General features: G+C 42.8%; 60 protein-coding genes (1 of these 60 cut by a window edge). 18 read left to right on the forward strand and 42 right to left on the reverse strand.

The genetic code is table 11. The features are described 5' to 3' along the window. The 12 genes from M917_RS01765 to M917_RS01815 all read right to left on the reverse strand — a co-directional run. A protein-coding gene (locus tag M917_RS01765; RefSeq protein ID WP_021813029.1) for a TatD family hydrolase crosses the window boundary here: on the reverse strand, positions 1–700 show its 5' portion. 254 nt of this gene lie to the left of the window's left edge; the window shows 700 of its 954 coding nt (coding positions 1–700); the start codon lies at positions 698–700; the stop codon falls past the left edge of the window. A gap of 161 nt (positions 701–861) precedes the next feature. Then, positions 862–1,029: a hypothetical protein gene (locus M917_RS14170; protein ID WP_021813030.1), complete on the reverse strand. Its 168-nt coding sequence runs from the start codon at positions 1,027–1,029 to the stop codon at positions 862–864. A gap of 235 nt (positions 1,030–1,264) precedes the next feature. Further along, positions 1,265–3,514, reverse strand: a complete 2,250-nt coding sequence (gene gspD / locus M917_RS01770; RefSeq protein ID WP_021813031.1) for a type II secretion system secretin GspD — start codon at positions 3,512–3,514, stop codon at positions 1,265–1,267. Between the two features lie 124 nt (positions 3,515–3,638). Then, positions 3,639–4,535 (reverse strand): type II secretion system protein N, encoded by an 897-nt coding sequence (locus M917_RS01775; protein WP_040641619.1) that lies wholly within the window; start codon positions 4,533–4,535, stop codon positions 3,639–3,641. Further along, positions 4,536–5,360 (reverse strand): type II secretion system protein N, encoded by an 825-nt coding sequence (gene gspN, locus M917_RS01780; RefSeq protein ID WP_021813033.1) that lies wholly within the window; start codon positions 5,358–5,360, stop codon positions 4,536–4,538. A 207-nt stretch (positions 5,361–5,567) separates the two neighbouring features. Beyond that, on the reverse strand, positions 5,568–5,891 hold the full coding sequence (locus M917_RS01785) for an H-NS histone family protein (protein WP_021813034.1): 324 nt from the start codon (positions 5,889–5,891) through the stop codon (positions 5,568–5,570). Between the two features lie 296 nt (positions 5,892–6,187). Further along, complete coding sequence (locus tag M917_RS01790) at positions 6,188–6,625, reverse strand: BLUF domain-containing protein (RefSeq protein ID WP_021813035.1); 438 nt, start codon at positions 6,623–6,625, stop codon at positions 6,188–6,190. A 53-nt stretch (positions 6,626–6,678) separates the two neighbouring features. Next, positions 6,679–7,203, reverse strand: a complete 525-nt coding sequence (locus tag M917_RS01795) for a BLUF domain-containing protein (RefSeq protein WP_021813036.1) — start codon at positions 7,201–7,203, stop codon at positions 6,679–6,681. Positions 7,204–7,307: 104 nt separating this feature from the next. Next, positions 7,308–7,949 (reverse strand): hypothetical protein, encoded by a 642-nt coding sequence (locus M917_RS01800; protein WP_021813037.1) that lies wholly within the window; start codon positions 7,947–7,949, stop codon positions 7,308–7,310. Between the two features lie 571 nt (positions 7,950–8,520). Then, positions 8,521–9,141 (reverse strand): single-stranded DNA-binding protein, encoded by a 621-nt coding sequence (gene ssb, locus M917_RS01805; protein WP_021813038.1) that lies wholly within the window; start codon positions 9,139–9,141, stop codon positions 8,521–8,523. A gap of 244 nt (positions 9,142–9,385) precedes the next feature. Continuing rightward, positions 9,386–9,988 carry a DUF3833 domain-containing protein gene (locus M917_RS01810; protein WP_021813039.1) on the reverse strand — a complete coding sequence of 201 codons (603 nt, stop codon included), beginning with the start codon at positions 9,986–9,988 and terminating at the stop codon, positions 9,386–9,388. 95 nt (positions 9,989–10,083) lie between these two features. Then, positions 10,084–11,448 carry an MFS transporter gene (locus M917_RS01815; protein WP_021813040.1) on the reverse strand — a complete coding sequence of 455 codons (1,365 nt, stop codon included), beginning with the start codon at positions 11,446–11,448 and terminating at the stop codon, positions 10,084–10,086. A gap of 606 nt (positions 11,449–12,054) precedes the next feature. On the opposite strand from M917_RS01815, the gene uvrA reads away from it, so the two are divergent. Both uvrA and M917_RS01825 read left to right on the forward strand, forming a co-directional pair. After that, complete coding sequence (gene uvrA, locus M917_RS01820; RefSeq protein ID WP_021813041.1) at positions 12,055–14,961, forward strand: excinuclease ABC subunit UvrA; 2,907 nt, start codon at positions 12,055–12,057, stop codon at positions 14,959–14,961. A gap of 106 nt (positions 14,962–15,067) precedes the next feature. Next, positions 15,068–15,535: a DUF6584 family protein gene (locus tag M917_RS01825; protein WP_040641626.1), complete on the forward strand. Its 468-nt coding sequence runs from the start codon at positions 15,068–15,070 to the stop codon at positions 15,533–15,535. 277 nt (positions 15,536–15,812) lie between these two features. On the opposite strand, the gene M917_RS01830 is transcribed toward M917_RS01825, so the two are convergent. After that, entirely contained in the window at positions 15,813–16,442 is a 630-nt protein-coding gene (locus M917_RS01830; protein WP_021813043.1) for a LysE family translocator, read from the reverse strand. 204 nt (positions 16,443–16,646) lie between these two features. On the opposite strand from M917_RS01830, the gene M917_RS01835 reads away from it, so the two are divergent. Both M917_RS01835 and M917_RS01840 read left to right on the forward strand, forming a co-directional pair. Next, a complete protein-coding gene (locus M917_RS01835; RefSeq protein WP_021813044.1) occupies positions 16,647–17,102 on the forward strand; it encodes a hypothetical protein in 456 nt (151 codons plus the stop codon). A 94-nt stretch (positions 17,103–17,196) separates the two neighbouring features. Beyond that, a complete protein-coding gene (locus M917_RS01840; RefSeq protein WP_021813045.1) occupies positions 17,197–17,700 on the forward strand; it encodes a hypothetical protein in 504 nt (167 codons plus the stop codon). Between the two features lie 123 nt (positions 17,701–17,823). Here M917_RS01840 and M917_RS01845 read toward each other — a convergent pair whose 3' ends face one another. Both M917_RS01845 and M917_RS01850 read right to left on the reverse strand, forming a co-directional pair. Beyond that, entirely contained in the window at positions 17,824–18,285 is a 462-nt protein-coding gene (locus tag M917_RS01845) for a DUF2846 domain-containing protein (protein WP_021813046.1), read from the reverse strand. A 371-nt stretch (positions 18,286–18,656) separates the two neighbouring features. Further along, the gene (locus M917_RS01850; protein WP_021813047.1) at positions 18,657–18,938 is read right to left on the reverse strand and encodes a DUF503 domain-containing protein; all 282 of its coding nucleotides are present in this window, start codon (positions 18,936–18,938) and stop codon (positions 18,657–18,659) included. Between the two features lie 139 nt (positions 18,939–19,077). Between M917_RS01850 and M917_RS01855 the strand changes: the two genes are divergently transcribed. Together M917_RS01855 and M917_RS01860 are read left to right on the forward strand one after the other, a co-directional pair. Then, positions 19,078–19,866: a threonine/serine exporter family protein gene (locus M917_RS01855; RefSeq protein WP_021813048.1), complete on the forward strand. Its 789-nt coding sequence runs from the start codon at positions 19,078–19,080 to the stop codon at positions 19,864–19,866. A gap of 1 nt (position 19,867) precedes the next feature. Beyond that, positions 19,868–20,320 (forward strand): threonine/serine exporter family protein, encoded by a 453-nt coding sequence (locus M917_RS01860; RefSeq protein ID WP_040641628.1) that lies wholly within the window; start codon positions 19,868–19,870, stop codon positions 20,318–20,320. A 32-nt stretch (positions 20,321–20,352) separates the two neighbouring features. Here M917_RS01860 and M917_RS13630 read toward each other — a convergent pair whose 3' ends face one another. Beyond that, positions 20,353–21,399 (reverse strand): XAC2610-related protein, encoded by a 1,047-nt coding sequence (locus M917_RS13630; RefSeq protein WP_021813050.1) that lies wholly within the window; start codon positions 21,397–21,399, stop codon positions 20,353–20,355. A gap of 56 nt (positions 21,400–21,455) precedes the next feature. Then, a complete protein-coding gene (locus M917_RS01870; RefSeq protein WP_227500802.1) occupies positions 21,456–21,824 on the reverse strand; it encodes a hypothetical protein in 369 nt (122 codons plus the stop codon). Between the two features lie 348 nt (positions 21,825–22,172). On the opposite strand from M917_RS01870, the gene M917_RS01875 reads away from it, so the two are divergent. Continuing rightward, entirely contained in the window at positions 22,173–22,334 is a 162-nt protein-coding gene (locus M917_RS01875) for a hypothetical protein (protein ID WP_021813052.1), read from the forward strand. Between the two features lie 12 nt (positions 22,335–22,346). Here M917_RS01875 and M917_RS01880 read toward each other — a convergent pair whose 3' ends face one another. After that, positions 22,347–22,943 carry a GNAT family N-acetyltransferase gene (locus tag M917_RS01880; RefSeq protein ID WP_021813053.1) on the reverse strand — a complete coding sequence of 199 codons (597 nt, stop codon included), beginning with the start codon at positions 22,941–22,943 and terminating at the stop codon, positions 22,347–22,349. Positions 22,944–23,180: 237 nt separating this feature from the next. Further along, a complete protein-coding gene (locus tag M917_RS01885; protein ID WP_021813054.1) occupies positions 23,181–24,788 on the reverse strand; it encodes an FAD-dependent oxidoreductase in 1,608 nt (535 codons plus the stop codon). A gap of 258 nt (positions 24,789–25,046) precedes the next feature. On the opposite strand from M917_RS01885, the gene truD reads away from it, so the two are divergent. Continuing rightward, entirely contained in the window at positions 25,047–26,318 is a 1,272-nt protein-coding gene (gene truD, locus M917_RS01890) for a tRNA pseudouridine(13) synthase TruD (RefSeq protein WP_021813055.1), read from the forward strand. On the opposite strand, the gene M917_RS01895 is transcribed toward truD, so the two are convergent. After that, positions 26,313–27,773, reverse strand: coding sequence for a GGDEF domain-containing protein (locus tag M917_RS01895; protein WP_040641633.1), 1,461 nt, complete (start codon positions 27,771–27,773; stop codon positions 26,313–26,315). The genes truD and M917_RS01895 overlap by 6 nt on opposite strands. Before the next feature lie 156 nt (positions 27,774–27,929). Further along, positions 27,930–28,811 carry a PHP domain-containing protein gene (locus tag M917_RS01900; RefSeq protein ID WP_021813057.1) on the reverse strand — a complete coding sequence of 294 codons (882 nt, stop codon included), beginning with the start codon at positions 28,809–28,811 and terminating at the stop codon, positions 27,930–27,932. Positions 28,812–29,018: 207 nt separating this feature from the next. Here M917_RS01900 and ispZ point away from each other — a divergent pair, with 207 nt between their 5' ends. The 4 genes from ispZ to mnmC all read left to right on the forward strand — a co-directional run bounded on the left by ispZ (position 29,019) and on the right by mnmC (position 32,630). Further along, complete coding sequence (ispZ, locus tag M917_RS01905; RefSeq protein WP_021813058.1) at positions 29,019–29,570, forward strand: septation protein IspZ; 552 nt, start codon at positions 29,019–29,021, stop codon at positions 29,568–29,570. A gap of 197 nt (positions 29,571–29,767) precedes the next feature. Next, positions 29,768–30,109 carry a YciI family protein gene (locus M917_RS01910; protein ID WP_021813059.1) on the forward strand — a complete coding sequence of 114 codons (342 nt, stop codon included), beginning with the start codon at positions 29,768–29,770 and terminating at the stop codon, positions 30,107–30,109. Continuing rightward, positions 30,106–30,540 carry a hypothetical protein gene (locus tag M917_RS01915; protein WP_021813060.1) on the forward strand — a complete coding sequence of 145 codons (435 nt, stop codon included), beginning with the start codon at positions 30,106–30,108 and terminating at the stop codon, positions 30,538–30,540. The genes M917_RS01910 and M917_RS01915 overlap by 4 nt, the downstream gene beginning before the upstream one ends. Positions 30,541–30,554: 14 nt before the next feature. Beyond that, positions 30,555–32,630: an FAD-dependent 5-carboxymethylaminomethyl-2-thiouridine(34) oxidoreductase MnmC gene (mnmC, locus tag M917_RS01920; RefSeq protein WP_021813061.1), complete on the forward strand. Its 2,076-nt coding sequence runs from the start codon at positions 30,555–30,557 to the stop codon at positions 32,628–32,630. Positions 32,631–32,651: 21 nt separating this feature from the next. Here the strand turns inward: mnmC and yiaA are convergent, their stop codons facing one another. After that, entirely contained in the window at positions 32,652–33,209 is a 558-nt protein-coding gene (gene yiaA / locus M917_RS01925; protein WP_084606109.1) for an inner membrane protein YiaA, read from the reverse strand. Between the two features lie 290 nt (positions 33,210–33,499). Here yiaA and M917_RS01930 point away from each other — a divergent pair, with 290 nt between their 5' ends. The 3 genes from M917_RS01930 (at position 33,500) to M917_RS01940 (ending at position 35,104) form a co-directional block, all read left to right on the forward strand. Then, positions 33,500–33,979, forward strand: coding sequence for a hypothetical protein (locus M917_RS01930; RefSeq protein ID WP_021813063.1), 480 nt, complete (start codon positions 33,500–33,502; stop codon positions 33,977–33,979). Between the two features lie 7 nt (positions 33,980–33,986). After that, positions 33,987–34,412 carry a secondary thiamine-phosphate synthase enzyme YjbQ gene (locus tag M917_RS01935; protein WP_040641639.1) on the forward strand — a complete coding sequence of 142 codons (426 nt, stop codon included), beginning with the start codon at positions 33,987–33,989 and terminating at the stop codon, positions 34,410–34,412. A gap of 80 nt (positions 34,413–34,492) precedes the next feature. Further along, on the forward strand, positions 34,493–35,104 hold the full coding sequence (locus tag M917_RS01940) for a hypothetical protein (RefSeq protein ID WP_021813065.1): 612 nt from the start codon (positions 34,493–34,495) through the stop codon (positions 35,102–35,104). 150 nt (positions 35,105–35,254) lie between these two features. Here the strand turns inward: M917_RS01940 and M917_RS01945 are convergent, their stop codons facing one another. The 7 genes from M917_RS01945 to ffh all read right to left on the reverse strand — a co-directional run bounded on the left by M917_RS01945 (position 35,255) and on the right by ffh (position 41,555). Next, positions 35,255–35,866, reverse strand: coding sequence for a DUF4112 domain-containing protein (locus tag M917_RS01945; protein ID WP_406621713.1), 612 nt, complete (start codon positions 35,864–35,866; stop codon positions 35,255–35,257). Between the two features lie 40 nt (positions 35,867–35,906). Beyond that, entirely contained in the window at positions 35,907–36,845 is a 939-nt protein-coding gene (gene ubiA, locus M917_RS01950) for a 4-hydroxybenzoate octaprenyltransferase (protein ID WP_021813067.1), read from the reverse strand. Between the two features lie 13 nt (positions 36,846–36,858). Continuing rightward, positions 36,859–37,098 (reverse strand): hypothetical protein, encoded by a 240-nt coding sequence (locus M917_RS01955; RefSeq protein ID WP_021813068.1) that lies wholly within the window; start codon positions 37,096–37,098, stop codon positions 36,859–36,861. A 58-nt stretch (positions 37,099–37,156) separates the two neighbouring features. Further along, entirely contained in the window at positions 37,157–38,053 is an 897-nt protein-coding gene (locus M917_RS01960; RefSeq protein WP_021813069.1) for a class I SAM-dependent methyltransferase, read from the reverse strand. 59 nt (positions 38,054–38,112) lie between these two features. Next, positions 38,113–38,955 carry an undecaprenyl-diphosphate phosphatase gene (locus tag M917_RS01965; protein WP_021813070.1) on the reverse strand — a complete coding sequence of 281 codons (843 nt, stop codon included), beginning with the start codon at positions 38,953–38,955 and terminating at the stop codon, positions 38,113–38,115. A gap of 105 nt (positions 38,956–39,060) precedes the next feature. Continuing rightward, on the reverse strand, positions 39,061–39,762 hold the full coding sequence (gene tsaB / locus M917_RS01970; protein ID WP_040641641.1) for a tRNA (adenosine(37)-N6)-threonylcarbamoyltransferase complex dimerization subunit type 1 TsaB: 702 nt from the start codon (positions 39,760–39,762) through the stop codon (positions 39,061–39,063). 245 nt (positions 39,763–40,007) lie between these two features. After that, on the reverse strand, positions 40,008–41,555 hold the full coding sequence (ffh, locus tag M917_RS01975) for a signal recognition particle protein (RefSeq protein WP_021813072.1): 1,548 nt from the start codon (positions 41,553–41,555) through the stop codon (positions 40,008–40,010). Positions 41,556–42,070: 515 nt separating this feature from the next. Here ffh and M917_RS01980 point away from each other — a divergent pair. Further along, positions 42,071–42,862: a cytochrome C assembly family protein gene (locus M917_RS01980; protein WP_021813074.1), complete on the forward strand. Its 792-nt coding sequence runs from the start codon at positions 42,071–42,073 to the stop codon at positions 42,860–42,862. A gap of 140 nt (positions 42,863–43,002) precedes the next feature. Here the strand turns inward: M917_RS01980 and purU are convergent, their stop codons facing one another. Beyond that, positions 43,003–43,935 carry a formyltetrahydrofolate deformylase gene (gene purU / locus M917_RS01985; RefSeq protein ID WP_227500803.1) on the reverse strand — a complete coding sequence of 311 codons (933 nt, stop codon included), beginning with the start codon at positions 43,933–43,935 and terminating at the stop codon, positions 43,003–43,005. A 200-nt stretch (positions 43,936–44,135) separates the two neighbouring features. Next, the gene (locus M917_RS01990) at positions 44,136–46,163 is read right to left on the reverse strand and encodes an Ig-like domain-containing protein (RefSeq protein ID WP_021813076.1); all 2,028 of its coding nucleotides are present in this window, start codon (positions 46,161–46,163) and stop codon (positions 44,136–44,138) included. A 483-nt stretch (positions 46,164–46,646) separates the two neighbouring features. Between M917_RS01990 and rpmB the strand changes: the two genes are divergently transcribed. Further along, positions 46,647–46,883 carry a 50S ribosomal protein L28 gene (gene rpmB, locus M917_RS01995; protein WP_021813077.1) on the forward strand — a complete coding sequence of 79 codons (237 nt, stop codon included), beginning with the start codon at positions 46,647–46,649 and terminating at the stop codon, positions 46,881–46,883. Between the two features lie 135 nt (positions 46,884–47,018). Beyond that, the gene (rpmG, locus tag M917_RS02000; RefSeq protein ID WP_010201403.1) at positions 47,019–47,174 is read left to right on the forward strand and encodes a 50S ribosomal protein L33; all 156 of its coding nucleotides are present in this window, start codon (positions 47,019–47,021) and stop codon (positions 47,172–47,174) included. A gap of 129 nt (positions 47,175–47,303) precedes the next feature. On the opposite strand, the gene M917_RS02005 is transcribed toward rpmG, so the two are convergent. The 11 genes from M917_RS02005 to ispH all read right to left on the reverse strand — a co-directional run bounded on the left by M917_RS02005 (position 47,304) and on the right by ispH (position 57,603). Beyond that, entirely contained in the window at positions 47,304–47,615 is a 312-nt protein-coding gene (locus tag M917_RS02005) for a hypothetical protein (protein WP_021813078.1), read from the reverse strand. A 183-nt stretch (positions 47,616–47,798) separates the two neighbouring features. Further along, positions 47,799–48,110 (reverse strand): hypothetical protein, encoded by a 312-nt coding sequence (locus M917_RS02010; RefSeq protein ID WP_021813079.1) that lies wholly within the window; start codon positions 48,108–48,110, stop codon positions 47,799–47,801. A gap of 84 nt (positions 48,111–48,194) precedes the next feature. Further along, positions 48,195–48,503, reverse strand: coding sequence for a hypothetical protein (locus M917_RS02015; protein ID WP_051354204.1), 309 nt, complete (start codon positions 48,501–48,503; stop codon positions 48,195–48,197). 261 nt (positions 48,504–48,764) lie between these two features. Beyond that, positions 48,765–49,457: a ribulose-phosphate 3-epimerase gene (gene rpe / locus M917_RS02020; RefSeq protein ID WP_021813081.1), complete on the reverse strand. Its 693-nt coding sequence runs from the start codon at positions 49,455–49,457 to the stop codon at positions 48,765–48,767. A gap of 242 nt (positions 49,458–49,699) precedes the next feature. Further along, positions 49,700–49,945 carry a TIGR03643 family protein gene (locus M917_RS14575; protein WP_319802564.1) on the reverse strand — a complete coding sequence of 82 codons (246 nt, stop codon included), beginning with the start codon at positions 49,943–49,945 and terminating at the stop codon, positions 49,700–49,702. A gap of 282 nt (positions 49,946–50,227) precedes the next feature. Beyond that, a complete protein-coding gene (fghA, locus tag M917_RS02030; RefSeq protein ID WP_021813083.1) occupies positions 50,228–51,118 on the reverse strand; it encodes an S-formylglutathione hydrolase in 891 nt (296 codons plus the stop codon). A 107-nt stretch (positions 51,119–51,225) separates the two neighbouring features. Then, on the reverse strand, positions 51,226–52,707 hold the full coding sequence (locus tag M917_RS02035; RefSeq protein ID WP_021813084.1) for a C13 family peptidase: 1,482 nt from the start codon (positions 52,705–52,707) through the stop codon (positions 51,226–51,228). A 316-nt stretch (positions 52,708–53,023) separates the two neighbouring features. Beyond that, a complete protein-coding gene (htpG, locus tag M917_RS02040; RefSeq protein ID WP_021813085.1) occupies positions 53,024–55,060 on the reverse strand; it encodes a molecular chaperone HtpG in 2,037 nt (678 codons plus the stop codon). A gap of 452 nt (positions 55,061–55,512) precedes the next feature. After that, positions 55,513–56,328: a thioesterase family protein gene (locus M917_RS02045; RefSeq protein WP_021813086.1), complete on the reverse strand. Its 816-nt coding sequence runs from the start codon at positions 56,326–56,328 to the stop codon at positions 55,513–55,515. 23 nt (positions 56,329–56,351) lie between these two features. After that, positions 56,352–56,600, reverse strand: a complete 249-nt coding sequence (locus M917_RS02050; RefSeq protein WP_021813087.1) for a hypothetical protein — start codon at positions 56,598–56,600, stop codon at positions 56,352–56,354. Between the two features lie 46 nt (positions 56,601–56,646). Continuing rightward, positions 56,647–57,603: a 4-hydroxy-3-methylbut-2-enyl diphosphate reductase gene (ispH, locus tag M917_RS02055; protein ID WP_021813088.1), complete on the reverse strand. Its 957-nt coding sequence runs from the start codon at positions 57,601–57,603 to the stop codon at positions 56,647–56,649. Between the last annotated feature and the right edge of the window lie 68 nt (positions 57,604–57,671).

Here is a 57,671-nt window from a genome sequence, read left to right on the forward strand (position 1 = left end):
GTCGCAGTTTTTTAGCATTTGGATTGGTGACTTGACCGGTCACACCAAGCTTGAATCCTAATTTCACAAACGCTTTTGCCTCTTGCGTGCCGCCGCTAAAGCTATGCGCGATACCGCCCAACTTGTGGGCGTCATAATCATGCGCTTTTAATATGGCTAACGCTTCTGCATGTGCCTTACGAATATGTAGCAGCACTGGCAATTGATGGGTCACAGCCAGATCCAATTGTGCCATAAAAAACTGTACTTGCTTGGCAAACATATCAGGAGCTTTCATCGTATCAGTAAAAGTATCCAGTCCAATTTCACCAATCGCTAGTGGACGCCGCTCAGCTATCATTGTCGTCATGTCTTTTAAATGATCTGCCGTATGCTGTTCAATATAAAAAGGATGTAGACCTAACGCAATATGGATACTGGTACATGATTTATTATTTTGGTTATTAGAAACTATTGTAGACACTTGTGTAGATATTTGCGACGGTTTTTTAAGTAACTGCTCAGTCTCGTACATACGATCAAAATATTGGTGTAAATAACCTACTAATACGAGATGGTGCACGCCCTGCGCGTAAGCCTGCTGTGCTAGTAACGCCTTGTCATTATCAAATACTGAAGCATCAAAATGAGTATGCGTGTCAATAAGAGGATAAATATCGGGTAATATTTTTGTAGACTGGGATGAGTTAATAGGGGTCATTGAGAGACTCCAAAATCAATGTTTTTTGCGATGCATGCCATTAGACTTTGCTTAATTAGACTTTACTTAAAAAGGCACACAGCTATGTGACTGAGTTTTTAGTAATGCTGACAACTATCAAAATGTGGCGAGTCAAAAACCTTTTACTTGTATGTCGTTCTTTACATAGCATCTGTTTTGGCACTATCAGCGTGGTCATTGTTGGCGTTTACATTCTTTTTATCAGATAAAATGATGTCAGCTTTTCGGCTACTGCGCCGAGGAACAACCAATAAAGCCGTAGCAACAGCTACCAAGAGAACCCATTTTTTTGCATTTTTAGAACCCATCACCAGTATCTCTCTATTGCACCATCATTTGCTACATTTATAATGCTTCATTAGATTTAATATACTTAGATATAAAAACCGCTATTTTTATCTGTGTTATGAATGCGCAATTCCATGTAAGAGCAAACTTATATAGACTGCATTCTTCATTTATTACCCCATATATTGGGACATTACGGTCATAGGAAACATTTGCCTGATTACTGTAGCATTAAAATAGCCGTTTGTTGCATTATTAACGACTTAATGGATAAGTGGTAATGCCATTATCAGAACTGTCTACTTTAGTGAAACCTTGAGGCGCGGCTTTTGGCGTCTGGTCGCGCTTAGGGATGAGAGGGTTAAGCGGCATCAACTCGTAATCTGCACTGACATCACCATTCCAGCCTTCTGTTCCGCTTAATGGTAGCTGTTTAATCGTACCGTTTTTATCAATGACCAGTTGCAGTACGCGCATTTGATTAAATTTACGTTCAGTGACGCTAGCGACTGCACCGCCATCCCGAAGAATGGTTGGCTGTAAAAATATGATTAAGTTGCTTTTTTGAGTCGAGTCGTTGTCGGAGCGGAACAGTCGACCAATGAGTGGTACATTGCCCAAACCTGGGACTTTTTGTTGGCGCGTGGTGGTATTGTCACGCATCAACCCTCCTAGAGCAATGGTCTGTTGATCGTCTGCTAAAATCGTCGTGTTAATGAGGCTTTTATTGGTGATCAAACCACTCGAGTTACCAGTGCTGCCTGGCACAACTGAAGAGACCTCTTGCGAAACTTCTAAACGCACTGTGCCATTATCACCAATGTGTGGAATGACATTAAGATTGATACCGATGTCTTGACGTTCAATGGTCTGAAATGGATTGTTCGAATTGTTGCCACTGGTGGTAAAGGAGCCAGTCACAAAAGGCACGTTTTGGCCAACCAAAATACTCGCTTTTTCATTGTCCAATGTCAAAATCGATGGCATAGACAGTAAATTGGCGCTAGTAGAGGAATCAAGTGCCTGTAAGATAGCCCCATAAAACTCGGTATTTCCTTTGCTGTCTTTTCGGCTATCGCCAATGCCAATTAAAGCCCCAGCTATAGAGCTTGCAGCTGCACTAATACCCGCTGTACTGCCACCTAAAGCAGCTGCCGCAAGCGAAGCGGCACTGGCCCCAACATTATTAAAGTTTACGACCCCGTAACCACTATTGGCATTGCCAAGCGCCCACTGCACACCAAGCTGAGTCGCATCATCGCCTGAGACTTCGACGATAGCGGCCTGAATCAGTACTTGCGCGCGGCGATTGTCTAACTGATTAACGGCCTCTTCAATCTCAAACATCAACTCGGGCGCCGCATTGACGATGACGGCATTTTGGGTTTCGTCAGCAATAATACTAAACGGTCGACCACCCACACCTGTACCTGCGCCACTGGTGCTTGTGCTTGAGCTAGCAGCAATTGAGTTCGCAGCACTGGTATTAATACCACTAGCCTCATTGGTCAATGCAGCCCCTGCGCTACTCACATCGTTCAATGAGGCTGACTCTAACGAAGAAGTCGCTCCAGCACTATTAATTGATTGATTGGCGAGCAGTCCACGCAGCATCTCTGCTATATGACCCGCACTGGCATACTTCAATCGGAAAACACGCAGACCACTCAAGCGCCTTGTCGGTGTTGTATCCAGCTGATTGACCATCTCTTGAACCTTGGCAATCATCTCAGGACTGCCTTTGACCAGCAGTCTGTCACTAGAAGTGTCAGCGATAACTTTGAGCTGATTGCTCCCCCCTTGCGCTTGCCCGCTGCCCGCACTCATCACCAGCGAGCTGATCAAATCCATCATCCGCTCAGCATCGACATGACGTAGGGGTATCACGCGCAAGCTGTCATTGACATTACTGTCCAAATCACGGATAAGTGCCGTCAACTGATTAAGGCTCTCAGCACGATCAGACAATACTAGGGCATTCACTCCCGGCACAGCAGCAGCATGGGCAGACTGTGGCATCAAGGGTCGAATGACGCCCAATACTTCGGCAGCTTGTGTGTTTGTCAGATAAATAACGCGGGTTGCCAGCGTTTCACCCATACTATTACCGCGCAGATCAACCGCCACACCAGATTGTTTGGCGACACTGTCGGGCACCAACTTGATGGTCGTGCCCGAATCAATGGCTGCAATGCCATTCACTTGCATTACACTGAGAAATAATTGATAAATCTCATCACGGGACAAGGCTTTGTTAGATATTACCGTCACATTGCCATTAATACGTGGATCAAGGACAAAGTTTTGATCAGTGATGGTTGCCACCTCATTGATAAAGGCTTTGATATCTGCATCTTGTAAGTTGACTTTCCAGCTTTCAGCATTCACAAGACCAGTACTGGCTGCCCATAAAGGCACTGCTAAGCAAAGAGGCCGGCACAATCGCATCAAACGCTGCAAGATATGGTGCAAGGGCGTGACTGAAAAATTTTGAAAACTTACCATATTGATGATTACCTACAGTGATGTCGCTTTAGTATGTACTGAGTGTTGTCAGTGAGCGACTTACTCACCATAGCAACAACCAAACGCTCATTTACTTAAAATAAAATATTTAACTCAGTGGTTTTTAAAACTGCTGACGAATGGTAATAACTTGCTCGCCACGCTGCACCTCTATCTGCGCCTCACCTGCTTGCTGCACCTGTTGTAGCACACCCGCATCCTGTGCAGGATTGTTACCCACACTCTGACCATTGACCGTCAGTACCCGATCACCCGGCTCAAGCCCTAGACGATTGCGCAACTTGGCAGGCATCGCAGCTGTCACTTGATAGCTTTCACCTGACGCCATGACCCCCATTCTGCTCAGATAGCTGGTAGGATCTTCTTGCAACGCTGTGACGGCTTCTTCAATAGCGGATTGCGGATTGCTATCGCCACTCGTCTCGGCTGACTCAGCGTCAGCGTTTTGATCTGACTGAGGGGTGGTAGGTAACATATTACTGTCTGGCAAACGTTGGTTACTCACTGCCCCTGCGATCATATCACTTTGATCTAGAGGCATGGCATCTGGCATACTAATAACCGTCTGCTTATCATTGGCATCAGCGATGATAACTGCATTCCAGTCGACAGCGATAAGGGTATAATCGCTGTCTTTTAGCGTATCACCGATGCGATAATTTTTTACCTCGCCATTTATGTCCAAGAGCGCTGAAGATAAGCTTTCTGGTATGGCCAACAAAACCCCTTTTAAACCCACACTAGGCGGCGGTTGCACTGCTGCCGCGATAGGCTCGGGATCTGAAAAAATGGCGAATAGGCTACTGTAATCTTTGCCAGATGTGGCGGTGGTTTGCAAAGGCGTTAATGGCAATGTGGGCGCTAATGGCGCAGCCAACAACAACCATAATAATCGCGCTGCTGTCCAGCATAACCAAGCAATGGCTACTAATAACAACCAACCTGAGAAACGATTCAGAATGTTGAGCACAGGTTTGAAAGTGGTCGCGACATTCATCATCTAGCGCGTCCCCAATCCATTTAGCAGCGGTTGACGCACACTGACGACCGGCGTGTCTTGCGGCGCTTGTCCCTTATATTCAGGCATATTTTCCAACAGACGCTGCGTCAAACTGACATCCAACATATTATCGCCATCGAGATACAAATCACCTAAACGTTTATCCTGATTGTTTAATAGATTGATATGTAGTAGGTTCTTATTGCTTTTTTGTTCTGTACTTAACTCCGCTCGTAGCGCTGGCATCGTAATATAAAACACCTTACCACCGCTAGGATAACCCACTTCGCCACCAACCCATGTCAACTGCCCATCCGCTTGACTAAATCCAGATAGATTTTTGTCTGAATCACTACCTTCTTCCTGAGAGCCAGACTGACGTTTTAGCGATACATTATTGACCTGAATCGGGGTATTGGGCAACTGCCAATCAACCACACTAGCCAAAGTCTCAGGAGCAATATTGCCGCTTAAATCATCAATTTGCCACGAGCTTAGACCTATTTTTACTTGTCCAGTCAATCTGGTTTGTTCTGAGTTGATATTGACCTCTGCACCCAGTTTGCCAAACAATAAATGCCATGGCTGCCATGACCATTCAGCCATTCCTGTAAGCGGCGTCGCTGACAAAGGCATCTGCCAAATGGCTGATCCTTGCCATATATTGCCAGACACATGCTGTACATAAGGCGTATCGGGCGCATATTTCTCAAGTAGCCACGCCGCGGGCATTTGCAGTACGGCAAATAGTGCAAACAATATAAGCCCAACCAGCCACCACAGCTTACGAGGACGCTTATGAGAAGACGCAGATATTTGGGGCACGGTTGCTTAACTCTTGTATAAGACAAAAACGTCATTATCATAACAAACAATGGCATACAGATGACAGAAAAAAAGCCAGTATCTTTTTACCAAAATAATGGCAATAAAGATACTGGCTTTTGTCTAGCGATGTGCCTTTATGACATCATGATAAATTACTCATGAAAATAACATAAAATCGCACGTGGCTATCAAATTCACAAACGATTAGATAGCAAAATCTTCAAGATCCTGACCTGCTGCTAGCGCGTCAACCAACCAAGTTGGCTTACGACCACGGCCGGTCCAAGTCTCTTCTTTGTTGTCAGTATTGCGATATTTAATACTGCGTTTTTTCTCTAGTTTTTCACCAGCTTTTAAAATATCTTCGATAGTAGCATTACTCTCTTCTGCAATCGTTTCAAACTGTATATAAGCATCATATAAACGCTGATGTTGTTTTTTAGCGATAAGCTGCTGGGCATTTTCGGCGATGGCACGTAGCTCATCAACATTTAAACTGTCTAAATCCATTGCGTTATTTTTGCTCATAGTAAATCCAACTGTAAAATAAGGAATGTCATTTTAAAAAACTAATTAAAAACCAAAAATCTCTATTCATTCGGCATAAATTTGACGAATCACTGTCTTTTTCAACTGCCACAAGCATGATTAACCAAAATGTTTATAAGCGCAGACAATATAAACAAAAAGTCATGTTAAAACAACAGCAGATTATTTTTTATAACAAAAGCCAGTAGATAATAAAACTAAAATAAGTAAGAACGTCAAACGTATTGCCCAAAAATTTATCGCTATATTTGATTTATTAAAAATTTCTTTGTTAACTAATCTTGTTGATCGCTAAGCGCGTTCATCAAGTCATGAGCAGATGCAGCACTCAGTAAATACGGATTAAAATCTACAGTCGTAGAATACTTTAGATAAATCGCCGTGTTTTTTTCAGTTGGAGACGCATAGTTCATTGACCATTCAGCCCATGCTCTGTGATTCAGTTCACGCGTTTCGATGATTTGTAAATCATGATGTCGCTGATCAGCAATCAAACTATACAATAAACGATTAATTTGTGCCCTTGGTCCTTCGACCGTTTGCAAAAAATAATCTTTATTAAACGTTAGCATACCAGTGATACCATTGGCAGCATTGTTTATTTGTGCTTGCTTCAAGATTTCATGAAAATCTTTAGCAGACACGTCTGGGTTGGCGCGGCTCGCATACGTCATGCTCATTAAAATGTGCGCATCTGCAATGACTGATGTCATATTATGTCTCTCATAAAAATTTTATGGGGTCGGATATTTTTGATAAGGATCAACTAACCGATAGAAAACCAAGGCTTTTTCTTTTTAGAAACGCTCTCTTCTGCTTGTTCTTGCTCTTGAATTTCAGAAAGCGCATCAATCAACATCATAATTTGATTGGTACTCATCAGATAAGGGTTGAACTGAGTGCCAGTAGAAAACTTCAGTGCAAGCCCTTTGTTTTCTTCACTTGGGATCAAATATTTCATTGACCACTTACTCCAGCGACGCTGCTCAACTTCGCAGCATTCAATAATTTGGAGGGCATGATGCCGATTGTCTTTCACTAGCTTTCTAAGCAGTTCATTGATGACTGGTCTGGCCCCTTCAATACTTTGCAAGAAGTAATTGTGGTTAAATACCAAAGCACCTGTGATGCCATTGCGTTCATTATTTTGCTGCGCCTGATCAAGAATACGAGTCACTTCCCCATTAGGGTTGTCATTATTATAACGACTGATATAAGTTAGGCGTAAAATGATATGTTCACCATGAAGCATTTTTAAACGATTTAATTCTGAAAGATCAACGGATTCCATAAAACACTCCAAGTAGTTTTTTGAATTTTTTAAATATCACATTTCAGTTATTCTTCAACAAATTTTTATTTATTGCATAAAAAATTTTAGGAAACGCCCTAGTATTAGTGTTGAACTCTTCTGATAAATTCATTCATACCACGCGCTAAATTTTCACTGCTAGTATTCTGTATTTCCTGCACCAAAATCGATAATTGTGAGTTATTTTCACACTGCTCTAACATAAGCAGATAACTCCAAGCCTCTACAGGAGGTGCATTTTTTTCGATATAAGTGGCCAAATCCGACTTTATTGTTTCGTCATTGGCTTTAAAGAGTTTATTTCTGAATATATTGCCTATCGCGCTTTTGCCCGAGGTGGTGATTTTATTTGAATTATTATTGAACGTACGCTCAAAATCTGTCTCAATATTTGTATCAGTAGACTGTGATATTGGTCGAGACTCAGGAACGACAGAAGGAGCCACAGGCATTTGTGACGATATCTCTGCTCTAGTAGCTGTAGGGGCAACGCCTACCAATTCAATATATTCAAGCTCTAAAAGCAGCTCAAAAAGTGGCGTTACGCCACCAAAACTTGCAAACATCTTGCTATTGTCAAGTGTCTCTAGGTAGCTTCGATAGTCTCGTTTGCCATCAATCATAATGAGTAACGTTCTTGCTTCTCGTGGCAATATACCTAAACTTTGAGACTGTATTTCCTCTCTTCCAAGATCGCTTTTTCGAAACACATCACTATAATTCATTCTTTATACCCAGCAGTAACCGTAAGATAGGCGCTCTTATCTTGAGCGACCGACCAAATGACTTATTATGTTTTACGCCATTAGATGGCCAAACTTTGAATTTTCATCAATTATTAAAAATTACTTCAAATAGGCTCTTAATAATTAATATTATGTAAACTATCAATTTGCAGGAATTATATCAATTCCTTTTAATAAATCGTTAGCATTAATTAAATTGAATAGATTGAACGGTTAATATAAGGTATGAACGGTATGGCTTATAAATTTAAGACGACATTGATAACATACTGATAATAAATGTATGATAATCAAAGTCAAAAAAAATATTTGTTATTATTTTGCTCTCTAAATATTTTAATGAAATTTTGTTGAAAAATAATTGATTAAAAAATATAAATCTTTTGATTAAAAATGAACAAACGTTTTATTGTTGAGCGTTATCTCAAGATACTTTTTTTATTTAGAACCAACCATATTTATAGTCAGGCATAAAAAAACTCTACCGTGGCAGAGTTTTTTATTCAATCAACATTACTTAATTATCTTTACACTTTGATTCTTATAAGATTTAGAACGGAATATCGTCATCTACAGGGCCATCTGGCATCGCAGTAGGTTTTGACTGCGCCGGTTTTTGCGTTGGTTGATTGAACTGATTTTGCTGAGCAGGTGCGCCTTGATTGCCAAAGTTATTTTGACCACCCTGTGCAGCGCCGCCAGACTGGTTATAACCACCTTGCTGTGCTGGCTGATTGTTTGCTTGCTGACCAAAATTGTTCTGGTTGTTTTGACCGCCTTGATTGCCATAGCCGCCTTGATTTTGACCACCAAAATTACTGCTGTCTTGGCCACCACTTTGACCGTCTAGCATTTGCATTTGCTCAGCACGAATCTCGGTAATATAACGATCTTGTCCGCTTTGGTCTTGATATTTACGGGTACGCAAACTGCCTTCGATATAGACTTTGCTGCCTTTACGCAAATACTGCGCGGCAATCTCTCCTAGACGGTTGAATAATGAGATACGATGCCACTCCGTCGCTTCTCTTTTTTCACCGCTCTGTTTGTCTGTCCATTGCTCTGATGTCGCAACCGAAATATTGGTCACGCTACCGCCATTGTTAAATTGACGTGCCTCAGGATCTGCTCCAAGGTTACCGATGATGATAACTTTATTAACTCCGCGCATGATACCGTCCTTTTACTTATGAATAATCTGATGAATCGTTTTAATCGTCATTGAATAGCATATTAACCAATTTTTGTTTAAATATCTACAAGCCATCGGCTGGATGCGACAGCACTTGTCGCAAGAAATATATTCATCGAGATTTTTATAGATTAAAAATAATACAGCTACTATTTTGCCATTTTAACAAGTGGATGAACACCTGCAATCACCACTGTTTTTAAAGTAAGCTTATCAACCAACATTATTTGGCGTCAGTGTTATTGCGATGCAAGCTTAACGTCACACTACCCAATTCCACACCGAATTTTTTCATCACTGAACGATTGAGCATGACATCTTGATCGATTAAATACATCCAATCATCAAAATTGACTTTATAAGTTTTATCATCGACAGGTAGCTCTAATAGATACTGCCAATGCAACGTATTGCCAACCACTTCCCCTGTTGCCTCGCCGATGACGTCACCAGCCGTGCCTTTCCAGCTACCGTCAGCTTGCTGCGTCAGACGCCATATACGTTGTGAATTTGAACCATCTGCCCATGAGAATTTTTCGTCTAAAACAATGACATCATCCCCTTCATGGGTCGCATTGATATCCACATAAAAACGTTTTTTGACCTCGCCGCTTCGTCCTTGAAACATGCCCCAGCCATCAATCTGACCTAAAAAAAACTCATGCATATCGAGCGTTGGCGTGGTGTTTTGATAAGTTTGAATATTTTGGGTAGCACAGCCTGAGATCAATAAAGTGACTGACAACGCAAGACCTGTTCCAAACTTAGTCATGGTCGACAAGTTTGTCTTGCCAATCATATTAGATAACGTATTAAATTTACTCATATTAATTTCTTTTAAATAGAGATAAAAACTTAAGGTGTATTATAAATTTGGCTATGATTGTGACTGTGGCACTGATAGCAACGGCTTAGCGCGTCCTAAATGTCCAATGGACTTTGTGCCAAGCTCGATAACTGCTGCCGTGAGTTATCTGTCAACTGTGTCTTATCTAACTTCAAATAAGCGACTTGCTCTTTTGCCATCACCACCAGCTCATCAACGCCATCTACTGCCAGCATTTGCCGTGACCAATCTTGGATATTGATATTTTTGGGAATCGTCACCGTCGTGCTCGATAAATAAGGCGGCTGAGCAATTGGAATAATAAGCAGCAATGCCGCACCCATGATGAATGCCAATATACCCCACGCCAGCACATTGGGTTGACTTAATAATAACCCGCCCATTGCGCCGCCAACGAAAGCGCCAAAAAACTGGCTGGATGAATTGAGCCCCATCGCGGTCGCTTTATTGGCCACTGGTGCGCGCTTCGATATCCACGAAGGAATCGTCGCCTCAAGTAGATTAAAACCCATAAAATACAATAATAACCCAAAAATAATACCAACACCGACCTGACTACCGAGCGCCAGTATGACCAAAGAAGCGGTCATTAATGCAATCGCGCCCAAAAACACTTGGCGCATCTTACGTTTCTTTTCGGCAATGATGATAAAGGGAATCGCGACCGCAAAGCCGATAAATAATAGTGGCAAATACACCAAGCCTTGCTGACGTACCGATAGCCCCATTACCTCACTTAATTGGTGCGGCAAAATAACAAAAATCGCCGTCATGGTCAGATGTAGCGCAAAGATACCGATATGCAAGCGATTCAAATCGCCGATTTTGAGGACGGTTGCTAACTGCTCACCAATCGATTTATTGTCTAAATTGTGCTTGAGTACGCGTAACGGTGTGGGTACAACCAATAATAACACCATCGCCAAAACAGCGAAGCCTGCGGTCAGCCAAAACAATCCTGAAATACCAAGCGAACCCACAAGCAAGGGACCAAAAGCAAAAGCCAGCATGATAGAGGTGGCAATGGTTAATCCCATCGTCGCCATTGCTTTGGTGCGCATCTCTTCACGAGTCACATCTGCCAGTAACGCCATGAGCACCGCAGAGACCGCACCACTACCCGCCAGCGCTCGACCAATGATGACCTCATAGATATCCGTCGCATTGGCAGCGATGATACCGCCAATGGCAAATAAAATTAAACCCAAAAATATAATCGGTTTACGCGGAAACTTATCAGCAGCAAGGCTCATTGGTATCTGAAAAATAGCTTGCCCTAAGCCATAAATACCAACTGCCAGACCAATCAAAAATGGCGTGGCATGCGCATAATTATCACCGTATACCGAAAACACAGGCACAATCATAAACAAGCCAATCATCCGCAAAGCAAATATACCACCGACCCCAAGAATTGCCCGTTTTTCTACGCTATTCATACTTGCCTCACTGGTTGCTCATTGCTGGTTTATCATACTGCCCTACTGATTCATCATGACTGCCCTACTGATTCATCATTACTGCACTGCTAATTTATCACTGCTGCTCTGGCAAAATGTCAGCCGATAAATCAAGCCCCATAGTATAAGACATTCGCCGTCAGGTTGCCGAGACTTTTGTCTTTTTGCCATTACTCTAGCCACTTCTACGTTATCCTAATCATTCCTGCGTTCCCCATACATGCGAGGCGATACTTTTGTTACTAAGTGCATCTGGTGCATCGTCATACCTTGAATAATCTGCCGATCATGACAATAAAGTACAACGTTATTAGAAAGATTGTCTCATAAACTTTAAATGCCAAACGGCCCTATAAAATAACTGTGCTCAACGAGAGTATCAAACCAGAATGACAGTATCTGACTAAATCTATAACAAACACCCCCTGTTACTTAACCCTCATTTGATTTAAATTCGTTCAGTAAGATTAAAATAAAAACAACCATTCATAATTTTGATTAAGCAGTGAATTCATCTTCATTGACCCTTTTACGTTTTAGACCTCTTTTCAAATACCATTTTAGCAAATAGGAAACCTATCACCGATGGCACATGACCATATCGCAATACGCGGCGCACGTACTCATAATTTAAAAAACATCGACCTAGACATTCCACGAGATAAATTTGTGGTGATTACTGGCCTATCTGGCTCAGGCAAATCTTCGTTGGCATTCGATACACTTTATGCCGAAGGGCAACGTCGTTATGTCGAGAGCTTGTCGGCTTACGCGCGTCAGTTCCTCTCACAGATGGAAAAACCTGACGTTGATAGTATCGAAGGTCTATCACCGGCGATTGCTATCGAGCAAAAATCCACCAACCATAACCCGCGCTCAACGGTTGGGACGATTACCGAGATTTATGACTATTTGCGTCTGCTCTATGCACGTATCGGCACGCCCTTTTGTCCTGAACATGGCGAGCCCATGGTCGCGCAGTCGGTCACTGAAATGGTCGATCAAGTCATGGCGCTGCCAGATGACACCAAGATCATGATCTTAGCGCCAGTGATTCGTGAGCGTAAAGGCGAACATACCGTCTTGCTTGAGCAATTGATTGGTCAAGGCTTTGTGCGCGTACGCGTCGATGGTGATGTCTATGATACCGACGAGCTACCAACGCTAGATAAAAAGAAAAAGCACACTATCGAAGTCGTGGTTGATCGCTTCAAAGTCCGTGATGACTTGGGCAACCGCGTCGCTGAAAGTTTGGAGACGGCTCTGCGTTTGGGTCAAGGCATTGTGACGTTGCACTTTATGGATGGCAATCCAAAAGAAGGCGGCGACGCCAATCAAGTCATGTCAGCGAAGCACTCTTGCCCTGTCTGTGATCGTGCCGTGCCTGAGCTTGAACCGCGCATGTTCAGTTTTAACAATCCTTACGGTGCGTGCCCAAGCTGTGACGGTCTGGGTAAACGTCAGTATTTCGCTGCCGAAAAACTGATTACTCATCATGAAAAGTCACTCAATCAAGGTGCAATCAACGGGTGGGATAAGCGTCATGCTTACTACTTTGGTTTGCTCTCTACCGTCTGTAATCATTTTAAAATTGATATGGATGCCCCTTGGCAAGACCTGCCAAAAGTGCAGCAAGATATCATCATGCATGGCTCTGGTAAAGAGAAGCTGACTTTTAACTTTACTGATGAGCGTGGTCGTAAAACCAACAAGACCGTGCCATTTGAAGGCGTATTGCCTTATTTAGAACGCCGTTATGCCAAAACCCAAAGCAATCTTGTACGTGATGAGCTGGCGAAATACTTGGCGGATACTACGTGTAACGTCTGTGATGGCGCGCGTCTCAATGAAATCTCGCGCAATGTCCGTGTCGATGATCAAACCATTGCTCAAATCGTCAAGCTCTCTATCGGTGACGCGGCTGACTATTATAAAACGCTAAAGATTGGCGGTCATAAAGGCGAAGTCGCAGAAAAAATCTTTAAAGAGATTAACGAGCGTCTAAACTTCCTCGTCAGTGTCGGGCTTGATTATCTGTCGCTTGCCCGCTCTGCCGAAACCCTCTCAGGCGGTGAAGCACAGCGTATTCGCCTTGCCAGCCAAATTGGCGCAGGTCTCATGGGCGTGATGTACGTGCTCGATGAGCCGTCCATCGGTCTGCATCAGCGTGACAATGATCGCCTGCTAAAAACCTTAACGCGCTTGCGTGATTTGGGTAACACCGTATTGGTCGTGGAGCACGATGAAGACGCCATTCGCCAAGCGGATCACGTCATCGATATCGGTATCGGCGCAGGCGTTCACGGTGGTCATATCATCGCTCAGGGTACGGTCGATGACATCATGGCAAACAAAGAATCGCTCACTGGACAATACATGTCTGGTAAGAAAAGAATCGAGATTCCAGCCATTCGTCATAAAGCCAAAACAATAGATATGGAAGTCAAAGGGAAAGCCAAGCCCAAACAAGTCCCAATGGCGATTGAGTTAAAAGGTGCATCTGGTAATAACCTGCACGATGTTGATTTGACTTTACCTATTGGCATCATGACTTGTATTACGGGTGTCTCTGGCTCAGGTAAGTCGACTTTGATTAACCGTACGCTTATGCCTTTGGCCGCCACTCAGCTGAATAACGCTTCAACGCTGATTGCGGACAAGCATGACAGCATCAGTGGACTTGAGCATTTGGACAAAATGGTCGATATCGATCAAAGCCCGATTGGTCGGACGCCGCGCTCAAACCCAGCGACTTATACAGGCGTGTTTACTCCTGTGCGTGAAATGTTTGCACAAACACAAGAAGCGCGTGCTCGTGGTTATAAAGCCGGTCGCTTTAGCTTTAATGTAAAAGGCGGACGCTGTGAGATGTGTCAAGGTGATGGTCTCATTAAAGTTGAGATGCATTTCTTACCTGATATGTATGTGCCGTGTGATACCTGTGAAGGCAAACGCTATAACCGCGAGACCTTAGAGATTCACTATAAAGGCAAGAGCATCGCCGATGTGCTTGATATGACGGTTGAGGATGCGACTGAGTTCTTCTCAGCCATTCCAGCGATTTATCGTCGTTTGCAAGCGTTGATGGATGTTGGTCTTGGTTATATTCGCTTGGGTCAGTCTGCGCCCACGCTATCAGGTGGTGAAGCCCAGCGTGTTAAATTAGCTCGTGAGCTTGCCAAACGTGATACGGGGCAGACGCTCTATATCTTGGATGAGCCAACGACTGGCTTGCATTTCCATGATATCGATAAGCTGCTGCATATCCTGCATACCCTACGCGATAAAGGCAATACCATCGTCGTCATAGAGCATAATCTTGACGTTATCAAAACGGCCGATTGGGTGATTGACCTTGGCCCTGAAGGCGGTAAAGGTGGCGGACTCATCATCGCTGAAGGCACGCCTGAGGAAGTGGCAGAAGTCAAAGGCTCGTATACGGGTGAGTTCTTGAAACCGATGCTTGAACAAGGGTTGAAAGAAGTAAGCTAATACAAGTTAGTGAGTTAATAATAAAAGGCTACTCTTTAGGGAGTGGCCTTTTTTTATGTTTTAGAATAATATCTATTATTCAACACTATATCAAAGGAGTTTTCATGTGACTGAAGCTGAGCTGACAAATGGTATTAACAAAATTATCCACAATAATGATATAGATACTGCTATTAACAATTTAAAAGGATACATGCGACTTCGTTACGGACATCCTGTTCTGTGTGAAAACCTTGCCAACTTATATATTGAAAAGAATGATTTTCGTCAGGCTGGAAAGTATATTTTCTATAAAGAATATCTATCTAAAAAGGATAAAGAAATACTATCCGTTTACTTTAAGTATTTTGGAAATAATAAGATTAATATTTTAAAAGACTTAATAGCTGAAGGTACAAAATCACCTGTCCGAATAGACTATGATGTTAAAGTTGAATTATTCATCATGATGAATGAGGTGAAATCTGAAAATGGTTTTCTACCCAAATTCATGTGGAATTGGTATTACCATTTTGAATCAAAATTTAAAAAAGATAGCAGGTATAGTCAACTTTCTCAATCAACGAGAAGATAGATTTATCAATTTTAGCCCGTAGATTAGATTAACGAAGAAAATCCAACAATTCAATATTACAAAAAATTATCTTGTTAAGTATCGCATCCCATGCCAATCTACTCATCATCATACTTAACTTTCAAAACTGCAATTGCCTTTAAAATCTGCTCACGGTTTTTGGCAGCTTTCATCTATTTTGGCAAACGACTGGCTAATGAACTATTTATCCAATTATCTACATTTAGATTACGTTGCCTATGTTTAGCCGATACAAAGTCTTCTAAATATTGTAAATTCAACCTTTCGCTATCAACCATGTGCCAGCCAATCCCATAAATGAAGCACCTACTCGGTTAAATTTCTGACGGGCTTTAGGACTTTTTAGACGTTGTTGCGCGTAACTCGCCATAAAGGCATACATCATCATGGCAACAATGGCGCAGCCAAAAATCACCAGACATAGAATCGTAATATCTACTCCAGTCAAGCTAGTTACTGGAAAAAAGCTAGGTAACAAGCTTATGTAGAACAAAATAACTTTTGGATTGCTAATAGATACCAAAAAGCCTGAAATCACACTTTTTAACCCTTCATTCTTATTCTTTAGCGCTACATTTCCAGTAATAATTTCACTTGGCACAGTCGTCCACATCTTGTACGCCAAGTAAAATAAATAACCTGCCCCTACAAACTTGACTACAGTAAACAATGTATTGAAATTGCTTGCTAACGCGCTCAGTCCATAAGCAGAGAACACCATATAAATAGTATCGCCTGCGGCAAGGCCAATGATTAAAGGCAGCGCTGCCCAAGAACCTTGTGTCATGGCTTTGGCAATAGTGGCAAATACACCAGGACCCGGCGTCATAATAAATATGAATACAGCAATGATGAAAGTAAATAGCTGGATAGTGGTGATGGTCATGACAGTCCTTTATATGTACATTAATACCTAAGTATAATTGAGCGAATAAACAAACTTCTATTTCAATATTATCATTTTAGAATAATTATAGGCTCAAAATGCTTATAGGCGTAAACTTAAAAATTGATCAAACAGAAAACTCAATATAATGTCTTGTCATCAATTATATTCAATACCTCAAGCAGGGAAAAATGAGACTGAAATATGAAGACAATAGAAGAAAAAATCAGTCAAGCTGAATACATAATCTACCAATTTGAGCTAGAAGATTTAGGGACAGCTTTCGCTATTCTCAATGAAGTTATTGCCGATAATCGAGCAACCGATCTTGAGATCGCTGATGCTTTAAGTTTAAAAGGGTTAATAGTTGCAGGACCCGCTCCATGTCATACTGAATATGAAGAAGATGAGACGGGACTGATTTATTACTTGCAAGCTTTGAAACATAATCCTTACCATCTTGGTTCGCTACTAAATATAATTCATTCATTTACCGAACATGATATGAGACAACCCTTTACTCGTGAAAACGCACCTGCTTTTATAAAGGCTTATGAAGTATTAAGAGATGATTTATACGATAGTCTGGATGAAAATGGTAGAAATTATCTGCTTAGATTTTCTGATACATACGACAGGTTTAAGCAAGAAAGATTGTGACCTACCAGCAAGTCCTGTAGAACATTTAGGTTAGATGACCTAAGTAGGTTTCACTAGAAATTCAATACTAGAGCATGATATTCCGAGCAGCAACATGAAAACTCATCAAGAAGTATTAGTAGAATGTTGGTTTGACAAAACTGATGTAGAATCGATTAGACAGTGGGCTTGCGTATTTATAGAGAAAAACAATAATATCCCTCAAGAAGTGTTTGAGCTATTGGACGCTAAAAAAGACCATTTTGAAGATATTCTTTTTAGACTCTCTGCAGCAGCAGAACCAGATTTTTCACCGCAATCATTGAGTGCAGAAATCTTAGCGGCTAAATATTTGATCAACTTAATTAAAAAATATTTAAATGATGAAATTACTCCTATGGATATCTGTAAAGTAATTAATAATATCGATTGTGGTTTTATGAACGCTCCGAGAGATTTACCTGGTAACGTTTCATACTACCCTTGTTGGCTTGGCAATTTATATAGTAGCTGTGATTGGTGTGACGAGACGTGGACAAATAGCAATGCGCCTCACTTAAAACAAGATATAGAGAATCAGTTACCTCAGATTCATGATTGGATTAAAAACAATCAATAGTAAGTCAGATTAGATATGCCTTTTTTGAAAAGGATTAAAAAAGCACCAGCTTAATTGCTGATGCTTTTTTTGATGCATTAATAAGCGTTCATGATGCTTTAGCTCATCCTAGAATGAACTCTATTATTTGCTACACTTGCCTTTTACACCCAGCTTAAGATCTGATATTGCCTCTTTACCTTCAGCTTCTGGAACCAATTTAAGTCCAGCACCACCGACAAATAAGCCCGGCTTAATATATTGCTTAATAAAGTAGTTTTGACCAGCTGTCGTATTTACCATTAAATAATTTGGAGAAAATTCAGATTCAGTAGATATTTTATGTGTCATATTTCCTTGCACTTCTTGGTGAAAAAATGTGCCGCGCGCTGTCTCACCAACACACTCATCATCAATCCAAATATCTTTCTTCAAACTGGCACCCACGACACTGTTAGAACGATAAATATATAATCCTGCTTTATCGCTCGAAGGCGATTGAACTTGCTTTAAGACATCAGATACTTGTGCTTGTTCTGTAGGAATAGAAGCACAACCAGCAAATAGGACTGAAGTCATGGTTAAAAAAGCGATTTTTTTTAGCATAATATTTCTCTAATAATAAAGTTGACCTGACTGACAAAATTTTAGTGCCATTACGGTTGAGAATAGAGAAATCAAGACTTAGACCTAATAACTGATCACTAGCTTATCGCTTGGTTGGCAAGCTATTAGTAGCTCCCACAATCTCTTTATCATAACTTCAATGTATAAATTTTGTTACATTACAATACAGATAATTTTATTAAAACTCAACTTAATTTATCGATATTTGCTTATATTATTCTAAAAACCTATTTTTTATCCTGCTTCAGTAAGGTTAGTAGATTAAAGGCAATACCATCGTGGTCATGGAGCATAACTTGGACGTGATTAAAATGGCAGATTAGGTGTTAGTTTTCTATAAAAGCCACTTCCTAAACAAACTCCCTCTCAACATCCATTACCCGCGCATCCACAGTACGCTCTATTTTCTCTTCAATTTCACGACACTGTGACTCAACCTCACGTTTGGATAGCGCGACTACTACAAACGTCCATTCGCTGGCGTCATGCCGATCACGCTCGCCGCTTTCACACACTGCTACACTTGGATTACGACCGAAGCGCTCATGTAAGCCGCCCATGCGTTGGCGTTTTTCTTTTAACGAGCCACATCCGGGCAATGAAAACGTCAGCGTCAAAATACCAATAGGCATGATATTCTCCTCGTTATGTAATTTACGCTTTATAATAGCAGCAAAAAAGCACCGCAAGTGATGATATCGCTACCTTGTGCTATCAGCATCGCATCATCACTTATACTGTTTATATCAATGACTAAGTTGCGTAGTTAACATGACTTCTATCAGTTACATCCAGCAGCAGCGCATTACTCGACTGTGCGTGCGCTGCGGATTACTCCTCATGCAGTATGGTGCTGAGTCTGCCGTTGTGGTGGACTTATCTAAGCGCTTGGGCATCGCTTTGGGGATGAACAGCGTGGAGTGTTCGCTCAATTTTAATGCGCTTACATTGACCACCATCTGTGATGAACGCTGTATCACCACCACCAGAGACACGATCAATCAGAGCATCAATGTCAATTTATTGGTGCAAATTCAGCAAATCGTCAATAAAACCGAAGCTTCCATAAACGACGATAAATTGACAGAACTCACCACGCGTGCTTTTGATGAGTTAGATAAGGCCGTCTATCCACCGTGGCTGGTGAGCGTGTTTGTTGGCGCGTCTTGTGCCGCGTTTGCTTATCTGAATGGCGGCAGTTGGTCAATTACCGCCGTGACCTTTATCGCTGGCATGGTGGCGATGCTCACACGTATTTATTTATCTAAACATCATTTCAACCCCTTTATCACCGTTATTGTGACCGCTTTTATCGCTTCGTTAATTGGGGCGACAACCTATTATTTTGATATTGGTAATAATGCAGATATTGCGGTTGCCTCTAGCGTGCTCCTACTGGTGCCAAGCTTTCCTTTGATCAACTCTTTTTCAGACATCTTAAAAGGTTATGTCAATATTGGTATTGGACGGGCCGTTTTTACCTATATGTTGACCTTGTCAGCTTGTGTGGGCATTGTAATAGCACTTGTATTACTTAGAATACAGCACTGGGGGTTTTGACATGTGGTTCATAGAAACCGTTGTATTGTCTTGCATTATTACCCTTGGTTGGACACTCATGTTTACCGTACCCAAACGCTATATTTTACCTTGTTTGCTTATGACTGCTTTGGGATTTGGGCTAAAGACGGCTCTTGTCTATCAGCACGTACATATCGTGGTTGCCAGCTTTTTTGGGGCGATGCTTGCCAGCTTTTTGGGGGTGTATTTTTCTAGAAAATACACCCTACCGCCCAAAGCTCTAATCTCGCCAAGTGTCATCTGTATGATGCCCGGTATTGCCGCTTATAAGGCGATGGTCAGTATGGTGCAGATTGGTTATTTTGGTTATTCGGACGAGTTATTTAATCAGATGATGGGGTATTTTTTTGAGGCTTTATTTGTGACCTCAGGATTGGTACTGGGCTTGTCCATCCCTGGACTGTTGTTTTATAGACGCCGTGCCATTGTCTAGATTGGTTTAAGTAGTTTTAGATGAAAGGCTATTTAATTTACGTTCTTAAATTTGGCAAGATTGTTCAAACTGCCTTGCGCGCTTTTGACGTTCGATTTTAACGAAACTGTCTTGTTAGGCAGTTTTACCGTGATGCCATTATTATTAATTTGATAGCGCACAGATTTTTTAGTAAAGCTTAATGTTTTCTTTGACGCATCATAGTCAAACTGCCCATCATAAGACAGCTCAATTTTACCATCTTTGTCCGCAAACATATAAATCAGTGTCTCACCGTCAGTACTATCTAACACCATTTTTTTACCGTTTTCCAAATCAAACCTGTAAACAGAAAGAGATACTTCACCTTCATTTGAACCATTACGCGGTGGTAGCATTTCATAGTTATCTATCAACATCTTACCATTCACTTTTGTTTTTTCAGTGATAGAAACCAACCCTCTAGCGTTATACTCTTCTTCGATAATATGGACAGCTACGGGCTTATTATCAATCACTTTATACTCAGAAAACTGATGCCACGCTGCCCCACTTTTAGTCATGGTGCTCAAGGTTTGGCTGTCTTCATCAACGCCAAAAAATCCGCAGTAACCTTGTGCCAATTCGGTAAATGCTTCGCTATGAGCGAATTTAGCGCCTTTCTTTAAATATACCTGATAAGAAGGCCCACCGTAGCAGCCGTTGCTTCCATCTTTCAATGCCAAGTCTTTTTGCCAATCAAAGTTAAAATCCTTATAAATCAATATGCTATGTTCCCCATACGGGATACTGACAATATTGGCGCTGATGTTTTTACCCAGCTGACGTTCTTTACTATTATCTAGTTCATAATCTATATCGATGTCAGCAGGCTGACTAATAAGAACTTTCTTGGTCTTAATATCTATAATATTAATGACACTATTTGCCTCACTGTCTTCATCGTTTACGGTCTTGATAACTGCGTCATAATCATCCGAGAAATCTTGGATTTGATAGGTTTGAGCAAAGGCAGGACAGATTAAGAAAGGTAAAAACAGCAATGCGACTGGTAAAGGGGATAACTTAAATAATTTTTTAGGGATAAAAGAGGTATTCATATACATCCTTAACAGCATGAGAAAACAGAAAAGTAACAGCTCACCTGAGTATATTTTTAATTATCTAAGGCCCATTCACCATTTACTTTAGACAATTTAAAGCGGGTCTTATCGATTCGGCTAGTACCAGCAATCGTCTGTGTGATATCAGCCGTACACGCATAGGTGTTCCAGCCTTCTGTAGTATCACAATTGATATTTTCGATGCGTTCAAGCTTTGGCATCATGCGTTCCATCATATTGCTCATGGCTATTGCTGTTTTATCATTACCTGCACTTGCCACGGCATCACTCACTATTCTATCGCCTTGCTTATATTGATCTTCAATTAGACCCTCAACGATGCTTTCAGAAGGCGGACTCGAACAGGCGCTAAATAGTGGAATCAATAACGCTATCACGGTCAGTTTTTTTACCTGCTTCACGTCACTTTCACTATAGTTATAAAGTTACCTGAACTATATATAATTAATGCTCCGAACCCAACTTAATTTCATGCTATTTATTTGAATTGCAGCCTTGCCCGTTTTTTAGTTTGAGGACAGGTTTAAAAACTACTCGTATAGTCGATTCAATTTGAAAGTGGTACAAGGCAACCGAGTGCAGATGTATATGTCATACTTCAAACAAGATTAACGTCGTAACACTTTTATAGTGGAGTGACTATACTGACAGCGCAATCTCGTTACTGTTATGATGCAATTAATACTGACTGTTGAGAGATGACCGTGTGGCAGGTATACCTTTTTATATTACCGATTGGTCTTGGAATCATGACATTGGCAGCAAGTTTGCTGTTCTTTTTTGCTTATCTGATGTCTGATGACAATGCCACACGCTTACCAGCGTTTAACTGGTTTAAGCGCTTAATTATTGTGGCATTTATTTTGCTGAGCATCGGACTGTTTATGACGTTTGGTCATTTTTGGGGTTAATCAAGATAGCATTTACTCGCTAACGATTTTTTCTAATTCTAATAACTCCAAATCTTGACGTTTGGGTTCGCCATTATTGCCATCATTTGGAAATGGCACTTTATTACCATTTAGCTCATAACCACGGCGCTGATAGTAAGCCAGTAATTCAGGACGATGACTTAGAATTGACATAGTCAGGCGCGCAGGTTTTGTTTGAGCCTCTTGGGCACTTGATTGCAGATATCTTATGGCAAACGTCTCTGCTGCTTGTAGTATCTGATGACCAACGCCCTTCCCTTGTAGCTCAGGATGTACGGCAAACATGCCAATATAAGCGCTTTTGTTCGCGTCAGGATCGACTTTCATATCGACTGCGATACAGCCAAGCATCTCACCTGTCTCTGCTCCATTTCGCTCGCCTGTCGTCGTTTTTGGATACACAAAGAGATAATGGTTCGGATTGGTGATGGTGTTTGTCAATTCAGCGGGTGTGATACGAATACCACCAACCAAATCCGCCTCATTAGTCCAGCCCGCTGCCTCCCGATAACAGCAATTTAATAACTGTTCAAGTGCGCCAATATCATCCGTTTCGGCTTGACGTAAAAACACAGCATCCTTATCCATATTGTAATTTTCCTTTTTTATTGACTTATAGTTAGGCTAATATAAAAGAGAGCCAGCGAGACTAGGATAAATTTTTTAACGCCTCTGGAGTGCAAAGCACACAGCAAGCGAGAAAAATTTGTACCAGTCTCGCATCATAATCTTGTGTATCCATTTTATTCAATATCGACTTATTATAAAAGGCTGACCTGAATCAACAGGCCAGCCTTTATCATAATACTTATACCCTGTTACAGGCTAGTGCGATAACGCATGGGCTTGGTCGATAATATCGAATCCAGCATTGAGCTGCGCGCGTGTTGGCGCATGACCACGGCGCAGTAGCTCAGAGAATGCAACCAACTCTTTGTCACGTCCTAGCGTACTTGCCGCACTGGCACGCGTATCATCGCCATCGTCAGCGAAATAGTACTCGATATAATCGAGCGTATCTGGTGCACCAAATAAGATATTGTGCTCGGGTGTCTCGGCATGACCGCTATAACGCAGGCTTTTGCCATATTGCATCGTCCAAAAGAAAGGAATACGCGCCTCCAGTGAGTCAACCGTGTCATCATTTATGATCGCGGCCGCCGTCACCAAACCATGCTGCAAGGCCACGCGCCAATGCTCTATACGCATACGACCCATTTGATTGGTGGCTTTGGCGATATCACCTAGCGCATAAACACCATCACGTAATTGCAAATGACTATCCACTTGCACGCCATCTGGGTCATTGACCTCGTTTAGCAACGCGGTACGTGGAGATACGCCTGTACCCAAGATGACCACATCTGCGTCAAGCGTACTGCCATCTGACAGCGTGATACCATTGACTTTGCCATCATCACTATTAATTTCTTCAACGCCTGCCCCAAATGCGAACTTGACGCCTTTTTCTTCGTGCAGTTTGATTAATGCGTTGCTCACCGTCTCAGATACGATATTGCTCATGACACGGCGGCCACGACCCACGACCGTCACAGAGGCCGCTTTGCCCGCTTGTATCAAGGCTGACGCCGCCTCCATGCCAATAAACCCTGTACCTACTATGACGACGTGCTTGTTATCGCTGGCCGCTGTGATGGCCTTGGCATCATTCATACTGCGTAAAGTATAAACGTCATCAAGCTCAGCCCCTTTAAAGGGTGGTATCTTAGGCTGCGCCCCTGTCGCTACGACTAAAAAATCGGCAGTTTGCTGTGTGCTTTGACCGTTTTTATTTTCAATCACTATGGTACGCTCATTGGGCAATACTGCACTGACCGTTTGGTTTAAACGCAGCTCAATATTGTTGTTACTCGCCCAATCAGCACCGCCCAGTAGCAGTTTTTCTGCATCCATCTTGCCTGCCAAAAATGCTTTAGATAACAAAGGACGGTTATAAGGCGCGGACTCATCAGCACTGATAAGCGTGATCTTGCCACCATAACCCGTTTGACGTAGCTGATGCGCCGTCATAAAGCCTGCACCGCCGCCACCCACGATGATGGTATGTGTGTCGATCAATTTGTCCTTTTCAATCGACTTATTTATCTTGGCGGAGGTCGTCACGGTCACGCTGTCACCATCATCTGTCAGCTCATATCGGGTCAAACCTTCTATCGCTATTGGCTCTAGTAACGTGCCCTCTTGGCTATCAAAGCTTGCATGATGCCAAGGACAAACCACACGATTACCACAGCGCAAGCCTGATCCTAAATCAGCCCCAGCATGCGGACATTTGCCATCAAAGGCGCTAAATTTGTCCTCATCACGAGTGATTAAAATGATACTATCGTCATCCTGTTTATAGGATTTCATACCACCACTTGGAATATCCGCTTTGCTAATAGTGACGGTATTAATGGTTGCGTTGCTCATAAATTTTCCTTAACGGTTATAATTATTTTCTAATTGAATGCTATTATTCCCTGATTGCAGCCTGTGCTGCCGCTGCCAGTCGTCTCAAGTGACGTATGTCTATATCCATCAGTACCTATATATCGATAGTAGCAAGACCACTTGGCTTACGCTGTTTTTTTGTAGGTTTGCTGCGTTGCAAAACGTAATTACTTGCTTTTAACACCGCCCTTTACCATATCCCTTTAAAACTTATCATCAAAAATAAAAGACCGTTTTATGACTTCTCAAGAGAAAGATATCAACCTGACAACCAATTCTCCCTCTACGGCTCAAGAAATAGCACTAAAAAATGAGGCGCTAAATAATAAGGTACTGGGTAATGAAACATTCGATATCTCAAATATCGATATAGCCGCAGCGACTGATACCTCAAGCTTACCGCAGCCCATACAGCCACCGTTAAAACAAGCAAGCTATAAAGCCCATACCACAGACTTTATCGTCAACGAGATATTGCCGCTAGAGTTTACTGGCGAAGGTGAGCACTTGTGGTTGCATATACAAAAATCAGGGATGAACACCGCGTATCTTGCCAAACTGCTATCAGAATGGGCTGAGATTCCGTTACGCGATGTCGGCTACTCAGGTCTCAAAGACCGTCATGCGCTGACCACGCAGTGGTTTAGTCTGCGCATACCCAAAAAACAATTGCCTGAATCTGAGTTTGCACCGACAGATATCGGAGACAATGAATCGGTCACTATCCTCACCCAGCATTGGCACAATAAAAAACTCAATCGCGGCACTCACAGAGCCAATGAGTTTATTATTACCTTACGGGATATAGAGTTTGACCGTTTAGACAATGAAACGTATGAGCAAGTGCCCTCTGTCATGCAACGAGTCGAGCAGTATTTAAAAACCATGAGCGAAAATGGCGTACCTAATTATTTTGGTACGCAGCGCTTTGGACGTAACGGTAATAATGTTAGAGAAGCCTTGGCATTGTTTGCGCGTCCACCGCGCGAGGTAAGGCCGCAACCAAAAAAGAGCAAACGTAAGCACGTACCACGTGAGCAAAACACCATGGAATTGTCTGCTGCGCGTAGCTTGATATTCAATGAGATATTGGCAGCACGCGTCAGTGATGGCAGTTGGAATAACGGTCTGGCAGGTGAAGTGTTTAACTTAGATGGTTCGGGATCGATATTTACGAGCGAAACGATCGACGATACTCTGCGCGCGCGACTTGCCAGCGGTGATATCCATCCTACTGGTGTATTATGGGGCACGGGTAACGACAAAGTCAGTGGCGCAGCCGCAGCCATCGAGCAGGACATTGTTCAGGGCAATCCACTATTAATGCCACTAGCAAAAGGCTTAGAGACGCGCGACATTAAAGCACAGCGGCGAGCGCTGCGATTACCTATCGAAGCACTGTCTTGGAGATGGGATGATGAACAAACGCTGGTGCTAAACTTTACGTTGACCACTGGCAGTTTTGCGACCAGTGTATTGGCAAGCTTGGTGCAGCAATTGACCTCATAATTGAGTACCATAAAGTGACTCAATACCATTACCTTCTGCTGACATCTCATTGGCGCTCACGACGTGATTGCGACCACAGCTTTTCGCTTCATATAAAGCTTTATCTGCCATAGAAATTAAACGCTGACAAATATCATGAGGTAACTGTGCTGCTGTTGAGAGGGGACGATTACCTCGTTTGCTACTGCGTGACCTAAATGTCTGTGGCTTTGCAAACTGACTCTCATCATCTTTTTGAACGGATTTTTTATGGGCTTTTCTGATACAGGTGCGCTCGTCATACGTTAAAGTATACACGCCCAAACTGGTGGTCACATTGAAAGAGAGGTTATCATTGACCGCAATTACTCGCTTTGCAATGCTTAGCCGCAACTGCTCAGCAATGAGCATCGCACTATCGTGACTGGTATCTGTCAGCACGATTAAAAACTCTTCACCGCCATAACGGCTAATGATGGTTTCGTCCGTTAACGATTGTGATAACGTTTGTGCCACTTCTACCAAAACTCGATCACCAACCTCATGACCATAATTGTCATTGATTTCCTTAAACAAATCCAAATCCAATAAAATCACGCTAAAGTCTTGCCAATCTTTTATTGTCGCCAGTGCTTGTTTCATTTGTGTTAGACCATAACGGCGACTTTTAAGCTGGGTCAGCTCGTCTTGATTGGCATGTTGCAGGATTTCTTTTTTGCTGTCGTCTAATATAGCCAACAACGCCCGAAATATATAAACAATAAAAAGGGCTTTGGGAAGCGCCATATAAATATGCGTACTACGCCAAAAAAACGCTGAAGAAAAACGCAGCTGACTCAAGCTATCCCAGCTTAGTAGACCATTTTTTAACGCAGAGGCAGAGATCGCACTTTCAATTGCCTTCATTTCGTTATAGGCCAGATAATTATTCGTATTTAAAGGAAAAGAGGTAATTGTTATTTGACGTAGATTGGGTAGAGCCACCCCAAAATATGGAATGAGTGTCACTGCTAAAATCACAGCAGCATGCCCTAAAAATGCCCGCCATACATAACGACGCCGTATGAGCATCATTGCCAACATCGCGCCACCAACTAGCGAAATGCCAGACACCAAACTGCTGTGTCCCATGACTAAAATCACCAAAGCAATATAAGTGCTATAAAGCGCCACCAAAATGGCCTGCCACTTATGTAACGAGCCATTGTCTTTTTTGATGGGCGAAAAACGGCCACTCATCCAAAAAGAAAACGCACCCATTAATGTCACCCCAATCCATAAAAAATACAGCAACGTCATATCAACATAGGCGCCATAGGTATCTTGACGACACCAAACAAAAAAACACCACAACCAATGTGAGAAAACTTCCATTAAAATAAACAACGCCAGCAGCGATGTCCGATCAGCAGCTTGCCACTCAAAAATCACTCGAGAGAGTTTTCTATAGCCTAGATGAGATATCGATACAGCCATAATAGGGCTACCGCGGATAGTGAAAGTTAGGAAGCTAAAGCCAGATTGGAGACATGGCTTAAACTGACTTATTGAATATAGCCATGTTTGTCTTGGCTATCAGCTGGTTTGAGAAGTTTCTGCATTACTCCATGACGGTTTTTTAAGACAATGTTTTTAAGATAATGCTGCAAAAGACTGCCAAACGCCCTGCTGATCAGGAGTCAAGGTGGGGACATCACCCAAGCGTCGCCATGGCATATTGCTCCCATGAAAGTCACTACCAATCGACGTAACAAGATTGTGCTCGGTGATGCTGCGATCCACCATTCTACGAGTGCTAATGGGCTCACTATTAGCAGGTAGCTCACAGGCATCACCGCCAAGTTGTGCAAACTCTTCGATAAGCTTGCGTACTCTCGTCGCTGATAGCTGATAACGTGTTGGATGTGCCAGCACCGCCTTACCACCGCACGCATGTATCAACTCAATACCATGTTGCATCGTTAGCGCTTCGATGGCCACATAAGCTGGCTTATTGTCCGCCAAATATTTATCAAACGCTTTTTGGACGGTTTTCACCTCACCGCGCTCAAACAATACTTGTCCAATATGAGCACGTCCTACCGCTTGTGGATTGCCGCCGGCTTTGTCGAGTACCGCTTGCCATAGCTCGTCGCAGTTGATACCCAACAACGCACTGAGCTTTTCGGTAATGCGCTGCCCACGGGTTGCCCGACTGTCTTGCAATTGCTGCAATGTTTGGTGCATTTTTTCACGATCTGTAAAATCAAGCCCAAGTATGTGGACAATTTTATTGGTTGATTTGTTTTTGCCATAACCACCGTTTAGCGTATGCTCACAACTGATCTCAACTCCATTGATTAGTTGCATATCGCAAGCACTAGCAGCCGCACGCGCTTCATCAATACCTGCCAACGTATCATGATCGGTCAATGCCAAAACAGTGATGCCAGCTGCATGGGCGCGTTGTACCACTTCTGCTGGTGCATAAGTACCATCAGAGCAAGTACTATGACAATGTAAATCGATTTTCATAAAGCCGGCCTTAAGGTTTTGAATGTATTGTCAATATAAGGATGTTGTCACTTTAAATACGATAATGACGATAGCTATGTTATCAGTAAAACGAGTTGAAAATGCCTAAGGCATGTCATATAGGACGATAATCGTGTTGATTGCTTTTTTTTGGCTCAGGAGACGTGTAAACTACCCCATACGTTTTTGTTGGACATCCTATTTGTTATGAAAGCCTTATTAGACTTCATTCCGTTAATTGCTTTTTTTATTGCTGCTCGTTATAACGGCATTTTAGCAGCAGCCGGCGCCTTGCTCGTTGCCACCATTATTATTTATGCAATTCATTTTATTCGCCAAAAGGGCAAATTTGATAAACAGCAATGGGTTGTCTTGCTGTTAACCATTTTGTTTTGCGGTGGTACATTACTCTTGCGCGATGATATCTATTTGCGCTGGAAATCACCCATTATCAACGGTATCTTTGCTTTGACGCTATTGGTCAGTGCTGCGATTAATAAGCCATTGATGCAACTGGCAATGAAAGACGTCTTTACGCTTACGTTAAGCGGCTGGAAAAAACTGACCGTCGTTTGGGCGTTATTTTTCGCTTTTATGGGCGTATTGCATTATATCACAGCGTTTACAATGTCGGATGAGGCGTGGATTAACTTTAAAACCTATGGCTGGATTCCAATTATGCTGATATTCGTTGTCGTCCAATTTGCGGTGTTAAAAAAGCATCTCAATCCTGCATTGACTGACAAAACAGCCAAGTAGTTTTATTATCTTATACCATAATCGATACGAAATAAAATCGATACGCGATATTATAATGACGGACTGGGATAATTTTTTCTTGCTTGCTGTGCCGTTGCTGCCAGAGACAGCAAAAAACTTATTTCATTCCCGCTAAGTCTTTTGTATATTGATCTGACTATAGCGTTTTATTCTTAATTATTCATTGAGGAAGCCTCATGTCCTTATTTGCCATTATAGGTTACGACGTTGCAGATAGCAGTGCCCAACGTCAGGTGACACGTGCTGAGCATGTTGAACGTTTACAAGTATTGAATCGCGAACAGCGTCTTATTATTGCAGGCCCCACGCCCATCGAACACGGTAAAAACGAGATGTCAGGCAGCCTTATTATTGCTGACTTTGATTCTCTCTCTGCGGCACAAGCATGGGCAAGCGCTGAGCCTTATTTGCGTGATGGCGTATATAGTCATGTAGATATCAAGCCATTTGTGCAAGCGTTACCGACCCCTAAAGACACTTCTGAAAATAAACCGTCAGACAAGGTAGCAACGTCGTGAGTCAGTGGTTATTTTCATCAAACAGCCCAGTCTATAAAACAGGTCTAGCAAGCGTTATGCTGTTGACTGCTATTGCAGTGCAAGCGGCGACGGCAGTCAACGCTACTGATAATACCACTCCTTCAGGGACGCCGCCAGCGATAGCAAGCCAAGAGACAGCAGCGACTACTACCAACACCGCTCCGAACAACACTTTATTGGCGGCACAACTACAGCCATCCAATAAGGCACTATCCGATGCCAATCAAGAGCTGCTAAGCCGTAATGCACAGCTCCAGCGCCAAGTGAACGATTTACAAACTCAAGCGAATGTCTTGGTATATGAAAGTAAAGGTCAGCTGTTTTTATATGGTGCCTTTACAGTTTTAATCAGTTTATTGGTCGGTATTTTTGTCTCTTGGTTGGTATTTGTACGCCGTGAACGTTGGTAATTAAGAAACGCCACATGTCTACTACGCCAACTAAATATACTGCACCACTAAACATCATTACTTCTGCCAAAATTGATTGGCAAATGGATGATACAGGCAATAAGGTGCCAGTATCGGGTGAGTTTGGTGATGTATACTTTTCGCACACGGACGGCCTAGCAGAATCACGTCATGTGTTTTTGATGCACAACCAGTTGCCGGAGCGACTGGCTAATCTTTCGCCAAAGCAATGCTTTACGATTGCTGAATTGGGTCTTGGTACGGGACTCAATCTCCTGGCAACGTGGCAACTGTGGCGACAACTGCGCGACCAATATCCCCAGTTGGCGTCCGCGCGTTTGCACTTTATTACTACTGAAAAATATCCTATACCGCTTGCTGATTTAACGCAAATACTCACCTTGTGGGGGCAGCGCGCCCCTGAGCTAGCAAAATTCATTGAACCACTTTTGGCCGCTTATCCTCCTATAATTGCGGGCTGTCATCGTTTGAACTTTTTCGCTGACAACCTAAGCGTGGACATGTGGTTTGGTGATGCCGCTGAAAGCTTGACCAAACTGCTCTCAGATAAGTCCACTCAACCTACGCCCTATATAGACGCTTGGTTTTTGGACGGGTTTGCGCCTTCTTGCAACAGCACCTTATGGGCTGAAAATATCTTTGCCCAAATCCAGCGTTTATCCTGTCCAAATACAACTGCCGCCACTTATAGCTCCGCTGGTATTGTCAAACGTGCGTTAAAAAAATACGGTTTTTATATCCATAAGGTCAAAGGCTTTGGTCGCAAGCGTCAGATGCTAACGGCCATCATGACGGACTCAGATAAGAACGATCATATTAGTGACCCTACCAGTGACAACACTTGTATTGACGAAAGTCGCGACACCAATGATAAAAAAGCTTATAGCGCGTTTGATCACACTGTCATCATTGGTGCGGGTGTTTCAGGCTTACTCATGGCGTGGACGCTGGCCAATCGCGGTATTCGAGTTACTTTATTAGACAAATCTGCGCCACTAGCAGGCGCATCAGGCAACCCTCGTGCCCTACTCGCACCCAAGATGACCCCGATTCACCATGTCGATGAGCATTTGCATACGATAGGGTATCTCTATAGCAGCAGACTCTACCGACAGCTTAACCAAGAAGCTAAAAAAGAACAAATACCACCTGTACTTGAATCAACGGGCGCTCTCGATCTGCTGATAAAAGCCAATATCGGCACAGAGCAAATCACTGATTACCCTAATGATATGGCAACTACGTTATCATCTGAGCAAGCGCAAGAAATAAGCGGGTTAAAAGAGCAAGAGGTATCAGAGAACTTATATTTATCGCAATCTGGCTTAGTCAATCCGCAGGCCTTAAAGCAGATTATACTGACCCATCCGTTGATCCATTTTCAACAATTGACAGTCAATCGCATTAGTGAAACACAAAGTCAGGTCTGTATTCAAGGATGCGACAAGGACAAGTCTGAGTTAGCTATCACTGCCGATAACGTAGTGGTTTGCGCCGCTTTTGAGAGTCATCAGATAGACAAACGTATTTTTGATTGCCGTAAAATCCGTGGTCAACTTTCTTGGTTCACGCCGACGCCTGAGCAACTCGCACACTTACCAAAAATTCCGCTCAAATATAGCGGTTACTGTGCGCTATTTAGCGCCCAAACGGGCGATGCACAGTTAAACAATGTTGTAGCGTCCCAGCCTCAGTTTTTGCTAGGTGCCAGTTTTATACGCAACGACACAGCTACGGATATCCGTAGTGAAGAGCATCAGATTAGCCGCGACAAGCTCATCACCGCCATTCCTGAGCTGAGCGCGGTCATTCCGACAGATATCAGCTCATGGAAAGGACGCGCTGGCGTTCGTACCCAAACGCCTGATTATCATCCAATCGTGGGACAATTAATAGACAGCAACCGCATGTGGGTCATGAGTGCGATGGGCGCTAAAGGTTATGCCCTTGCGCCATTATGTGCTGAGGCATTAACAGATATGATGCTAGGATCGTTTTCACCATTCTCAGCAGCAATGCTGGCGCGTCTTTCACCACATCGCACACGTTTGCAGACGCCTTTGGTTTAAAAAACTTTATGGTCAGAGGCCTTAATCACTACCTTCCATTCTGGATTTGACTGCACCAAAAAGTGACTTCCCAGCATCAGACTCACGTGGCTTTTGATGGACAATTTTAGCGCTATCCTCATTACTAGCAGTAATCGTTGGCGCGGTTAACGTTCGAATTTGCGCTTCATCACGGGTGTTTTTTTGAATGGTAACAGCAGCAAACAAACTCATGGTAAATGCCATCATATAAAAGCCTTTTTCACTAAGGCTTAAACTTCCTGCATTCATAAGACCAATTGCAATAAGAGCAATAGACAATCCTAAGGCCACCCAGCTGATCAAGTAATACATGTTCGTCGTAGGAATACCTTCACTACGATCACGCAGCGTTTTTTGTAAACTAATTGCTGAGTAAAGACCAAGAGCCAGCACCGCTATATAATAGCCTTTTTCATTTAAAAGCATAGCTTGTGCATTCCATAATCCCAGTAGATATGCGAGTACGCCAACTAACATTACAGCCCAAGAAGTCCCAACATAAGCAGTTGTTGGTTTATAAGCGGCTAGCTGACTCTTGGTAATTGTGTCATTATTCATTATCGTCCTTAATAAAAAATAGGCAAATATTTAGTAGAGAAAAATACAACTTTTATCGACCCCTGTTTTGCCTTAACATAACACAAGCGTGTTATATTGTAATCTAAAATCATTTTTAAAATAAATAATCTATTTAACGACAGAGTGCCGACATGTCTTTTTTTACCTTACTCATTTTGCTTAGTCTTATTATTATCGTGCCTATATTTTTCGTCATAAAAGAAAAGTCCAAGCGTACGCAACTCGCTTTCATACCGCGGCATCAAGAGTATTTAGCCTCTGCAAATCTTATGACTACTCAACATCAAGCAGAAAAGGCAAATAGTGAACAGGGCAATAAACTAAACGTCATTAAATTTTCAGCGCATCATCCCTTTGTTAAATTACTGTATGATGAACAGGTTTCTAAAACGTTTCGGGCTACTATGGACAATATTGGACAACAATATGAGTCTATCCATCATGATCAAATTACTGAATCACAACTCTTTACTCTCAATAAACTCATCGCCACACGTGTACCAGAATTAATTATTGACTATCTTAGTCTTGATCAAAATTATGCAAAGACTGTCATTATTGATACCGATAAACAAAATACCAGTTATGATATGGTATTAGATCAATTAAACTCAATTTTAGACTTTTCGCGAAAGCTCAATGTTCAAAGCCAAAGTGGTGTGGTAGACAAGCTACTTGCCAGCCGTCGGTATTTGGATGATGTTTATAAAGAAAGTGGCATGGCAGCCGATAGTCTAAAGATAAAGTGAGCCATTCATGTCCTATTATCAAACCACCTTGACCCTACCCGCCCATTCTCGTGGCGTTCACATTATCACCCCCATGATTGAAGACGCGCTTGATAAGCTCATCTCTCCCTCTTCTAAAGCAGGTTTGATACATCTGTTTTTACAGCATACCTCAGCCAGTCTTGCCATCAATGAAAATGCCGATCCAGATGTCAGACTGGATACCGAAGATTGGCTAAATAAGATCGCACCTGCCGATCAGCCTGAGTATCGCCATACATTAGAAGGCTCGGATGACCTGCCCGCTCATTTTAAAAGTATGATGTTTGGCGTAAGTTTGACAGTGCCCCTTATTGATGGCAGGTTAGGTCTAGGAATGTGGCAAGGCATTTATTTGTGCGAGCACAGAGATGTTGGCGGACAGCGAAAGCTAGTCATTACCGTAAACACTTAGTAATATATCGTCAAATCCAGCTTATCTCTCACCATTTACCGTGCTCCAATAAAGCGCTTTTAACGGACAAAAACCCCACCATGAAGACTCACTCCTCAGAATGCTCAACGCCTAAGGCTTACTATCAAATATTACCTGCTGCTTTTTTCAGCATTCTATTGCTAACGGCTTGCCAAGAAACACCAGAACCTGAAACAGCGAATACGGCACAAACAACGCCCGTGACAACCAATATTAATACGACTGATATTGCCGATAATAAAGACAGTACAGATAATGACTCATCACAGTCATCAGATGCCGAGCGTGATATCAACTTAACGCAATTAGAAGATAACCTTGAGACCACTGGATCAACACCAAGTGCTAATGCTGCGCCCAATCCTGAGCAAGCCATCAAAGGTGCACAAATCACCGATGTGCGTTATAGAAGTGCAACAGGAGAGTCGTTATCTGTCGTCTTTGAGACATCAGCAGCAGGTTTGCTTAATGCTGTCGTCACTCTTCCCAACCAATCAAAAATGACCCTGACCGCGCCAGAAGGTCAAGGCAACAATCCCACTTATCGCTCAAGTGACGGCAGTATTCAACTGGTGAGTCACGCTGGTGGTGGCACTATTGATTTCATTCAAAATGACAAAGTAACGAGCTTTGATGCAGTCAGTGCTGACGCTGAAGTCATTACAGAATAAGTCCTAAGCATACGCTGCTATGGACACCATATTTTAGACCGAAAAAAGGCGGCAAACGCTATCATCGTTTCCACCTTTTTTATTGCCATGTCACTGATTGCTACATAATTCTAGCTGACACATCATTGTCATTTAACAAAGTGCAGTCATTTAACCAAATCCAGTCATTTTCCCAAACAGACTAACCACCCAACTGATTATTGCCCACAATCCCCAACCAATCACCACAATGACGAGCAATCCAAGAATATCAGGAATATGCAAATACAACCAAGCAATCACTGGATTTCGCCAAAAACAACTTTGCTGCTGCTTATTTTCTAGTGATTTATGCAGAAATGGTCGATCCATATGCATGGTTTCAGTGATGCCATACTCCTGTTGCAGATGCTCATGCACGATGCCCAATGTCTTACGACTGGGACGAATAAAAATATCTAGCAACGTACCAATACCAGGTACGACACCGACGACCATATCGATGAGCGCCAACCTAACAGCGGGCGTCATTTTATGCGCAGGCACGCCCAATTGACGACCCAAGACAAAGGCATAACTGGTTAACGCCAATCCTGCCAAATCTCCTGCCAAGGGAATGGTTGACAGCGCAGCATCCGCACCCATGCCTTGCTTGGTAAAAGGCACACGCACTAAAGAATCCATAGCATTAGCAAACTTCGCCAGCTTACGCTCGGTGGCGACGACTTGCTCGCGTGTTAGCCCATGCTCAGCCAGCTTTGCCTCATAATCCATGACAGACATAGGAGCATTAGGCGATTTTTTGCCTTTTAATTTTGAAAGTCTATCCATTGATAGTTGTCCATATACAAGCGATGGCTATGATTGCGAACACATAACGCCCTACCCAGATATTGGCTAAAAACGCTTGGAAACATGCTAAGGCATTACGACTGGCACAAGCGCTGTTTTGTTTGGCAAACATCATTGCGACCAAAGCCAAGCCAAATATGGGCGTAATACCCAAGCTGGTTGGGGCAAAATAATGCCACAATACCGCACCCATTATTAATAAAAATACCATCTGTAGGACAGCAATGATAATCACGTCATAACGACCAAATAATATCGCCGTTGATTTGACGCCAATTTTTACATCGTCTTCGCGATCAGCCATGGCATACTGGGTATCATAAGCGACTGTCCAGCACATATAAGCAAGGAACAATAACCAACACCAAATATCAGGAGCGCCTTGTACTGCCACATAGGCCATCGGTATCGCCCAACCAAACGCTGCTGCTAAAAACACTTGTGGCAAATGGGTGTAGCGTTTCATAAAAGGATAAATAAAGGCCAATATTACCGCACCAAACGACCAATAAAAGACTTCAATAGGCAAAAAAAACAACAGACTCACGCTGCATAATACCAGCACCAAAAAAGCGCCGATGGCTTCTTGAGCAGATAAGCGCCCATCAGCCAATGGTCGACCTTTGGTACGAGTCACATGACCATCTACTTTACGATCGGCAAAATCATTAATCGCACAGCCTGCTGCCCGCATAAACACCGCACCCAGTGCAAATAAGACAAATATTTTAAGACTTGGCAGACCTGCCGTCATTCCTTGTTGCTGCACCTGACCCATTGCCGCCAGCATCACGCCCCAGAGAGTCGGCCAAAGTAACAGCTCAATACCGACAGGCTTATCAAAACGGGTCAACTGCATATAGGCGTAGAGTTTTTCTTTAAGCGTTAAGGGTGCACGGGTTTGTATCATAAGGCGACGGTCTCTATATTTGCTGCCATAATCGATTTGCTTCAATCAGCGATATCTCAGGATATTGTTTGCGCAACGCTTTGATGGCGGCAACTTTCTCTTTTTTTGATGCTTGCTGACGCAAAAATGCCAATTGCTCTTGCGGATTGCTCAGCTCTTTTAGACGCGATTCTAGCCGAAGAATTCGAGTACGCAGCATAATATTTATCAGTAATAAAATAGCACCCATGACCCAAATGATTAGCGCTGACATTCCTTGCTCCTAAATTCATCCATTTTAAGCTTATTCACTAAGCGCATTTATTATTTTACTATCCAGCAAAATAACCATCAAAACGTACCGCTTCGTTATGCCAGCATTCACTTGCTGCTTGATTGGCAAGTAAGGGCGCAAGTTGTGGACGCTTGACGATGACTCGACCAGAAGGTTGACTGACCGCTGACAGGGCGCTTTGCAGCAACTGCCGCTCCTCGTTTGCTGTTGGTGGGCGAGCCAACTGGTGCAATGCTTGCATGTGCTTGCCAACTTTAGCACCTTTACCCGTTTTTTGGTCTTGATAGCTGTCTTCTGGAAACATAGGATCCAGATATACCACATCGACAGATTTATCAGCATCAGCTAACGAATGGCTGCTCATACTGTCAAAATAACTGATGGCATCGGTATTGATAATCTGCAAACGTGCCATCAGTTTTTGCCAATTAGGCAACGCCTTCATACGCTGCTGCTCTGCTAGCAATAGCAACGCCATCAATGGCTGCTGCTCTAGCATGACTACTTGCGCACCAGTACTGGCCAATATCAAACTATCATGCCCAAACCCTGCCGTTGCATCAATGGCCTTGCTGTCCGCTGTCACTTTTGCGGCTTGTAATAATAACTCAGATTTGCGGCCAGCGCTCACTACCCGCCGTTGTAGCTTATCCCACTCAGGCGCAACGCTCAGCCCATCACTGAGCCATGACAGCGTGTCTTTATCGTCCAACAATAATATAGGTTGAGTGGCTTTCTGATCTAATTGCTGACTCAGTTGTTGACGACGTTTTTGCGTGAGTTTATCGCTGAATAGCTCAATATGCAAAACGATAGGCAATTTGTGTGCAACGATCATTGCTTGCAAACGCGCAATCTGCATTTGCTGAGAGTCTCTAACATAAAACAACTGACAGTGCATAAAAGCGCTTGATGCTTGTTGTAAGCTGTTCATAGACATAATTCTTTTATTTAGGATCAACTGTAGACACATTTATAAAGTACTGTGAGTGTTTAGCCCGCCATTTGATAACCAAAGCCCCAAGCCGCGACCAACACGATGATACCCGTAATAATGCGCAACCAAGCAAAAATAGTAAAATCACGACGACTCACCCATGCGACAAGCAAGCGAATACAAAGTAGCGCCACCACAAACGAAACTATCGTTCCTATGCCCAGCACCAGCCAATCTTCACTATTGCTCAATACATCACCATGTTTAAGCAAATCTAATAGTGCTGCTCCTACAATGACAGGAATACCCAAAAAGAAGGAAAACTCCGCAGAAGCCTTACGCGAAACCCCAAGCCATAGCGCGCCAATAATAGTAGCACCTGAACGCGAAGTACCTGGTATCAATGCCAAGCACTGCAAAAAACCAATCATCAGTGCCGTTTTTAGGGTCACATCTTCTGCTTCTTGCGCAATAATTGCCTTGGGACGACTCTCAACATAAAATATCAGCAGACCACCGATGATCAGCATGATTGCAACGACGATGGGATTAAACAAATAGGTTTTGATCTCATCAGCAAAGGTGAATCCAACGATCATCACCGGAATGGTGGCGACAATTAAACTAAGCCCAAGCTGTCTTGGATTGGCCATACTGTCTGATTTTCCAGTCAGTAAGCCCATTAATGCTTGCCACAGTCTGTCCCAATAGTCATAAATCACTGCCAAAATAGCGCCAAGCTGCACTACTACGACAAATAAATCAACTTTTTCCTTGGTCCAAAATCCCATCAAATCTGCTGATAGAATCAAATAGCCCGTACTCGATATGGGTAAAAACTCAGTGATACCTTCGACGATACCCATGATGACAGCTTGAATTAATAAAATAATATCCACAATAACTTTCCTAGATACAGACCTACTGGTTGCGTAACATGACTTTTAATATGTTTTTATATTTTTAAAGAGCATTTTTATATTTTTAGCACGCACTGACATTGATTATGCTTTACCTTGCTCTTTGAGCGTCTTCCATGCCTGATTACGCAGATATTTTGGTAATGCATGTGCCGCATCGGTACCGCCAAACGCTATAAACTGGGCAATACCGAGCTGCCCTATTACTACCGCATCTGGCCAGACATCCTCATGACATACTTGCTCATTTTGTCTTGTTAATAACACGGAGCCGTTACCAACGATAGGTAAATTGAGCGCAGTTTGGCTGTCATAATCTAGCAACTGCTCCGTACTATCGCTATCGCCAACCAGTACTGGCTGCATGACAGCATAGTCTTTTTGACTGTCATCTGCTATTGCATATTGACCAAAATAAACTTGCTGCATCCGCGCATCAAGAGCGCTATATACGTGCGTCAAACCATATTGCTGATACGCACGCTGGGCAATCGCTTGCAGACTTGAGACACCCACACAAGGAATATCATGCGCCACAGATAACGCTTGTACGACAGCGGTATTAATCCGTATCCCGCTAAAGGCACCAGGGCCTCGGTTAAATATCAGCGCTTGTATATCAGCAAGCTTCAGCTTGCTCTCTCTTAAAGCTGCGTCTATCATCGGTAAAATTTGCTGGGTTTGCTGACGTTTGCCCGTTTCAGTCTGGCTTGAGATGACGTTGCCGCTGCTGTCTAAGATCGCAATCGAGCACTGATCAAACACGGTATCCATTGCTAAAAACATTATACTCTCGGCTTATACTATACTGTCGGTATTAAAAAAAGCACAGCATTATAAAAAAGCACTGGCTTAATAAATAAATCAGCGCCCATCATAGCATTTAGGGCAGTTTATTTTTATTACTTTCTACGTTTTCCATACTTTATCCATGCGAATTTACTCAAAAAAAGCAGGCATAAAAAAACCTCAACACTATATTAGCCTTGAGGTTTTCATTGAGAAATGATGACTAATAGAACTCGCCCTATTTAAAAGCGCGTTTTAAACTTTTTTGGTGCTTGATTTTGCATGTCTTGCATTTGTCTCTGCATCTCTTCCGTGCTTGGCATGTTGTTTGGATCAAGTCCCATTTGCTTGGCCATTTGCTCTGGATTCACGTCTTTGGTACCGCCTTGCTGACCACCGCCAAATAAAGGACCACCAGCGCCGCCACCAGCATTGCCACCGCCCATTAGACCTTGCATGGATTTCATCATTTTACTGATACCTTCGGGCTTTGAGATCATTTTCATCATTTTTGCCATTTGCTTGTGTTGCTTGAGCAAACGATTGACATCTTGAATCTCACGACCAGAACCAGCAGCTATACGGCGCTTACGGCTCGGATTGATCTTATCAGGATTTTTGCGCTCAAATGGTGTCATTGAATTAATCAGCGCTTCCATCTCGCGTACTTTTTCTTCTGGTTTGGCATCTTCGACGGCTTTTTGCATGTCAGAGCCGCCCATTCCTGGCATTTTATCTAAAAACCCTGCCATGCCGCCCATACTTTTCATTTGCTGGAACTGGGTCAATAGATCTTCAAGGTCGAACTCGCCGCCCTTCTGCATCTTTTTCGCCATTTTTTCGGCTTTATCACGGTCAATTTTTTGTTCGACTTCTTCGACCAAACTCAGTACGTCACCCATACCAAGGATACGCTGAGCGATACGCTCCGGATGGAACAGCTCCAGCGCGTCTAACTTCTCACCGCGACCCAAAAACTTAATCGGCTTGCCTGTAATGGCGCGCACAGAGAGGGCCGCACCGCCTCGTGCATCACCATCTGTTTTGGTCAAAATCACACCCGTTAATGGCAATGCATCATTAAAGGCTTTGGCAGTATTGGCCGCATCTTGACCCGTCATAGCATCAACGACAAACAAAGTCTCTGACGGATTGACCGCAGCAGTAAGCGCTTTGATCTCCTCCATCATGGCGTCGTCGATAGCCAAACGACCAGCTGTATCAATAATCAAAATATCTTGATACTGAATTTTGGCCTCTTCGATAGCACGTAGAGCGATATCAATCGGATTTTCATCCGCACTTGAGTGAACAAACTTGGCATTCACTTGACCAGCGACTTGCTCAAGCTGTTTGATAGCAGCTGGACGGTAGACGTCAGCAGAGACTAGCATTACCTTTTTCTTTTGACGCTCTTGTAAATATTTGGCCAATTTACCAGCAGTGGTCGTTTTACCAGCACCTTGCAAGCCTGCCAGCAGATATACAACAGGCGGTTTGCCCGTCATCTCAAGCTGTTGATTGGCACTGCCCATCATTTCGGTCAGCTCATCATGGACGATTTTGACAAATGCTTGTCCGGGCGCCAACTCTTTAAGCACTTCAGCGCCTAGTGCTTGCTCTTTAACACGCTTGACAAAGTCACGAGTGACTGGAAGCGCCACGTCTGCTTCTAGTAGCGCCATGCGCACTTCACGCAAAGTGTCTTTGATATTGTCTTCGGTCAACTGTCCAGTACCCACGATATTGCGTAGGCTCGACGATAAGCGTTCTGTTAAGGTATCAAACATAAATAGCTCTCAGTTAAAATAATTCTTGGTTAAACCATCTAAATGGCTTATAAATAATAGTAGAGTACGTTATAAAATATGGGATCACGCTGCTATAAAAAACCAGCAAATTATCAATACTATAGCATTAAGATGATGCAAAAATAATAATCGTTTTGCAAAGGTTTGGCTATGAGCGCTATAGTCGATCCATTCTAAAAGGATTACAGTTCTGCTGGTATGAATTTTATGAAGCATCTGTCACGCTTGCGAACAGCCAGCGAGGAAAATTTGTACCAGCAGAACATAGTTAACGGTGGTACCATTTTTATTCTGAATTGACTATATCATTGACACCTATTCGACTTGGTTTAGGCCGACTAAGCCAAGCATTTGTAAGGAATAAGCAAGATGGTGCTCAATTGGTGACCATTTTATGATAAATTGGACAATTATTCTAATCATTCCGATAATACCACTTTGGCATTGCATTGAGCGTTCATGATGCGCTCAATATGAGATGAGGCTTTATATCTGTGCACTTTGCATTCTTACTTGCTAGCCTAGCTTACACCTTAGTCAGCGTTTACATTGGTTGGGCGCTGATTCGAGACAAACCCATCCATAAAGGCGTTAGTTTGGGGTTATTAGTGGTCGGTATGCTCGCGCATGCAGTGCTACTCTACCCCTATGTAGTGACTCTTTATGGTCTGAACTTCAACCTGTTTAATGTGATTAGCCTAATCAGTTTGTTTTTCTTATTCTTTTATGTCTTATTTTGTCTATATCGTCCTATCGTTAGCCTTGGTATTTTAGCCGCACCAACCGCACTATTCGGTATTACCATTGGTTATGTGGGCCGCGCTCCTTATCAACCAATTACGGATATCAGTATCGGGCTTGAGTCCCATATATTGCTCTCTCTTGCAGCTTATTGTGTGCTGCTGATGGCGACGGTGCAAGCGCTCTTTTTACGACTGCAAATTCGTGAACTGAAGCATCATACGATTCATCGATTTTGGGTCACTAAGCTGCCGTCATTACAAAGTATGGAAAGCTTACTATTCGATATGCTGTTGGTAGGCTTTGTATTACTCAGTATCGCGTTGGGTATTGGTTTTGTCTATGTAGAAGATTTGATGGCTCAGCACATCGTACACAAAACCGTCTTTAGTCTGCTGTCATGGTTATTGTTTGGCACACTTCTATTTGGGAATTGGCGCGCAGGCTGGCGTGGTAAACGTGCTGCCAACATCACTATTTATGCCTTTATATTACTGGCGATTGGCTTTGTCGGTAGCAAGTTTGTGTTAGAAATGCTGATATAAATAACGTTCTGTGCCAAACATGGCCGTCAGTCACATCATTTAATACGGATACTGACGGCTTATGTTTTATGTCGAATTAGTTGCTATCAGTTTGCTTACTCAAAGCAATCTTAGTGAACAGCCATTTAAATAAAAACCGCTTAATTAAAAACTACGGTCTTATTACCCGCCACAATCACCCGATTTTGTACATGCCAATTGACGGCGCGTGCCAATACATTACGCTCGATATCACGACCAATAGCTCGTAATTCTGTCACACCTTGGCGATGGGTCACACGGTGAACATCTTGCTCAATAATAGGCCCTTGATCGAGCTCAGCGGTGACATAATGCGCCGTCGCCCCGATCAGTTTGACGCCTTTATCATAAGCTTGGCGATAAGGGTCTGCTCCCACAAAAGCGGGCAAGAACGAATGATGAATATTGATCACTTGCATCGGCCAACGCTTCACAAAATCAGAAGATAATATCTGCATATAACGCGCTAGTACGAGCAAATCATTACCTTCCATCAATTTATGAATCTGTTCTTCTGCTTGCTCTTTATTGCCTTTGGTCACTGATATATGATGAAATTTAATCCCAAAGTTTTTCACGGCTTGACGCAAGTCAGGATGATTGCTGACCACACAGGTAATTTCGCAATCAAGCAAACCGCGCTGATGTCGCCATAACAGATCTAACAACGCATGATCGAACTTGGACACCAAAATACCCACTTTGGTCTTAATTGCATTGTTATGGAGTCGCCAATCCATATTATGGCGCTTGGCAACTGTATGCCCAAAACTGACTTCAAAATTATCAATAATCTCGCTCAATCCTGCCAAGGCGAACTCTAAACGCATGAAGTACTGGCCACCTTCGTGGGCAGTTGAGTATTGATCAAGTGTAATAATATTAGCGCCATAGCGATGAATAAACTCGGAAACCGCCTGAACTATGCCCGCCTGATCCCTACATTTAATTAAAAGCGTGGCGGTCTCAATAGCGTCCGTAGCTGGTGTGTTCAGAGAGGTTGTGTTTGAGTTTATATTCGATGATAAAGCAGCTTCTGTATTGTCTGACATAGTACGCCCAATTAAAAAATTAAAATGTTCACTTTATTGAAATGCTATCAACATCATAGGAAACCGACTATTTTAATCTTTTTTACTATGTTTTGCTGACAGAGTTGGTTGTTTCTGGTTATTTAGGGTCATTTGATTAGTGGAATGGTAATGCAAAAACCCCCAACGCATGGTTGGGGGTTATATTAAGAAGCTCTCTTTTATTGTATCAATAAGGTTCTGGTTGTTGTGGTAGGAGATGGCTCTGGTGTATTGACCGTTATCTTAACCTTATCATTTCTCTGACAGCCCGTATAGGAAAATCTGTAACTAACGTCACTGGCATTCACTGTCTGATTACTGAGATCAACAAGATTAGGGACCGTTAATTTCCCGTTAACAAACTCAGCCTCACAACTGCCACCTTCAGCCGCAATACTGATTGTAGTACCCGCGGCCATAGACAATGTCTGTGCTGAATTGCCAAACATTTGAAAATCAACATATTTAGGAGATTCTAAATCAGTAGCTGGATTAGGCGTTAGTGTAGCAGGCAGGCCAGCAAGCAAAGGCGTATCTGCAGCCAAGCCTAATACAACTTGATAACGTAATGTAGCCGCTAGATTATTATCACATGTACCTAAAATATTTGGCTGACTAAAAGAGGAAGGGGCACACGTAGCACCTGATCCACCTTTTCTGTAGACAAATTCACCCGCTTCTGTATCGTATTGATTATTTTCATTATCATCACGGAAGAAGTCGCCGATGTTACGGGTGAATACGTCACCTGCACTGAACTGATTATTGCCGTCTCTATCAATATAGTTTTTGTCGCCTTCTACATAAGCAATGACTGAAACACGGTCATCTACTGGACGTGGATTTTGAGTGCTAAATTCAACTGAACAGACGCCATTCTGAGTCGCACAATTAGGCGTCACTCTCCCGCCTTCACTCACGAAGCTCACGACTGTACCGTTAGGCACAGGATTACCTACTCTATCGACCAGTCTTGCCGTAATAGTAGATGTGTCACCATCTACACCAACAGCCAATACGTTCTTGCTTAATGAGATACTCACACCATTTTGAGTCGCACGTCCTGTAGCGACAGAGACGTTTTTAGACAGCGCAAATACGTTAGGGTTTGACCTTAGAGTAGCTTTTATCTCGACTGGTCCTGGTAAAGCACCAGGATATAAGTTGACCACCACCTTGCCTTGCGAATCGCTGGTGACTGTTTGAGAGGTCTGATTGTTCAATGTGACAAAGCTAAAATCACTAGGAGCAAATATTTTACTAATTTCAACTTGTTGGTTAGCAGCAGGACGACCATTCGCATACACAGTGAACTCTATCTGTCCCGAGGTTGATGAACCACTATTACTAGCACCTAACTGCACTGTCTCTGTAGTCGTATAGAATATTGAGCTCGCTTCAACGCCCGCGATATTGACAGTTCTTGTTTGTTTATTGGCTGGGTTATTCGCAGGAGTTGCAGTGATCGTTTGTGCGCCTGCACATAAATTTCCATTTTCATCTACTGCTGTATACGTAGCCGTCACATCACCTTGATTGCTTGAAACCACGCTATCATTGTCAAAGCTGCCACAGCTAGCATCAAAATTTACAGTAATGTCATTTTGCTCGATATTGCTGCTAGAGTCTTTTGTTTTTAACGTAATATTTGTACTTCCACCTGAGTTTAAGCTTGAAGAAGATAAAGCAATATCAGTTAATACGACATTTATAGACTGTAGAGAAAAGGCATAGCCCGGTGTAGTTTTAGTCTGTCCTTCATAATTAACAGTCGCACTGAGTTGATAGCTGCCTGTAGTGGTATTATCTGAAGGTTTGACAGAGATAGCTGCTTCACCGTTTTCATTAGTTAATACAGTGCTGTTACTGGTCCCAAAAGTGACGCCTTCAGCCTGAAAAGATACCAAAGCATTACTTACTGGATCCCCATTATTATCGGTTACTTTTACTGTCGCACTTGCTCCAGCTGAAGTAATAGTACGAGTCATGTTGCCATTGGGATCTGTTAGGGTTATAGGTGTAACTTTAATATCACTTACTGGTGTCCCTGTTCCACCACCATTCCCAGGCTGAGTCACACCTGTATCAGGTTCAGGCGCAATCGTATCAGTACCATCGCCGCCGCCACATCCAGCCAACGCCAATGATAATGTGAGTGCTGTGAGCTGAAACAACTTAGAAGTAAGTGGCAATGAACTATATGACATGTTTGGACTCCACGTGGTCAGTGATTTATTTGAGCAGATAAGCAAAAACCATTACGCAGAATCAAGAGCGATTGGTAATGATACATAGATTTACATTAATACCAGTTGTATTAACAGATTGTATTAAATTTATAACGGTAACTTTACTGACTTTTGTTATAAGTTACAACTAAAAGTTAATCGTTACCATTAAATAATCAACGACATAGCCTGCATATTTCAGGTATAATAGTCAGCCTTTAGACCAACAATAATCATAAAAATATTTGAGTATTCATCTCTTTTATGGTATAAATGTCGGCTTTAAAATTTTCTGAATTGGTCAGCCTGTTATTTGCCTTTAGATAGCAGTTTTACCAGCTCAACCTTCATATAGTTTTGTTTGGTGCAAAGCTGCCGCTTGCTGTGTCCATGCCGCAAAAACGTGCAACTTGCCCAGACTGGTATGAGAAAAACTCATACCTCATAGATTAGGAGTTCGCCATGTCTCGAGTTTGCCAAGTGACTGGAAAGCGCCCTATGGTGGGTAATAATGTTTCGCACGCAAACAACAAAACCCGTCGTCGCTTTCTACCAAACCTACACAACCATCGTTTTTGGGTAGAGTCTGAAAATCGTTTTGTACGTCTTCGTGTGTCTACCAAAGGTATGCGCATCATTGACAAACTAGGTATCGATAAAGTGTTAACGGATCTACGCGCACAAGGTCAAAAAGTTTAAGTAAAGACTGGCAGCTTAATGGTTTCGATAATTTTCGTCATTTAAGCTGCTTTTCTGCTATCACATCGGTGGTAACTTATACGCTTTGAATCCGTACCTATCGTTTGAAGACCCCTCATTTACAGGAAAGCTATCATGAGAGATAAAATTAAATTAGTATCAACAGCTGGTACTGGGTATTACTACACCACTACTAAAAACAAGCGCACTATGCCGGGCAAAATGGAAATCAAAAAGTTTGATCCAAAAGTACGCCAGCATGTGATCTTTAAAGAAGCTAAAATCAAATAATTGCCATTTTCACAAATGGTTTTGTTTGAACAAAAAAAAGGGTTTATCCAGTGATAAACCCTTTTTTTGTTCTGACTTTAATTTTCTATTGACCCAAAACACCATTTAGAGAGGTGAAACTGGCTAAAATCAGCTGTAGTGCGTTGGCTCTTTGTCATAGACATGCGCATGCCATTGGCTCATCTGTTTTTGCATAATGACCTGAATCGCAGCATGAATCATATGCTGACCAATCGCTTGGGTATCACTACCGAGCAACTCTTTGAGTTTTTCAGAAAAATCAATGGTCATAAGTGGCGCTTCATCTTGGTCAGCATCACGCAATAATAACTTACCATCCGCCGCCTCTACCAGCTCAAGTGTGGTTTCTTTGGCAAATCCTGCAAACTGGTCAGTACTATCGGTATCTACTTCTATATCATTATCGATATCATATGGCATTAATTTATTCCTTATTGTCCCGTCTTATACTTGCAAAGACACTCTCATATAGAAAACTATCGTCTTAAAATAACACGGATGAAACTGCATTATGCATACAATGGACGCTTCGGCCTTGAAATTCAAGGGCTGTCATATAAGTCTTCTATATAAATACTACTTAGGTGTACGGTGCTTGTAACATTAGCGCCAGTAGCGCAGTTTTGCCAAAGTAAATAAGAAAGCCACAAACATACCAAGGTAATACATGAGCTTTAGCTCTAACGTGGGATCTCGGTATTTAAATGGCAACGCCACGGCGGCAGTAGCAGTTGGAAATATTAGCAGCATGATTAGCCAGTTTTCGATGACGTTGAGCCAGCCTTGTAAATCAGTACCATGACGCAATGAGGCCAAGCCCATCAGTAGGCAAGCTATTATTAAACTAGTAAACAAGCCATTTGGTAAGTCTTTCGGATAAATAATTTTGGCAATACGAGTCGGTATGATTTGCATGTAAAATCCCAGCCACGCTTACAGCACATGACTTCATGATCAAAAATTGTATAAAAAACAGCTTATAACAGATTGTTAAAGCGTTTAACTATAAGTACCCATCAACCACAACATTGCCACACAAGCGGTCAACCAACCAAGCGTCAGGGCATTTCTCGTCTCGATATGCATGCCTTTCACTTTGTTAAGCAGTCGTGAACCAAGCCAAAAAAACAACGGAATGCCAATCACAAATGCAGGTACAATTACCCCCGCGTGACGAAGGACTGTTCCGACATCATCGCCAATCATCAAACGAAAACCATAGCCTGCTAAACTTAACACAAGCGCAAACACTGCCAAGCCAATAGTAATGCCTTTTGGCACCAGGCTGCGCTGCTGAGGTCGAGTCATGTTGTCTGGTGCTCGCTCAGTGGGCACTGAAGGGCTATCTATTTTTTGCGTGTCCATGAGTCACCTTTGTATGGCGTAAAATTATAGTCGTATCTTGACATTATACAGTCGATTCAATTCAAAAAAATACAGTAGTACTGAGATAGATTTCAAAGCCTATTTCGACAAGCACGCCATGAGCGAGAAATTTACACCAGCAGAACTGTAACCTTTTTAAAGTAGATTAACTATATCACTCTTTTATTTCGAACGAACGATAAGCTACTTACTTTCATCAGCCAATGCCAGCTCTGCACGCATGGCGTCAATCGCAGCCTTGTAGTCTTGTTGGTTAAATATCGCAGAACCAGCGACAAACATATCAGCGCCTGCTTCAGCAATCGCACGAATATTACTGGCTTTGATCCCGCCATCAACTTCCAATCTGATGTCACGACCGCTGGCCGTAATACGCTCACGAACTTGGCGTACCTTGTTCAATGTACTGTCAATAAATGACTGACCACCAAAGCCTGGGTTGACACTCATCAGCAAAATTTGATCCACTTTATCCATAACATAATCTAAATGATGTAAGGGCGTTGCTGGATTCAATACTAGGCCGCATTCTGCACCGCCATCCTTAATCAGTTGCAACGAACGATCAACGTGCGCGCTCGCTTCTGGATGAAAAGTGATCACACTGGCACCCGCCTCTAAAAACTGCTCAATCATCCCATCGACCGGTGATACCATGAGATGGACATCAATAGGTGCATCAATCCCATAATCACGCAGCGCTTTACAAATCATACTGCCAAACGTCAAATTGGGCACGTAATGATTGTCCATCACATCGAAATGAATCACATCGGCACCCGATTCCAATACCTTTTCAACTTCTTCGCCCAAACGCGCAAAATCAGCTGAGAGTATCGATGGTGCAATAAGATAGGGCTTAGAAGGACTGATCATAATGGAGCTACCTAATTCATGTTTAAATAAAATACAGATAAAGTAAAAGGGATTGTAATTAAGTCAATATAAAAGGGATACAGTGATACTGGGATAAATTTTTTGTAGCCTCTGTCTACGAAGGCACAGCAAGCAAGAAAAGTTTATACCAGTCTCGCCTTATAATGTCATGTATCCATTCTATTCAATACCGACTATATATGCTTAAAGCATGATAGCACTGACAGTTCATACTCAACCTATTAACGCTGCTTATATTGGGTTTTACAATAAGCACGACCTACCTCAAAACCTCTTTTTGCTTCGTGTTTGGTGGCACGATTGCTCACTCGTTCGCGCCATAATTTAAAAGACGATGGCTTTAGCGTTTGACGCATCAGCTTAATGACGTCAGATTCTGTGAGACCGTAGCTATGCTCTATCGCCCCAAATGGGGTTCTATCTTCCCACGCCATTTCAATCACTCGTGAGACTTGTGCCTCATCCAGTACTCTATCACCAACGTCATTGGTTACTTGGGCGATAAACTCATTTGATTGAACGGAATTTTTTTGCTCATTATTCACATCCGTATCAGCGTGCTGCTTATCTTTTAAAGCAGCGTCCATATCGGCTTGCATAGTCGCCAGCGTTGATTTAGTAGCGGTAGCATCCGCTATCTGAACGTCTAAATCAGTCGCTGCCAAATCCTGATCACTTGCCATAAAACTTACCTTTTTAAAATAAAACGCTACAGCGAAAAAGACAATATCACACTATGACATCGTCACTTAGCTAAGTTGCGCCATACGCCAATGATGTTCGATATGGTCGTTAATCACCGTTTGAATAAAATAATAACTGTGGTCATGGCCTGCTTGATAACGTAATGTTAAAGGCTGTTTGGCTTTTTCACAAGCGTGTTGCAGTTTAGACGTTTGAAGCTGGCCTTCTGCTAAGAAATTGTCAGCTGCGCCTTGGTCGACCAAAATGCTCGAATACTGCTGACCAACTTTTTCAATCATCTGTGCGGCATCTGCTTGCGCCCATAACGACTTGTCGTCACCGAAATACGCTTCATAAGCGGCTTGTCCCCATGCTGATTCACTGGCTGCGCACACAGGCGATAACGCTGAAACACTAACAAATTTCCCTGGAAACTTAAAACCTAGTACTAATGCCCCATGTCCGCCCATCGAATGCCCTGTGATGCCTATACTATCGATAGGAAACTCTGAACGTAGTAAATCGTATAGCTCATCAACGATATAACTTTGCATATTAAAATGCTCGGCCCAAGGTGCTTGTACCGCATCGACATAATAGCTGGCACCCTGACCGACAAAATAACGCTCATCGTTTGGTACCTCAACATTTTCGCTACTTCTTGGAGAGGTATCTGGCGCGATAAATATCATGCCAAGCTCGCTACATTTCTGTTGAAAATGCGCTTTGTGAGTGACATTATCAGCGTTACAAGTGAGGCCTGATAAATAGAGAACTGCAGGGCAGCGTCGACCAGCAAGGGCTTCATCAGGCAGATAAATACTAAATGTCATCGACGTTTTGGTAGACATTGATTGATGACTGTAATAATGCTGTTCACCATCAAAGCAGCGGTTCACGCTTTTTTGCACAAGCTGGCTATTGGCGGACAAACTGTGATTATAAGAATTATTCATGAGTGATATTCCTTTTATCTAAAACAAACGATGACTTATAAAAAATACTTTTAAGAGAATATAGTTGATACTAAATAAAATGGGTACATGACATTATAATCTGAGGCTTAATCAGCCGTGGCTACTGTCCCATCCACTGGCTGGCTCGAAGCATCGTCAGGTACGATATTAATAGCAGTCGCATCATTAGAATTCACAATGCTGGCGACTGGTGGACGGGTTTTATCAAATAAAACTTGCTCAAAAGCAGGCAATGCCGTTTCCATCAGACTACCAATAACCATTTGTGGCTCTGACGGCTCAAAGCCCATCAAGTTTTCGCGCTCGTTAACACGCAATCTGGCATCCTTAAAAGCGGACTCAAAACTGGTATTGCCACGCATACCTTCAGCAAAAAATGCTTGTCCAAAATACGTCATCTCAGCCGTATTGGTACAGCCAAATGATGCTCTGTCAGCGGCCGATGCGGTAATCACCACCGTGGTTGGAGACGCCAAATCGTCGATAAATGAGCCTGAGTAGCAGGCTGATACCACGATCACACGCCAGCGAATACCGGAGGCATCTAACGCCTCACGTAGCCATACCGCGTCTAGATTTTCTATCGCAAGCGGTGGATTTGCCAGTTGAATAACATCTGTATTACCATGCGACGATAGCGTCAGCATCAAAACATCTTCATCAGCATTCATTTGCTGACCAATTCTCTTTAAGCCGCGAAGTATACTGGTCTTGGTGGCAATTGGCTCATCCAACCAGCTATAAGTATTGTTAATCAGTGATAGAGAATGCCCGCTAGTACCAAAACGCACATCAAACAACTCACGTACTTTGTTGATTTCAGAACGAAAAACGTCTTGTTCAGAAAATCCTGCCACGCCCATAAAGTACCAGTCAGTTTTGCCTAAGACACTTGGATCAATGCGATTCAACGCTGCCTGCAACAAACGTGGCTGCTCATATAGAGCCGCTTCTTCTAAGACAGGCTCTACAGGAATTTGTTTAAATATAGGCTGATCAGCGACATTACGTTGCCACATCGTCAATAGTGCGACAGCGCCCACCAACACAATCATCCGCTCCCACCATGGTATCCGTAGGCGGCGAGAAAAAATCCATAACAATGCTAATGTTTGCCACAAAAACAGCACTAAAAAAAGAACCGGTAAAAATGAATAACTCCAATTGGGCAACCAACCATAGCTGCCTAAGAGTTGTACCAAGCTCTGTAATAAAGCTGATAAGGTATCGGCGACTAACCACAACACCACAGGCACAAAAAGTAGCGACTGGTTGCCCGCGCGCCGTGCCAAGATAATGCCACTCAATAGAATAATCATTGGCCATATTAAATAGCTGACCAATCCTTGCTCATTAAAGATACTGCCGCTTTCAGCAGCTAGCCACGAAAAGAGCACGTTGCTGCCCAGTGCTAATAACGCAAATAATGCAAACTGGACAAAGGTAGGTTTTACCCAAGAAAACGCCCGTGTTGACCCCACTAACATCCACAAGGTTGCGATAATATTGGCAGCGAAATTGAGCGAAAAGCGCTGAAGCGATACGGTTTTTAACGACGCAAGTGACAAAGACTTAGACCTCTAGCCAGTCGAGAAATATAAAGTAAATCAACTAAAAATGCTTTGATGCGACTGCCATTTAATGTGATTGATTTACATTTTTTATGGCATAAAAACATCAGTTTTATAGTTAATTGACTAAGAAATGGTTATAAATGATGAATAACTCAGCCTAATAGTTTAGCTCGCTAATCTATCGCGATTGTAACTGATTGTCGGTCAAGAGGATAAGGCTGATTTGTAAAATCTGCTTAAATTTGGCTGAAAAATAGACAAAAAAAGAGACCTTGCATGCAAGATCTCTTTTTTTATCAAATAAGATATATTATCTCATCAATAACTCATTGACGCGCTTTAGATAAGCGGCAGGATCGTCTAATTGACCCCCATCCGCGAGCAATGCTTGATCGAAGATTACTTGAGCCAAATCATCAAATTGCTCACTACTCTCTAGCTTTTTGATCAGTGGATGGTCAGGATTGACCTCAAGCGTGGGCTTGCTCTCTGGCACATCCTGTCCCATTTGCTTAAGCATCTGGATCATCTGCGGTGACAGCTCACCTTCACCAACGACCAAGCAAGCTGGACTGTCGACTAAGCGAGTAGACACTTTCACGTCTTTGGCACGGTCGCCTAAAGCCGCTTTTAGCTTATCAACAACTGGCTTTAAAGTTTCTTGTGCCTTTTCTGCTTCTGCTTTTTCTGCTTCATCTTGCAAGTCGCCTAAGTCTATTGCGCCTTTTGCGATGTTCTGTAGCGGTGTTTCATCAAATTGGGTCAAGAAGTTCATCGCCCATTCATCAACACGGCTGGTCATCAAGATAACTTCGATGCCTTTTTTCTTAAACAGCTCAAGTTGTGGGCTGTTCTTTGCCGCTGCTAAATTATCAGCCGTTAGATAGTAGATGGCTTTTTGGCCTTCTTTTATACGACCTTTATAGTCTTCAAAGCTGGTCTCAAGGCCGTCTTGGGTGCTGGTTGCATAACGAAGCAGCTTGGCAATACGCTCTTGATTGCCCATGTCTTCGCCAAGCCCTTCTTTGATGACATCACCAAACTCTGCGTAGAATTGCGCGAATTTTTCTTGTTTGTCGCTGTCTTCGCTATTGGCCAAACTTGATAGTAAGGTCAAAATACGACGCGCATTACCATCACGAATCGATTTGACATCACGTGATTCTTGTAGCAGCTCGCGGCTGACGTTCAATGGCAAGTCTGCTGAATCGATAACACCTTTAACAAAGCGCAGATACATCGGTAGCAGCTGCTCAGCCTCGTCCATAATAAACACGCGTTTAACATAAAGCTTGAGACCGTGTTGCTGCTCACGCGTGTACAAATCTACAGGGGCTTTTTTGGGGATATACAACAACTGCGTATATTGCACACGGCCTTCCACACGGTTGTGCGTCCAAGTCAGCGGCGCATCCATGTCATAAGTGATGTTTTTGTAGAAATCAACATATTCGTCATCTTCAATTTCAGACGCTGAACGTGTCCATAACGCACTGGCTTTATTAATGGTTTCCCACTCATCAGTCAATACCATTTCGCCGCCCGCTGGCGCGTCGTCGTTCTCATCATCGACGACGTCTTCTTGCCACACTTCTTTGCGCATCTGAATGGGCAAGCTGATATGGTCAGAATATTTGTTGACCAAACGCTTGATTTTATTGCGGTCGAGATAGCTGTCTTCGCCCTCACTATATTCTTCTTTTAGATGCAAAGTGATAGCAGTACCGCGCTCTGCTTTATTGATAGGCTCAACGGTAAAGCTACCCGTACCGTCTGACACCCAGCGCACACCTGTGTCCGCAGCTTCGCCCGCTTTACGTGATTCAACACTGATCGTATCAGCAACGATAAAGCCTGAATAAAAGCCTACACCGAACTGACCAATTAATTGACCGTCTTGCTTTTGTGATTCAGACAATTTGTCCAAAAAAGCTTTGGTGCCTGATTTGGCAATGGTACCCAAATTTTCAATCGCATCGGCTTCATTCATCCCGATGCCATTATCGGTAAAGGTAATGGTCTTGGCGTTTTCGTCAACGGCGATACGAATACGCAGTTCACCATCATTTTCATAAAGACTGTCGTCATTGGTCGCTTCAAAGCGCAATTTATCGCATGCATCAGAGGCGTTAGAGACCAACTCACGTACGAAAATATCTGAATTAGAATATAGTGAATGTGTCACTAAATGCAGCAACTGCGCCACTTCTGCTTCAAAGGTATGTTTTTTTAATTCAGGGTTATTTTTATTAGGGGTACTTTCATTCGCGGCATTATCATTAGCAGTGGCTTTATTAACATCAATATCATCAACGTTTTTATTGTCTGCTGGGGTCTGTTCACTCATAAAAACTCCTTTAATGGTGGTGAAAAAATTATTATAAGATAGCGGCAATCATTCTAAATTTGCTTAAATAAATAGTGAAGAAGCTTAGTTTTGAGTGCCGCTAAGCTGTTTATACTAATAGGGGCACAGAAGAAAATTTCAAGCTCAATATCTTGATTCAATAAAAAACACCACTCTTGTTTGTCAAGACGGTGTTCTGATATCAGTAATCTTTTAGCATAAAAATAAAAGCACACATGCCAACAACTATTCTGAATAAGCCTCTATCAATAACTCCAAAATAGTCGTCAGTTTTTTTGAAAAATAAATATGTGTTCCCATAGTGACCTCCACGTCGATCGATATCGTCTTGTTAGGTACTATTAAAACCAGTTTTCAATAATTTGTATAATTAATTGATTACAACATATCGTTTCGTTTTTTAAATAAATAGCTGAATTATCCCTAGCCTTTCAACGTGGCATCGGTCGAATGGTCAGAATTTGCTCACTGCGACCGAAAGGCCCGTGTACGTCATGCAGTATCGCACTGGTCAGTCCAATTCCATCATCGCCATATTGCTGCACAGCGTCAATACCCAGCCAGTGGCCTTGGGGCGAGCGATGCATGTGAATCTGTAAGTCCGTATTAGGGAACATCCATTCTAATTTTGACAAGCCAAGACCCAGCCTTGGCACAACGCCATTGGCCGTATCCACCATGCCCAATAAATGCACCAAGTCATCAGTTGGCCTGCCCTCGACCATCTCAACATCATTGGTTATCCATACCATACCGCGGCCCGGACGACGCTGCGCATCCGTCACCAAACGCACACTTTCGATAAAACCACCGGGCCAGCCTTTCATGTCGTCCCAAACTGGCAAATCATCTGGTTTATGCACAGCCTTTTGGTCTTCAAGTCCTGCGATCTCGCTGGTATCTTGAGTCATGAGTCGCCAAGCACGCGCAATGATAGCATCACGACCACGACTGCTCATCACCGCCTCGATAAGCTCAATGGTTCTACCGTGTCGAATACAACGCGTGGTAATGGTAAAGTCATCGAGTGGTATCAAGCCTAAAATATCCAGACTGATACGTGCTATACGCATGTTGTCTTGCGGTGCATAGCCGTTCAACTCAGCGGTAAGTATTCCGGTGGCTGGCGCCATGTGCTGCTCATGCTCGTTCCATGCACCTTGCGCATGCTTGGTTGGCTGATAATGCGCAACACTGACACCGTTCTCCTGCTGTTCGCGTTTTATAAAGCTGTAGTAAGCAGTCATAACGGTCCTATCTTTTGTACTTTTTATTTATAAGTAAGCTCTTGTTTTCTTAGCATAAGAATACGGCGAGCCTTTTGGATAAAGAATAATAATAAGATCATTATTACTGCAAGTGCGGCGTAAAAAAAAGTTTTTTCTGCCATAAACTTTATGATGTTCATAAACAGCACAAATACCACTATCACTGTCACCAGCATATTGAGTTTTAGTTGCTTATTGACCTCAGCGAGAGTGGCTTCTGCCAATACAAATCTGGTTTTTTGTTTATTCATTCTACCTGACCCATAATAGTAGGTGATTCTTATTGACTGTCCGCCGTTATTTACCAACCTGAGTGATAGGGATACGCAAGGCTTTAGGCAAACTAAATGTCACGTTTTCTTCAATACCTGATAACTCGTTAGGCAAATCACCACCCCAATCTTGCAATTGCTGTAGCACTTCTTGAATCAGCACTTCGGGCGCCGATGCCCCCGCAGTCACGCCGACACTCTGTGTATTATCAAACCAGCTGCGCTCCATCTCACTGGCATTATCAATCAGATAAGCACGGCAATGCATACGCTCTGCCAGCTCACGCAAACGGTTTGAGTTCGACGAGTTTGGTGAGCCGACCACCAAGACCACATCACAGCGACCAGCCAGATCTTTTACCGCATCTTGGCGATTTTGGGTGGCATAACAAATATCGTCTTTACGCGGACCTTGAATACTGGGGAATTTGACCCGTAACGCATCGATGACACGAGCCGTGTCATCCATTGACAAGGTAGTTTGAGTGACAAATGCCAAGCGCTCAACATCTTGTACAGTCAATGCCTCGACATCATTTTCATTTTCAACCAGATGAATCTGACCACCATGCCGACGGTTAAAACGTCCCATGGTTCCCTCTACTTCTGGATGTCCGGCATGACCAATCAGCACCGCATCCATACCATCTTGCGCAAACTTGGCGACTTCGATATGTACCTTGGTGACTAAAGGGCAAGTTGCATCAAATACTGTCAGATCACGGCGTGCGGCCTCATCTTCGACAGCTTTTGAGACGCCATGAGCCGAAAAAATGACGATGGAACCATCTGGTACTTCGTGAAGCTCTTCGACAAATACGGCGCCACGATTTGCCAAGTCAGAGACGACAAATTTATTGTGTACCACCTCATGGCGTACATAAATAGGTGGCTCAAAACGGGTTAATGCTTCGTTCACAATCGCAATTGCGCGATCCACACCAGCACAAAATCCACGTGGATTGGCAAGATAAATTTGCATAAGAAGGCCTATCATTGGATAATTTATAGTGAAAGCTTGTCTTTAAAGCGTTCATTCAAAAGTTTGGA

This window comes from Psychrobacter aquaticus CMS 56, assembly GCF_000471625.1.
Taxonomy (GTDB): domain Bacteria; phylum Pseudomonadota; class Gammaproteobacteria; order Pseudomonadales; family Moraxellaceae; genus Psychrobacter; species Psychrobacter aquaticus.

Coding starts and splice junctions, on each gene's coding strand:
- fghA (WP_021813083.1), bottom strand. CDS start 51,118: ATGAATAATTCTTATAATCACAGTTTGTCCGCCAATAGCCAGCTTGTG.
- M917_RS01800 (WP_021813037.1), bottom strand. CDS start 7,949: ATGAATTATAGTGATGTGTTTCGAAAAAGCGATCTTGGAAGAGAGGAA.
- M917_RS01880 (WP_021813053.1), bottom strand. CDS start 22,943: ATGGATAAGGATGCTGTGTTTTTACGTCAAGCCGAAACGGATGATATT.
- M917_RS01940 (WP_021813065.1), top strand. CDS start 34,493: ATGAAGACTCACTCCTCAGAATGCTCAACGCCTAAGGCTTACTATCAA.
- M917_RS02005 (WP_021813078.1), bottom strand. CDS start 47,615: ATGCCATATGATATCGATAATGATATAGAAGTAGATACCGATAGTACT.
- M917_RS01860 (WP_040641628.1), top strand. CDS start 19,868: ATGTGGTTCATAGAAACCGTTGTATTGTCTTGCATTATTACCCTTGGT.
- M917_RS01850 (WP_021813047.1), bottom strand. CDS start 18,938: ATGCCTATTGGTATTTTGACGCTGACGTTTTCATTGCCCGGATGTGGC.
- M917_RS01775 (WP_040641619.1), bottom strand. CDS start 4,535: ATGATGAATGTCGCGACCACTTTCAAACCTGTGCTCAACATTCTGAAT.
- mnmC (WP_021813061.1), top strand. CDS start 30,555: ATGTCTACTACGCCAACTAAATATACTGCACCACTAAACATCATTACT.
- M917_RS01960 (WP_021813069.1), bottom strand. CDS start 38,053: ATGAACAGCTTACAACAAGCATCAAGCGCTTTTATGCACTGTCAGTTG.
- truD (WP_021813055.1), top strand. CDS start 25,047: ATGACTTCTCAAGAGAAAGATATCAACCTGACAACCAATTCTCCCTCT.
- M917_RS01990 (WP_021813076.1), bottom strand. CDS start 46,163: ATGTCATATAGTTCATTGCCACTTACTTCTAAGTTGTTTCAGCTCACA.
- M917_RS01910 (WP_021813059.1), top strand. CDS start 29,768: ATGTCCTTATTTGCCATTATAGGTTACGACGTTGCAGATAGCAGTGCC.
- M917_RS02010 (WP_021813079.1), bottom strand. CDS start 48,110: ATGCAAATCATACCGACTCGTATTGCCAAAATTATTTATCCGAAAGAC.
- M917_RS01955 (WP_021813068.1), bottom strand. CDS start 37,098: ATGTCAGCGCTAATCATTTGGGTCATGGGTGCTATTTTATTACTGATA.
- M917_RS01945 (WP_406621713.1), bottom strand. CDS start 35,866: ATGTCTGTCATGGATTATGAGGCAAAGCTGGCTGAGCATGGGCTAACA.
- tsaB (WP_040641641.1), bottom strand. CDS start 39,762: ATGTTTTTAGCAATGGATACCGTGTTTGATCAGTGCTCGATTGCGATC.
- ssb (WP_021813038.1), bottom strand. CDS start 9,141: ATGCGCGGAGTTAATAAAGTTATCATCATCGGTAACCTTGGAGCAGAT.
- M917_RS01790 (WP_021813035.1), bottom strand. CDS start 6,625: ATGACATCAGTCATTGCAGATGCGCACATTTTAATGAGCATGACGTAT.
- M917_RS02015 (WP_051354204.1), bottom strand. CDS start 48,503: ATGACTCGACCTCAGCAGCGCAGCCTGGTGCCAAAAGGCATTACTATT.
- gspD (WP_021813031.1), bottom strand. CDS start 3,514: ATGGTAAGTTTTCAAAATTTTTCAGTCACGCCCTTGCACCATATCTTG.
- M917_RS01795 (WP_021813036.1), bottom strand. CDS start 7,203: ATGGAATCCGTTGATCTTTCAGAATTAAATCGTTTAAAAATGCTTCAT.
- M917_RS01855 (WP_021813048.1), top strand. CDS start 19,078: ATGACTTCTATCAGTTACATCCAGCAGCAGCGCATTACTCGACTGTGC.
- M917_RS01875 (WP_021813052.1), top strand. CDS start 22,173: ATGACATTGGCAGCAAGTTTGCTGTTCTTTTTTGCTTATCTGATGTCT.
- M917_RS01830 (WP_021813043.1), bottom strand. CDS start 16,442: ATGACCATCACCACTATCCAGCTATTTACTTTCATCATTGCTGTATTC.
- M917_RS01785 (WP_021813034.1), bottom strand. CDS start 5,891: ATGAGCAAAAATAACGCAATGGATTTAGACAGTTTAAATGTTGATGAG.
- rpmG (WP_010201403.1), top strand. CDS start 47,019: ATGAGAGATAAAATTAAATTAGTATCAACAGCTGGTACTGGGTATTAC.
- M917_RS01815 (WP_021813040.1), bottom strand. CDS start 11,448: ATGAATAGCGTAGAAAAACGGGCAATTCTTGGGGTCGGTGGTATATTT.
- M917_RS01810 (WP_021813039.1), bottom strand. CDS start 9,988: ATGAGTAAATTTAATACGTTATCTAATATGATTGGCAAGACAAACTTG.
- ispZ (WP_021813058.1), top strand. CDS start 29,019: ATGAAAGCCTTATTAGACTTCATTCCGTTAATTGCTTTTTTTATTGCT.
- ubiA (WP_021813067.1), bottom strand. CDS start 36,845: ATGATACAAACCCGTGCACCCTTAACGCTTAAAGAAAAACTCTACGCC.
- M917_RS01930 (WP_021813063.1), top strand. CDS start 33,500: ATGACTACTCAACATCAAGCAGAAAAGGCAAATAGTGAACAGGGCAAT.
- M917_RS01885 (WP_021813054.1), bottom strand. CDS start 24,788: ATGAGCAACGCAACCATTAATACCGTCACTATTAGCAAAGCGGATATT.
- rpe (WP_021813081.1), bottom strand. CDS start 49,457: ATGATCAGTCCTTCTAAGCCCTATCTTATTGCACCATCGATACTCTCA.
- M917_RS01840 (WP_021813045.1), top strand. CDS start 17,197: ATGAAAACTCATCAAGAAGTATTAGTAGAATGTTGGTTTGACAAAACT.
- M917_RS13630 (WP_021813050.1), bottom strand. CDS start 21,399: ATGAATACCTCTTTTATCCCTAAAAAATTATTTAAGTTATCCCCTTTA.
- uvrA (WP_021813041.1), top strand. CDS start 12,055: ATGGCACATGACCATATCGCAATACGCGGCGCACGTACTCATAATTTA.
- M917_RS01845 (WP_021813046.1), bottom strand. CDS start 18,285: ATGCTAAAAAAAATCGCTTTTTTAACCATGACTTCAGTCCTATTTGCT.
- yiaA (WP_084606109.1), bottom strand. CDS start 33,209: ATGAATAATGACACAATTACCAAGAGTCAGCTAGCCGCTTATAAACCA.
- M917_RS01935 (WP_040641639.1), top strand. CDS start 33,987: ATGTCCTATTATCAAACCACCTTGACCCTACCCGCCCATTCTCGTGGC.
- htpG (WP_021813085.1), bottom strand. CDS start 55,060: ATGAGTGAACAGACCCCAGCAGACAATAAAAACGTTGATGATATTGAT.
- M917_RS01895 (WP_040641633.1), bottom strand. CDS start 27,773: ATGGCTGTATCGATATCTCATCTAGGCTATAGAAAACTCTCTCGAGTG.
- rpmB (WP_021813077.1), top strand. CDS start 46,647: ATGTCTCGAGTTTGCCAAGTGACTGGAAAGCGCCCTATGGTGGGTAAT.
- M917_RS14170 (WP_021813030.1), bottom strand. CDS start 1,029: ATGGGTTCTAAAAATGCAAAAAAATGGGTTCTCTTGGTAGCTGTTGCT.
- M917_RS02050 (WP_021813087.1), bottom strand. CDS start 56,600: ATGAATAAACAAAAAACCAGATTTGTATTGGCAGAAGCCACTCTCGCT.
- purU (WP_227500803.1), bottom strand. CDS start 43,935: ATGTCAGACAATACAGAAGCTGCTTTATCATCGAATATAAACTCAAAC.
- ffh (WP_021813072.1), bottom strand. CDS start 41,555: ATGTTTGATACCTTAACAGAACGCTTATCGTCGAGCCTACGCAATATC.
- M917_RS01835 (WP_021813044.1), top strand. CDS start 16,647: ATGAAGACAATAGAAGAAAAAATCAGTCAAGCTGAATACATAATCTAC.
- M917_RS01900 (WP_021813057.1), bottom strand. CDS start 28,811: ATGAAAATCGATTTACATTGTCATAGTACTTGCTCTGATGGTACTTAT.
- M917_RS02045 (WP_021813086.1), bottom strand. CDS start 56,328: ATGACTGCTTACTACAGCTTTATAAAACGCGAACAGCAGGAGAACGGT.
- ispH (WP_021813088.1), bottom strand. CDS start 57,603: ATGCAAATTTATCTTGCCAATCCACGTGGATTTTGTGCTGGTGTGGAT.